At 62.7% G+C, this 57,351-nt stretch carries 51 protein-coding genes and 1 pseudogene (2 of these 52 only partly in view); 22 read left to right on the top strand and 30 right to left on the bottom strand.

Annotation, left to right across the window (positions count from 1 at the left end; translation table 11 throughout):
- Positions 1–1,085, top strand: the 3' portion of a protein-coding gene (locus tag NKI39_RS06255) for an FAD-binding oxidoreductase (RefSeq protein WP_502898548.1). It extends 316 nt beyond the left edge of the window; only the last 1,085 of its 1,401 coding nucleotides appear in the window; the start codon falls outside the window, past its left edge; the stop codon is at positions 1,083–1,085.
- Between the two features lie 225 nt (positions 1,086–1,310).
- Entirely contained in the window at positions 1,311–1,892 is a 582-nt protein-coding gene (locus NKI39_RS06250) for an NAD(P)H-dependent oxidoreductase (RefSeq protein ID WP_352831082.1), read from the top strand.
- 6 nt (positions 1,893–1,898) lie between these two features.
- Here the strand turns inward: NKI39_RS06250 and NKI39_RS06245 are convergent, their stop codons facing one another.
- The 5 genes from NKI39_RS06245 to NKI39_RS06225 form a co-directional block, all read right to left on the bottom strand.
- Complete coding sequence (locus NKI39_RS06245; RefSeq protein WP_352831080.1) at positions 1,899–4,373, bottom strand: GcvT family protein; 2,475 nt, start codon at positions 4,371–4,373, stop codon at positions 1,899–1,901.
- Positions 4,370–5,551: a pyridoxal phosphate-dependent aminotransferase gene (locus tag NKI39_RS06240; RefSeq protein WP_352831078.1), complete on the bottom strand. Its 1,182-nt coding sequence runs from the start codon at positions 5,549–5,551 to the stop codon at positions 4,370–4,372. The genes NKI39_RS06245 and NKI39_RS06240 overlap by 4 nt, the downstream gene beginning before the upstream one ends.
- On the bottom strand, positions 5,551–6,450 hold the full coding sequence (locus NKI39_RS06235) for a homocysteine S-methyltransferase family protein (protein WP_352470270.1): 900 nt from the start codon (positions 6,448–6,450) through the stop codon (positions 5,551–5,553). The genes NKI39_RS06240 and NKI39_RS06235 overlap by 1 nt, the downstream gene beginning before the upstream one ends.
- Positions 6,447–8,900, bottom strand: a complete 2,454-nt coding sequence (locus tag NKI39_RS06230; RefSeq protein WP_352831076.1) for a GcvT family protein — start codon at positions 8,898–8,900, stop codon at positions 6,447–6,449. Before NKI39_RS06230 ends, NKI39_RS06235 begins: the two co-directional genes overlap by 4 nt.
- 77 nt (positions 8,901–8,977) lie before the next feature.
- Entirely contained in the window at positions 8,978–9,571 is a 594-nt protein-coding gene (locus NKI39_RS06225; RefSeq protein ID WP_352500968.1) for a helix-turn-helix domain-containing protein, read from the bottom strand.
- Between the two features lie 270 nt (positions 9,572–9,841).
- On the opposite strand from NKI39_RS06225, the gene NKI39_RS06220 reads away from it, so the two are divergent.
- Complete coding sequence (locus tag NKI39_RS06220; protein ID WP_352500967.1) at positions 9,842–10,540, top strand: nitroreductase; 699 nt, start codon at positions 9,842–9,844, stop codon at positions 10,538–10,540.
- Between the two features lie 19 nt (positions 10,541–10,559).
- On the opposite strand, the gene NKI39_RS06215 is transcribed toward NKI39_RS06220, so the two are convergent.
- The 4 genes from NKI39_RS06215 to NKI39_RS06200 form a co-directional block, all read right to left on the bottom strand.
- A complete protein-coding gene (locus tag NKI39_RS06215; protein ID WP_352452120.1) occupies positions 10,560–11,147 on the bottom strand; it encodes a sarcosine oxidase subunit gamma in 588 nt (195 codons plus the stop codon).
- On the bottom strand, positions 11,140–14,136 hold the full coding sequence (locus NKI39_RS06210) for a sarcosine oxidase subunit alpha (RefSeq protein ID WP_352831074.1): 2,997 nt from the start codon (positions 14,134–14,136) through the stop codon (positions 11,140–11,142). The genes NKI39_RS06215 and NKI39_RS06210 overlap by 8 nt, the downstream gene beginning before the upstream one ends.
- Positions 14,133–14,429, bottom strand: a complete 297-nt coding sequence (locus NKI39_RS06205; protein ID WP_023676536.1) for a sarcosine oxidase subunit delta — start codon at positions 14,427–14,429, stop codon at positions 14,133–14,135. The genes NKI39_RS06210 and NKI39_RS06205 overlap by 4 nt, the downstream gene beginning before the upstream one ends.
- Positions 14,430–14,499: 70 nt before the next feature.
- Entirely contained in the window at positions 14,500–15,759 is a 1,260-nt protein-coding gene (locus NKI39_RS06200; RefSeq protein WP_352831280.1) for a sarcosine oxidase subunit beta, read from the bottom strand.
- A gap of 231 nt (positions 15,760–15,990) precedes the next feature.
- On the opposite strand from NKI39_RS06200, the gene NKI39_RS06195 reads away from it, so the two are divergent.
- The 8 genes from NKI39_RS06195 to NKI39_RS06160 all read left to right on the top strand — a co-directional run bounded on the left by NKI39_RS06195 (position 15,991) and on the right by NKI39_RS06160 (position 26,341).
- Positions 15,991–18,480: a mechanosensitive ion channel family protein gene (locus tag NKI39_RS06195; RefSeq protein WP_352831072.1), complete on the top strand. Its 2,490-nt coding sequence runs from the start codon at positions 15,991–15,993 to the stop codon at positions 18,478–18,480.
- 156 nt (positions 18,481–18,636) lie between these two features.
- Positions 18,637–18,900 carry a hypothetical protein gene (locus NKI39_RS06190; RefSeq protein WP_352452117.1) on the top strand — a complete coding sequence of 88 codons (264 nt, stop codon included), beginning with the start codon at positions 18,637–18,639 and terminating at the stop codon, positions 18,898–18,900.
- Positions 18,901–19,167: 267 nt separating this feature from the next.
- Positions 19,168–21,729: a GcvT family protein gene (locus tag NKI39_RS06185; RefSeq protein WP_352831070.1), complete on the top strand. Its 2,562-nt coding sequence runs from the start codon at positions 19,168–19,170 to the stop codon at positions 21,727–21,729.
- 146 nt (positions 21,730–21,875) lie between these two features.
- Positions 21,876–22,700: a site-2 protease family protein gene (locus tag NKI39_RS06180; RefSeq protein ID WP_352831069.1), complete on the top strand. Its 825-nt coding sequence runs from the start codon at positions 21,876–21,878 to the stop codon at positions 22,698–22,700.
- Between the two features lie 100 nt (positions 22,701–22,800).
- A complete protein-coding gene (locus tag NKI39_RS06175) occupies positions 22,801–23,649 on the top strand; it encodes a DUF1194 domain-containing protein (protein ID WP_352831067.1) in 849 nt (282 codons plus the stop codon).
- A gap of 114 nt (positions 23,650–23,763) precedes the next feature.
- Entirely contained in the window at positions 23,764–24,714 is a 951-nt protein-coding gene (locus NKI39_RS06170) for an ABC transporter substrate-binding protein (protein WP_352452114.1), read from the top strand.
- Between the two features lie 71 nt (positions 24,715–24,785).
- A complete protein-coding gene (locus tag NKI39_RS06165) occupies positions 24,786–25,562 on the top strand; it encodes an ABC transporter permease (protein WP_352539653.1) in 777 nt (258 codons plus the stop codon).
- Positions 25,559–26,341 carry an ABC transporter ATP-binding protein gene (locus NKI39_RS06160; RefSeq protein WP_352500960.1) on the top strand — a complete coding sequence of 261 codons (783 nt, stop codon included), beginning with the start codon at positions 25,559–25,561 and terminating at the stop codon, positions 26,339–26,341. The genes NKI39_RS06165 and NKI39_RS06160 overlap by 4 nt, the downstream gene beginning before the upstream one ends.
- A gap of 10 nt (positions 26,342–26,351) precedes the next feature.
- Here the strand turns inward: NKI39_RS06160 and NKI39_RS06155 are convergent, their stop codons facing one another.
- From NKI39_RS06155 to NKI39_RS06140, 4 genes are all read right to left on the bottom strand, one after another.
- Complete coding sequence (locus tag NKI39_RS06155; RefSeq protein ID WP_352500959.1) at positions 26,352–26,525, bottom strand: type II toxin -antitoxin system TacA 1-like antitoxin; 174 nt, start codon at positions 26,523–26,525, stop codon at positions 26,352–26,354.
- A 58-nt stretch (positions 26,526–26,583) separates the two neighbouring features.
- Positions 26,584–27,522 (bottom strand): GlxA family transcriptional regulator, encoded by a 939-nt coding sequence (locus NKI39_RS06150; protein ID WP_352501106.1) that lies wholly within the window; start codon positions 27,520–27,522, stop codon positions 26,584–26,586.
- A 351-nt stretch (positions 27,523–27,873) separates the two neighbouring features.
- A complete protein-coding gene (locus NKI39_RS06145; protein ID WP_013894968.1) occupies positions 27,874–28,008 on the bottom strand; it encodes a hypothetical protein in 135 nt (44 codons plus the stop codon).
- A 335-nt stretch (positions 28,009–28,343) separates the two neighbouring features.
- Complete coding sequence (locus tag NKI39_RS06140) at positions 28,344–28,529, bottom strand: hypothetical protein (protein WP_352452109.1); 186 nt, start codon at positions 28,527–28,529, stop codon at positions 28,344–28,346.
- Between the two features lie 229 nt (positions 28,530–28,758).
- On the opposite strand from NKI39_RS06140, the gene NKI39_RS06135 reads away from it, so the two are divergent.
- Positions 28,759–29,658, top strand: a complete 900-nt coding sequence (locus tag NKI39_RS06135; RefSeq protein ID WP_023676521.1) for a LysR substrate-binding domain-containing protein — start codon at positions 28,759–28,761, stop codon at positions 29,656–29,658.
- Positions 29,659–29,663: 5 nt separating this feature from the next.
- Here the strand turns inward: NKI39_RS06135 and NKI39_RS06130 are convergent, their stop codons facing one another.
- The 10 genes from NKI39_RS06130 to NKI39_RS06085 form a co-directional block, all read right to left on the bottom strand.
- A complete protein-coding gene (locus tag NKI39_RS06130) occupies positions 29,664–30,647 on the bottom strand; it encodes an alpha/beta hydrolase (protein ID WP_352539654.1) in 984 nt (327 codons plus the stop codon).
- Positions 30,648–30,915: 268 nt separating this feature from the next.
- The gene (locus NKI39_RS06125; protein WP_352470285.1) at positions 30,916–31,098 is read right to left on the bottom strand and encodes a hypothetical protein; all 183 of its coding nucleotides are present in this window, start codon (positions 31,096–31,098) and stop codon (positions 30,916–30,918) included.
- A 186-nt stretch (positions 31,099–31,284) separates the two neighbouring features.
- Positions 31,285–33,354, bottom strand: a complete 2,070-nt coding sequence (locus tag NKI39_RS06120) for an ASKHA domain-containing protein (RefSeq protein ID WP_023676517.1) — start codon at positions 33,352–33,354, stop codon at positions 31,285–31,287.
- 113 nt (positions 33,355–33,467) lie between these two features.
- Entirely contained in the window at positions 33,468–34,442 is a 975-nt protein-coding gene (locus NKI39_RS06115) for a methyltetrahydrofolate cobalamin methyltransferase (protein WP_023676516.1), read from the bottom strand.
- A gap of 80 nt (positions 34,443–34,522) precedes the next feature.
- On the bottom strand, positions 34,523–35,614 hold the full coding sequence (locus NKI39_RS06110) for a methylenetetrahydrofolate reductase (RefSeq protein WP_023676515.1): 1,092 nt from the start codon (positions 35,612–35,614) through the stop codon (positions 34,523–34,525).
- Positions 35,611–36,234: a methylenetetrahydrofolate reductase C-terminal domain-containing protein gene (locus tag NKI39_RS06105; protein WP_352831065.1), complete on the bottom strand. Its 624-nt coding sequence runs from the start codon at positions 36,232–36,234 to the stop codon at positions 35,611–35,613. The genes NKI39_RS06110 and NKI39_RS06105 overlap by 4 nt, the downstream gene beginning before the upstream one ends.
- On the bottom strand, positions 36,227–36,529 hold the full coding sequence (locus NKI39_RS06100; RefSeq protein WP_352539655.1) for a virulence factor: 303 nt from the start codon (positions 36,527–36,529) through the stop codon (positions 36,227–36,229). Before NKI39_RS06100 ends, NKI39_RS06105 begins: the two co-directional genes overlap by 8 nt.
- Positions 36,530–36,763: 234 nt before the next feature.
- A complete protein-coding gene (locus NKI39_RS06095; protein ID WP_352679959.1) occupies positions 36,764–37,675 on the bottom strand; it encodes a fatty acid desaturase in 912 nt (303 codons plus the stop codon).
- Positions 37,676–37,718: 43 nt separating this feature from the next.
- Positions 37,719–38,501, bottom strand: coding sequence for a formyl transferase (locus NKI39_RS06090; RefSeq protein WP_352679962.1), 783 nt, complete (start codon positions 38,499–38,501; stop codon positions 37,719–37,721).
- A gap of 78 nt (positions 38,502–38,579) precedes the next feature.
- The gene (locus tag NKI39_RS06085; RefSeq protein ID WP_352470292.1) at positions 38,580–39,155 is read right to left on the bottom strand and encodes a DUF4893 domain-containing protein; all 576 of its coding nucleotides are present in this window, start codon (positions 39,153–39,155) and stop codon (positions 38,580–38,582) included.
- Between the two features lie 121 nt (positions 39,156–39,276).
- On the opposite strand from NKI39_RS06085, the gene NKI39_RS06080 reads away from it, so the two are divergent.
- Positions 39,277–40,233, top strand: a complete 957-nt coding sequence (locus tag NKI39_RS06080) for an NAD-dependent epimerase/dehydratase family protein (RefSeq protein WP_352539658.1) — start codon at positions 39,277–39,279, stop codon at positions 40,231–40,233.
- Positions 40,234–40,749, top strand: a complete 516-nt coding sequence (locus NKI39_RS06075) for a hypothetical protein (RefSeq protein ID WP_352539659.1) — start codon at positions 40,234–40,236, stop codon at positions 40,747–40,749.
- Positions 40,750–40,807: 58 nt separating this feature from the next.
- Here the strand turns inward: NKI39_RS06075 and NKI39_RS06070 are convergent, their stop codons facing one another.
- Entirely contained in the window at positions 40,808–41,437 is a 630-nt protein-coding gene (locus tag NKI39_RS06070; RefSeq protein WP_352539660.1) for a DUF1638 domain-containing protein, read from the bottom strand.
- A gap of 64 nt (positions 41,438–41,501) precedes the next feature.
- On the opposite strand from NKI39_RS06070, the gene NKI39_RS06065 reads away from it, so the two are divergent.
- On the top strand, positions 41,502–41,642 hold the full coding sequence (locus NKI39_RS06065; RefSeq protein WP_023676507.1) for an entericidin A/B family lipoprotein: 141 nt from the start codon (positions 41,502–41,504) through the stop codon (positions 41,640–41,642).
- An 81-nt stretch (positions 41,643–41,723) separates the two neighbouring features.
- Here NKI39_RS06065 and NKI39_RS06060 read toward each other — a convergent pair whose 3' ends face one another.
- Entirely contained in the window at positions 41,724–42,422 is a 699-nt protein-coding gene (locus NKI39_RS06060; protein ID WP_023676506.1) for a cobalamin B12-binding domain-containing protein, read from the bottom strand.
- A gap of 308 nt (positions 42,423–42,730) precedes the next feature.
- Between NKI39_RS06060 and NKI39_RS06055 the strand changes: the two genes are divergently transcribed.
- The 5 genes and pseudogenes from NKI39_RS06055 to NKI39_RS06035 all read left to right on the top strand — a co-directional run bounded on the left by NKI39_RS06055 (position 42,731) and on the right by NKI39_RS06035 (position 48,692).
- The gene (locus NKI39_RS06055) at positions 42,731–44,305 is read left to right on the top strand and encodes a trimethylamine methyltransferase family protein (protein ID WP_292654762.1); all 1,575 of its coding nucleotides are present in this window, start codon (positions 42,731–42,733) and stop codon (positions 44,303–44,305) included.
- Between the two features lie 148 nt (positions 44,306–44,453).
- Positions 44,454–45,083, top strand: coding sequence for a hypothetical protein (locus NKI39_RS06050; RefSeq protein WP_352539661.1), 630 nt, complete (start codon positions 44,454–44,456; stop codon positions 45,081–45,083).
- Between the two features lie 104 nt (positions 45,084–45,187).
- A pseudogene (locus NKI39_RS06045) lies at positions 45,188–45,943 on the top strand (dienelactone hydrolase family protein).
- Positions 45,944–46,011: 68 nt separating this feature from the next.
- Complete coding sequence (locus NKI39_RS06040; protein WP_352539663.1) at positions 46,012–46,572, top strand: RNA polymerase sigma factor; 561 nt, start codon at positions 46,012–46,014, stop codon at positions 46,570–46,572.
- A gap of 2 nt (positions 46,573–46,574) precedes the next feature.
- On the top strand, positions 46,575–48,692 hold the full coding sequence (locus NKI39_RS06035; RefSeq protein WP_352831063.1) for a vWA domain-containing protein: 2,118 nt from the start codon (positions 46,575–46,577) through the stop codon (positions 48,690–48,692).
- A 149-nt stretch (positions 48,693–48,841) separates the two neighbouring features.
- Here the strand turns inward: NKI39_RS06035 and bmt are convergent, their stop codons facing one another.
- Complete coding sequence (gene bmt, locus NKI39_RS06030; RefSeq protein WP_352831061.1) at positions 48,842–49,858, bottom strand: betaine--homocysteine S-methyltransferase; 1,017 nt, start codon at positions 49,856–49,858, stop codon at positions 48,842–48,844.
- Positions 49,859–49,946: 88 nt separating this feature from the next.
- Positions 49,947–50,789, bottom strand: coding sequence for a helix-turn-helix domain-containing protein (locus NKI39_RS06025; RefSeq protein ID WP_352452091.1), 843 nt, complete (start codon positions 50,787–50,789; stop codon positions 49,947–49,949).
- Between the two features lie 228 nt (positions 50,790–51,017).
- Here NKI39_RS06025 and NKI39_RS06020 point away from each other — a divergent pair, with 228 nt between their 5' ends.
- Positions 51,018–52,028, top strand: coding sequence for a fatty acid desaturase (locus NKI39_RS06020; protein ID WP_352831059.1), 1,011 nt, complete (start codon positions 51,018–51,020; stop codon positions 52,026–52,028).
- Between the two features lie 83 nt (positions 52,029–52,111).
- Positions 52,112–52,912 carry a phosphate/phosphite/phosphonate ABC transporter substrate-binding protein gene (locus tag NKI39_RS06015; RefSeq protein WP_352539667.1) on the top strand — a complete coding sequence of 267 codons (801 nt, stop codon included), beginning with the start codon at positions 52,112–52,114 and terminating at the stop codon, positions 52,910–52,912.
- Positions 52,913–53,021: 109 nt separating this feature from the next.
- Here the strand turns inward: NKI39_RS06015 and NKI39_RS06010 are convergent, their stop codons facing one another.
- The 3 genes from NKI39_RS06010 to NKI39_RS06000 all read right to left on the bottom strand — a co-directional run.
- Positions 53,022–54,335, bottom strand: coding sequence for a M24 family metallopeptidase (locus tag NKI39_RS06010; RefSeq protein ID WP_352831278.1), 1,314 nt, complete (start codon positions 54,333–54,335; stop codon positions 53,022–53,024).
- Between the two features lie 25 nt (positions 54,336–54,360).
- Positions 54,361–55,938, bottom strand: a complete 1,578-nt coding sequence (locus tag NKI39_RS06005; RefSeq protein ID WP_352831057.1) for an ArnT family glycosyltransferase — start codon at positions 55,936–55,938, stop codon at positions 54,361–54,363.
- An 88-nt stretch (positions 55,939–56,026) separates the two neighbouring features.
- Positions 56,027–57,351, bottom strand: the 3' portion of a protein-coding gene (locus NKI39_RS06000) for a GcvT family protein (protein ID WP_352831055.1). It continues 1,261 nt past the right edge of the window; only the last 1,325 of its 2,586 coding nucleotides appear in the window; the start codon falls outside the window, past its right edge; its stop codon occupies positions 56,027–56,029.

Here is a 57,351-nt window from a genome sequence, read left to right as displayed (position 1 = left end):
CGCCGGGCCGTGTCGTCACCGGCCCCGGCGCCGTGCTCGCCGACATCGACAGAGCGACGCGGGCGCATTCCGGCCAGGAGCTCCGCATGTCGCCGTCGACCTACAATACCGCATCGATCGGCGGCTTCGTCGCCGGCGGCTCCGGCGGCATCGGCTCGATCCGCTGGGGCGGACTGCGCGACCTCGGCAACGTCATCCGGCTGAGGACCGTGACGATGGAGGCTGAGCCGCGTGTCATGGAGCTCACCGGCGAGGACGTTCTGAAGGTCATGCACGCCTACGGCACCAACGGCATCATCACCGAAGTCGAGATGCCGCTGACCGCCAGCTATGACTGGATCGACGTCATCGTCGGCTTCGACGATTTCATGGATGCGGCCGGCTTCGGCAACGACCTCGCCATCCAGGACGGCATACTGGCAAAACTGATCACGCCGATCGCAGCACCGATCCCCTACGATTACTTCAAGCGCCACCAGCGGTTTTTCCGGCGCGGCCAAAGCATCGTCGTCCTGATGATCGCACCGCATGCGATGGATGCCTTCCTCGCCTTCGCGGCGCGCAGCAAGGGCGAGATCGTCTTCCGCGCCGACAAGGAGGCCGATCTCAAAGGGCTGCCGCCGGCCTATGAGCTGACCTGGAACCACACGACGCTGCGTGCCATCCGGGTCGATCCGACGATCACCTACCTGCAGACCCGCTACCCGTCGCCGGACCACCTCGGCCACGTCAAGGCGATGGTCGACCGCTTCGGCGACGAGGTGCCGGCGCATCTCGAATTCATCCGCTTCGACGGCGCCATCGGCATCGCAGGGCTGCCGCTGGTGCGCTTCACCACGGCGGAGCGGCTCGACGAGATCATCCGCATCCACGAGGACAATGGCTGCTGGATCTTCAACCCGCACCGCTACACGCTGGAAGAAGGCGGCATGAAGCGCACCGACGAGGTGCAGCTCGCCTTCAAGCGCGAAACCGACCCGCAAGGGCTGCTCAATCCGGGCAAGATGATCGCCTGGGAAAACCCGGATTACGACTATCGCTCGGGCAAGTCGTTCCTGTTCAAGGGGCTGGAGAAGGCGGGTTGAGACGATGACGGGCGTGTGGCGCTGTACCCCCCTCTGGCCTGCCCTCTTTGCCACCACTTGGCATCTCCCCCTTAAGGGGGGAATTTGGCAGTTCCATCGTCTCGACCATCTTCCAACGTCGTCAACTGGCGAAAGCGATACTGACAGCCGATCTCCCCACTTGAGGGGGAGATGGCCGGCAGGGCAGAGGGGGGTGCTTGGTGCCGACTTGCGAGATGTTCTCCTGTGAACGTCCTCGTCCTCTACGCTCATCCGGTGGAGACCAGCTTCAACGCCGATCTGCACCGGACGATCGTCGAGCGGCTGAAAGCGGCCGGCCATGTGGTCGACGACTGTGATCTCTATGCCGAGGGTTTCGATCCCAGGCTGACGCACGCCGAACGGATGTCCTATCACGACGAACGCAGCGACGGCGATCCGGCGTCAGCCTATGTCGAGCGCCTTCTGCGGGCCGAGGCGCTGGTGCTGTCGTTTCCGGTGTGGAACTTCGGCTATCCGGCCATTCTGAAAGGCTTTTTCGATCGCGTCTTCCTGCCCGGCGTGTCGTTCAAGCTGGTCGACGGCAAGGTGCAGCCGTCATTGCACAACATCCGCAAGGTGGTCGCGGTCACGACCTATGGCGGCAGCCGGTTCCGAGCCATGCTGATGGGTGACCCGCCGCGCAAGCTGGTCAAGCGGGTGCTGCGTGCGACGATCAAGCCCGGCGGGTCGGTTTCCTACCTTGCGCATTACTCGATGAACCTGTCGACAGAGGGCAGTCGGACGAGGTTCGTGGCGAAAGTCGCGGCCAGGATCGACGCGTTCTGAGGTGCGCTACATCCGCACCCGTTCCGCCTTCGGATCGTACATCGGCTTGAGCGAGGCCTCGGCGGCAAAGCGCTCGCCGGCGATCTCGATCTCGTAGGACGACGACAGGACATCCGCCTCGCTCTCGCCCTGGCACGGCACGTAACCAAGCCCGATCGCGCCGCCGAGATGATGGCCGTAATTGCCCGAGGTGATCGGACCGACGATCTTGCCGTCGCGCAGGATCGCCTCATTGTGGAAGAGCAGCGGCTCGGTGTCGTTCAGGCGGAACTGCACCAGCCGGCGTGACAAGCCGGTTTCTTTCTTCTTCAGCACCGCATCGCGGCCGAGGAAGTCTCCCTTGGCGGTCTTCACCGCGAAACCCAGCCCGGCCTCCAGCACATTGTCCTCGTCGGTGATGTCGTGGCCGAAATGCCTGAACGCCTTTTCGATGCGGCAGGAATCCAGTGTGTGCAGGCCGCATAGCTTCAGGCCGACGTCGGCGCCGGCTTCTTGTATCGCCTCGAAGACGTGGGCGGCCTGGTCGGTCGAGACATAAAGCTCCCAGCCGAGCTCGCCGACATAGGTGACGCGGTGGGCGCGGGCCAGGCCCATGCCGATTTCGATCTCCTGAAACGTGCCGAACGGATTGTTCCCGTTGGAGAAATCGTTGGGGCTGACCTTTTGGATCAGCTTCCTCGAATCCGGGCCCATCAGGCAAAGCACGGCTTCGGCAGCGGTCACATCGGTGATGACGACGAACTCGTCGGCAAGGTGTTTTCGCAGCCAGGCCAGGTCGCGCTGCAGCGTGGCGCCGGGCACGACGAGCAAGAAGGCTGTTTCGGACAATCGCGAGACGGTGAGGTCGCTCTCGATGCCGCCGCGCTGGTTGAGCATCTGGGTGTAGACGATCTTGCCCGGCGTCACGTCCATGTCGTTGGCGCAGAGCCTTTGCAGGAAGGCGCAGGCGTCGCGGCCCTCGACGCGGATCTTGCCGAACGAGGTCATGTCGAACAGGCCGACGCCGTTTCGGACCGCCAGATGCTCCTCGCGCTGGTTGTCGAACCAGTTCTGCCGTTTCCAGGAATAGCGGTATTCGCGCTCCTGGCCCTCCCGCGCAAACCAGTTGGCGCGCTCCCAGCCGGCGACCTCGCCGAACACCGCGCCGCGCGCCTTCAGATGTTCGTGCAGCGGCGAGCGGCGGACGTTTCGCGAGGTTGCCATCTGCCGGTACGGAAAATGATCGGCATAGAGCAGGCCGAGCGTTTCGGAGACGCGCTCCTTGAGATAGCGGCGGTTCTTCTGGAACGGCTGGGCGCGGCGGATGTCGACCTCCCAGAGGTCGAAGGGCGCCTCGCCGTCATTGATCCATTGCGCCAGCGCCATGCCGGCGCCGCCGGAGGAGACGATGCCGATCGAATTGTAGCCGGTCGCCATCCAGTAGCCGGAAAGCTCCGGCGCCTCGCCGAGATAATAGCGGTCGTCGGGGGTAAAACTCTCGGGGCCGTTGAAGAAGGTGTGGATGCCGGCGGTGGCCAGCATCGGCATGCGGTTGACGCCCATTTCCAGGATCGGCTCGAAATGGTCCATGTCCTGCGGCAACTGGTCGAAGCAGAAATCCTCGCTTATGCCGTTCATGCCCCAGGGCTTGGCCACCGGCTCGAACGCGCCGAGCATCATCTTGCCGGCATCTTCCTTGTAGTAGGCGCACTCGTCCGGCACGCGCAGCACCGGCAAGCGGGAAAGGCCGGGGATCGGTTCCGTGACGAGATAGAAATGTTCGCAGGCGTGCAACGGGATGGTGACGCCGTTCCGGGCGCCAAGTTCGCGTGCCCACATGCCGGCGCAGTTGACGACGATATCGGCCTCGATCAGGCCTTGCTCGTCGCCCTGCACCCAGGAAACGCCGGTGACGCGGCCGGCCCTGGTATGCACCTTGGTCACCTTGACGTTCTCGACGATCGTCGCCCCGCGCTGGCGCGCGCCCTTGGCCAACGCCATGGCGATATTGGCCGGGTCGCACTGGCCGTCGAGCGGCAGATGCACGGCGCCGACCACATCGGAAACATTGAGATGCGGGTACATCTGCTTGACTTCGTTGGGCGAAATCTCGCGAACATCGATATCGAAGGCGCGGGCGAGAGATGCCTGCCGATAGATCTCGTGCTTGCGCTCCTCGGTCAGCGCCACCGTGATCGAGCCGACCTGGCGCATGCCGGTGCCGACATCGGTCTCGGCCTCCAGCTTGACGTAGAGGTCGGCCGAGTATTTCGCCAGCCGCGTCATGTTCTGCGAGCCGCGCAGCTGGCCGATCAGGCCGGCGGCGTGCCATGTCGTGCCCGACGTCAGCTGCTTGCGCTCGAGCAGCACGATATCGGTCCAGCCGAGCTTGGCCAGATGATAGGCGACCGAGCAGCCGGAGACGCCGCCACCGATGATGACCGCCCTCGCTTTGGGAGGAATGACCTTGGTCGGAATGGTTTTGGTGGGCGAGGCGTTCATGCGGCCTCGCGACCATAGCTGGAGGCAAAGCGGCGCAGGCGCGTGGCAGCCTCCATCAGTACCGGCTCAGGCTGGCAGAGGCTGAAGCGGATGTGGCCGGCGGCGGCCTCGCCGAAGCTCGAGCCGGGCATGACGCCGACATTTTCCTGGTCGAGGAAGGCCCAGGCGAATTTTTCGTCGTCCGGCTCGATCGCCGATATGTCGAGCATGACGTACATGCCGCCTTCGGAGCCGCGCACGGTGATGTTGTTCATGCCGCGCATGGCATCGAGGACGACGGTGCGCCTCGCGGCGTAGCGCTCGGCGATTTCCTTGACGCCGTAGCCATTTTCGAGCGCCTCGGCGCAGGCGAGGCTGATGAAGGCCGGCAGGCCGTAGGTCATCACCAGATTGAGGTCGGTCAACAGCGAGACCATCGATTCCGGCCCGGTCAGCCAGCCCATGCGCCAGCCGGTCATGCCGTGGCTCTTGGACATCGAATTGATGACCAGCGTGCGTTCCGCCATGCCGGGCAGCGAGCGTGGTGAGACGTGCTCGCCGCCGCCCAGCGTCCAGTAGACCTCGTCCGACAGCAGCCAGAGGTCATGTTCGCGGCAGATCTGCGCCAGCTCTTCCAGGCGCTCGCGCGAATAGACGGCGCCCGTGGGATTGTTCGGCGTGTTGATCAGGATGGCGCGGGTGTTCGGCCGGAGGGCGGCGCGGATGTCGGCGGCGCGCGGCTGAAAGCCATCCTCGGCGGGGGTCTCGACGACGCTGAACTCGGCGCCCGCCGCACTGAAGGTGTTGGGATAGGTGGCGTAATAGGGCGCGACGACGATGGCATGGTCGCCCTGGTCGAGAACCGCTTGAATGGCCGCGTAAAGCGCGGCCTGCCCGCCCGGAGTGGCGATGACCTGGTTGGGGCTGGTCGCAACCCCGGTGCACCGCGTCGAGGCCGCCGCCATCGCCTTGCGCAGGCGTGGAACGCCGGCAAGCGGCGTGTAGTGGTGATTGCTGGCGCGAACCGCCGTCACGCAGGCTTCGATCGTCTCGCTCGGCGTGTCGAAATCATGGTCGCCGACCGACAGCATGATGATGTCCTCGCCGGCCTGCTTGCGCGCCCAGGCAGCGGAATGAACCTCCCAGCCATCCTTGCCCGAAGGCACGATGCCGGAAATGCGCGAAGATGGCTTGGGCATTATGCTGCTCCCGAAATTTCATAACCGGCCTGTTCGAGCCGGTCGCGCAGCGCGGCGATGTGGGCCGGTCCGACTTCGCAGCAGCCGCCGACAATGCCGGCGCCGGCCTCGACCCAATCGACCGCCTGGCCGGCATAGGCATCCGGATCGAGGTCGTGGCGGGCGTGCAGCACTTCCACCGTACCGCCATGCTTGAGCGCCTCAATCGAGGTGAAGCCGTTGGCATAAGCGCCGACCGGACCGCCGAGAGCGATCAGTTCGGGCAGCGCTGCAGCGATCGCTTCGGGCCGGCAGCAATTGATCAGCCGGGCCGCGACGGGCAGGCCGGCAAGAGCGCCCGCCGCCGCCGCAATGGCTTCGCCGCTGCGCAGGCGCGGCGTGCCGTGGTCGGCAAGCGTCCACGACACCCATACGGGCTTGCCGCTTTCCGACGCCGCGGTGACGGCGGCGCGCGCCTCTTCGGCCGACGCCATGGTTTCGCACAGAAACAGATCGACGCCGCCCGCCTGCTCGGCAACGATACGGCGATAGATGTCGAGCGTATCCTGGAAGGATATCGTCAGCGCCGGCGCATAGCTGCCGAACAGCGGCGACAGGCAGCCGGCGATCGCCGCGTCGCCAGCCTGGTCGCGGGCTTGCCTTGCCAGTTCGATGCCGCGCTTCTGCAGGGGCTTGAACAGCTCTTGCGCGCCTTCGCGTGCCAGCCGTTCCGGCGTGGCTGAATAGGTGTTGATGGTGATGACGCGGGCGCCGGCGCGGATGAATTCCGCATGCAGGTCGCGCACCAGATCCGGTTCGTCGATCAGCACCCTGGCCGACCACAGCGGCGTCGGCTCGGAACTGCTACGGCGGACCAGCTCCTGGCCCATGCCGCCATCGGTGAGGATAACAGTCTTCATGCTCTGAGCCTCTCGTTCTTTGGATCCCATAACGGCTCATCCCTCTGCACGACCGCCCGAAAACGTTCGCCGAAGATCTCGATCTCGACCGCGGTTCCCGGCTCGGTGAGGTCGGCGCGCAGCATGCCGAGCGCGATCGACCTGTCGATGCGATGACCCCAGCCGCCGGATGTCGTCTCGCCGACGATCCGGCCGTCATGCCACAGCGTCGACATGGTGGGCGCATCGCAGTCGCCGGGGTTTTCGACGACCAGCGTGACGAAGCGTTTCTTTACGCCCTGCTGCTTCTCGTTCTGCAGCGCCGCCTTGCCTCGGAAGTCGGGCTTGTCCCATCTGACGAAGCGCTCCAGCCCGCCCTGCAGGATCGAATAGTCGGTCGACAGGTCACCCTTCCAGGTGCGGTAACCTTTTTCGAGCCGCAGCGAATCCAGCGCGTACATGCCGAACGGTTTCAGGCCGTGCTTCTGGCCAGCTGCCCAGAGGGCGTCGAAGATGGCTGCGGTATCGTCGACCTTGCTGTGGACTTCCCAGCCGAGCTCACCCGCGAAGGACACGCGCACCAGCTTTGCCCAACGTCCGGCGATACTGGTTTCCTGATGCGTCAGCCAGGGCAGGGTGAGGTCGGCCGCGCAGAGTTCGGCGAGGATTTTTCGCGAGTTGGGGCCGGCGAGGATCTGGGTGGAGTATTCCTCCGTCCGGTCGACCAGCTTGAAAGTGGCGTCCTTCGGGATGCGCGATTTCAGCCATTCGAAATCATGCCACTGAGCCACCGCGGCGGTGATCAGCGTCATCAGGTTCTCGTCGTGGCGGACCACCGACATTTCGGTGACGATGCGGCCCTTGTCGTCGGCAAAATAGACGAGGCCGATGCGGCCGGGTTTCGGCACCAGGCCTGTCACCTGGAGGCTCAGCCATTCGGCGGCACCCGGACCATCGAGATTGAAACGGGAAAACCCCGGCAGGTCCAGAATGCCGGCGGCATCGCGGACGGCGATGCATTCCTCGCGCACACGATGCTGCCACGGCCCGTCGCGGCGGAAGGTCAGCGTGGATTCTTCGGAGATGTCGTCGCCTGGCTTGGCATACCAGGTGGCGCGTTCCCAGCCATTATAAGCGTCGAACCGAGCGCCGAGTGCCTTGATGCGGTCGTGGAGCGGCGACAGCTTGCGGTCGCGCCCGGCCGGCCAGGCATGGCGCGGGAACTGGATGGCATATTCGTTGCCGTAGATCTCCATGCCCTTGGCGACGCAATAATCCGGGGCCGAGGCAAAGGCGGTGAAACGGCGCGGATCGCACGACCACATGTCCCATTCGGTCTGGCCCTCGGTCACCCATTCGGCCAGCACCTTGCCGGCGCCGCCGCCCTGGGCGATGCCGAAGGTAAAGACGCAGGCCTCGAAGGCGTTGGGCACGCCGGGCATCGGCCCGATCAGAGGGTTGCCGTCCGGCGCATAGGGGATCGGCCCGTTGATGACCTTGGACAGGCCGGCGGTGCCGAGGATCGGCACGCGGGCGACAGCATCGGCCAGGTAATGTTCCAGCCGGTCGAGATCGTCGGGAAACAGCTGGAACGAAAAGTCGTCGGGCATCGGGTCGTTGTGGCCGACCCAGTGGGCGCGGCAATTGCGCTCATAGGGGCCGAGGTTCATGCCGTTCTTTTCCTGGCGCAGATAATAGGACGTATCGACGTCGCGCAGCAGCGGCAGCTTCTTGCCCTGTTCCTTCGACCACGCCGCCAGTTCGGGGATTTCCTCGAACAGGATATATTGATGGCTCATCACCATCATTGGCACCTCGCGGCCGAACATCCTGCCGACCTCGGCGGCGCGGTAGCCGGCGGCGTTGACGACGATCTCGCAGCGGATCTCGCCTTGCGCCGTCTCGACCACCCACTCGTGATTGTCTCGGCTCACGCCGGTGACCGGACAGAAGCGGATGATCTTCGCGCCCATGTCGCGCGCGCCCTTGGCCATTGCTTGGGTCAGTTGCGCGGGGTCGATATCGCCATCATTCGGATCGTAGAGCGCGCCTTTCAGCTCATGCGTCTCGATGAAGGGGTAACGGCGCTTGATCTCGTCGAGCCCGACCACGTCGATATCCATGCCCTGGTAGCGGCCCATGCCCTTGGCGCGCTGGAATTCCTGCATGCGCTCGATCGTATGGGCAAGACGCAGGGAACCGGTGACGTGGTAGTTCATGGGATAGCCGACCTCGTCGGCCAGCCGGCGATAGAGTTCGGTCGAATATCGCTGCAGGTTCATCAGCGACCATGACGAGGAGAAAGTCGGCACGTTGCCGGCGGCATGCCAGGTCGAGCCGGAAGTCAGCTCGTTCTTCTCCAGAAGCACGCAGTCGGTCCAGCCCGCTTTGGCGAGATGATAGAGCGAGGAGGCGCCGACGGCACCGCCTCCGATGATCACCACGCGTGCCGTGGTCGGCAAACCGGCCATGTTCTTCTCCGACTATTTGTTTTGATGCATGTCGTTGTCCCAAAACCGCCACGCACTTTTGGGCGACATGCATTCGTTCAATAGACGGGCGGCGAAACCACCCAGATCACCACAGCCGGTTCCGCTCCAGGATTGCGCCAGCGGAACGGCTTGCCGTCGAAGCGAAAGGAATCGCCTTCGCCAAGCCGGTGCCAGACGCCGGCAATTTCGATGTCGAAACTGCCGGAAGCGACGTAGCCGGCTTCCTCGGTCGGCCGGCGCGACTCGGTCTGCAGCTCGGCACCCGGGGCGAAGACCGAACGCAGCATCTCGAAGCTACCGCCGAGATCGGGCGACAGAAGCTCCTCCACCAGGCCGGAATCGCTTGTGCCAAGCGTGCGCCGGTTGCCGGCGCGCACGACCACGCCGCGCTCGGTCTCGACAGGTACGTCATGGCTGAAGAACAGGCTGACCGGCACGCCGAACAATTCGGCGAAGGCCCTGAGATCGCCGAGCGACGGGACCGACAGACCGCGCTCGACCTGGCTGACCCAGCCGACGGAACGGCCGAGCTTCAGTGCGATTTCGGCAAGCGTCAGGCCGCGCGCCTTGCGCAACGCGCGAATGTCGCCGGCCAGCAGCCGTTCGCCGCTGTCCTGTTCCGATCTGGCGGCGGTTGAGGGCAAAGCCATCCCTGTCTTGGTGAAAAATTCCCAGCAAATTTCATTTGATGGCGGGTTCATGAAAAAATCAAGAGGATTTTCACGAAATCACAAGATTTACTTGCGCCATTTTGACGGTTCGGGCAAAGGCTCGGCGCACGAGCGGCGAGTGGGGCGTCCGGTCGAGGCGGGTAGGCTATCGGGCGTTCAAAAAGACGCGCAAGGATGCTCCATCACTTCTAGTCGGCGCATGATCCTTCCGGAAAATCGGGTTCGGGATCATACGCAAAAGGACGGCCCATGCTGGAAAACAACTCCCGGATTGCGGCGGCGATCGTCGATGACGCGATCACCTCGCGGCGGTCGGTACGCGCCTTCTTGCCCGATATGGTCGACGACGAGACCATCCGCGATATTCTCGCCGTTTCCGCGCGCGCGCCCTCAGGCACCAATATGCAACCCTGGAAGGTCTATGTGACCAAGGGCGAGGTCAAGCAGCGCATCACCGACGCCATCCTCAGCTCGGGCATCCGCGCCGAAAAGGCCGAGTGGGACGAGTACCGCTACTATCCCGACCAGTTCTTCGAACCCTATCTGACGCGACGGCGGGCCAACGGCTTCGGCCTCTACGGCGTGCTCGGCATCGGCCGGCGCGAGGTCGACAGGATGCGTGCGCAGCACGACCGCAACTTCGTCTTCTTCGACGCCCCGGTCGGCATGATCTTCACCGTCGACCGGCGGCTGAACAAGGGGTCGTGGATCGACTACGGCATGTTCCTGCAAAACATCATGGTCGCCGCGCGGGGCAGGGGCCTGCACACCTGTCCGCAAGCCGCCTTCGCGCCCTATCACCGGCAGATCAGGCCGGTGCTCAACATTCCCGACGAGGAGATCGTCGTCTGCGGCATGGCGCTCGGCCATGAGGATACGTCCAAGCCCGAAAATGCCTTCCGCACCGACCGCGCGCCGCTGGAAGAGTGGGTGACGTTCGCGGAGTGACGTGAAGCGCCGTCCGGCTCTACTGCACTTCGTAGCCGACTTCCTCGCTCGCATGGCAGAGCGCTTTCCAGAACGAGCGGGCAAACGAGCGGAACACATAGATGTCGAACTGATCGGCGCCGGTGCGCTGGATTTGCGCGAAGATGTCGTGATGCATGGTCGAGCGGCCGGCGCCGATCGGGAAGGCCGGCAGCGCGAAGTCGATTGCGAAGAATTTCGCCAGCACCCACTCGGCCTTCGGCCCGGCGATACGGATCGCGGTGCGGCCGTGCGAAAGGTCGGTCACCGTACCGATGGCCGAAGTGACGACATCGGCAAAGGCCGGCGCCAATCCCTCGGCTTCATCGACCACAGTGAACTTTCCCGGCGCAAAGCCGAACACCGACCTGGCGCCGTTCGTCACACCGCCACCGGCGCCGTCGGGCAAAGCCAAGCCGGTGACCGCATGGATGCCGGCCATCAACGTCTTCTCCTCGCCAGGCCAGGCGGCGAGCTGCAGGATCGAACCCGGCCTGGTTTCGGAGAGGATGATTTCGACACCGTGCTCGAAATTGCCATGCGAGCCCGGATGCAGCACCGGCTCAAGCGGTGATTGGCGCTCAACCATGCATGCGGCTCCCGTCCGGATCGAAGAAATGGTTGGAGACGATCTCGACCGGCCCGAACCGGTTGCGCAGCGGGTCGGAAACGTAGGCACGCGAGCCGCGCCGCGCCTTGCCGCCCTTGACCAGGGCAAGCGCGATATATTTGCCGAGCGCCGGCGAATAGCAGCAGGCGGTGATATGGCCAAGCGAGCCGTGCGGATTGGCTTCGTCAAGCTCCTCGACGATGTGTGCGCCGCCATTGAGCGGCTGGTTGTCGAGCGAAACAATACCGACGAGTTCCAGGCGGTCGGGTGCGATCAGCCCCTCGCGATCCATCATCGCCGAGCCGATGAACGACTTCTTCTTCGACAGCATCCAGTCGAGATGCAGGTCGCGTGCCGTGGTACGGCCGTCGATCTCGGCACCGGTGACGTGGCCTTTCTCGATGCGCATGGTGCCCAGCGCCTCCAGCCCGTAGGTCACCAGCCCGAACGGCTTGCCGGCTTCGATCAGCGCCTCCCAGACATGGGTGCCGTAGCCGGCGCCGGAATAGACCTCGAAGGCCATTTCGCCGGAGAAGGACAGCCGGCAGATCATCACCGGCACGCCGGCGATTTCGCCGTGGACGATGCCCATGAAGGGCAGGGCGGCATTGTCGACGGCGGTGCCGCTGACGCAAGCAGCCAGTAGCTGCCTTGCCTTCGGCCCACCGATGGCGGCACCGGCCCATTGGTCGGTGACCGAGGCGACGTGGACTTTCAGCTCCGGCCAGATCACGTCGAGGAAATATTCCAGATGCTGCATCACCTTGCCGGCATTGGCGGTGGTGGTGGTCATCAGGAAATCCTGCTCGCCGAGCCGCCATGTGGTGCCGTCGTCAAAGGCGAGACCGTCCTCGCGCAGCATCAGCCCATAACGCGCCTTGCCGACGGCCAGCGTCGAAAACACGTTGGTGTAGACGCGGTCGAGGAATTCCGCCGCGTCGGGGCCTTGCACCGCGATCTTGCCCAGTGTCGAGACATCGACGATGCCGGCGCTCTCGCGCGTGGCTCTCGCTTCGCGCACATAGGCCTGCTCGATCGTCTCGCCGGGATGGCCGTAGATCATCGGCCGATACCACAGGCCGGCCGAATACATGGTGGCGCCGTTGGCGACGTGCCAGTCATGCATCGGCGTCAGCCGCTCGGGCTTCAGATCGCCGAAGCGTTCGGCGGCTAGCGAGCCGATCGATACCGCCGAAAAGGGCGGGCGAAAGCGCGTCGTGCCGACCTCTGGGATCGGCTTGCCGAGCGCCTCGGCCATGATGGCGAGGCCGGGTATGTTGGAGCTCTTGCCCTGGTCGGTTGCCATGCCGAGCGTGGTGTAGCGCTTCAGATGCTCGACCGAGACGAAGCCTTCGCGATGCGCCAGCCGCACGTCATCCGCCGTCACGTCATGCTGGAAGTCGACGAAACTCTTTCCCTTGGCCTTGATCTCGAGCACCGGCGCCGGATCGGGATCGCCAGGTGCTGCCTCGACGGCAGGCAAGGCCGCCGGCGTGGCGGTTGCGCCCGCTGCGGAAAGGCCGGCGGCGCGGCCTTCGGCGATCGCCTCGGCGGTGGAGAAACTGCCGGTGAAGGCGCCGGCGCCGATCCATTGCCGCGTCGTCGGCTTGGGCGGCAGGAACGCTTGCAATGCTTCGTTCCATTCCGCTCTCGCGCCGGCCTGGCTGGCCAGATGAATGGTCGGCGACCATCCGCCCGACATCAGCAGGCAATCGGCGTGGATGCTGCGCGCTTCGCCGGAAAGCGCGCCGTTGACCATGTCGAAGCGCTGCACCTTGAAGCCGGAAAGCGCCTTGCCGCCCTCGGTGGCGATTACCGCGTGGCCAGAAAGGATCTCGGCCTCCGCTTCGCCGGCCAGCTTGCGCATTTCGCTCGAAAGTTCTGGGCGCACGTCGACGATGGCGACGACGACGGCGCCGGCCTTCTTCAGCGCAAGCGCGGAGCGATAGGCGCTGTCATTGTTGGTGAACAGCGCGACCCTGTCGCCCGGCAGCACGCCATATTCATTGGCAAAACGCTCGGCAGCATGCGCCAGCATCACGCCTGGCCGATCGTTGCCCGGAAAGACCAGCGGACGCTCCAGGGAGCCGGTGGCCAGCACCACCGACTTGGCGCGGATCGTCCAATAGCGATGGCGCGGCTCGCCCTTGCCGGCCTTTTCCTTGTGGTCGGTGACACGTTCGAGCGCGGCAAGCGTGTTGCCGTCATAATAACCCCAGACAGTAGTGCGCGGCAAAAGGCGGATATTATCACGGCCTTCAAGCTGACCGGCGGCGCGCGCTGCCCAGTCGGCGGCCGGCATGCCATCGATCGTCTCGCGCGACCAATTGGCCGAGCCGCCGAAATGCGGCTCGAGCTCGGCCAGGATGACGCGTGCACCCTGATCGGCAGCCGCCCTGGCGGCCATCAGCCCCGCCGGGCCGGAGCCGACCACCAGCACATCGCAAAACGCGTTCATACGTTCGTAGCGCGCCGTATCGGGAGCCGTGCCTGCCTTGCCCAGGCCGGCGGCACGGCGGATGAAATGCTCACAGAACATCCAGAAGCGAGTGCCCTTCAGCGGACCGATCACCGGTCCCATGAAGGTTTTGTAGTAGAAGCCGGCCGACAAAAGCTTGCCGCCGAGCTGGTTCACGGCACTGACGTCCCAGGCAAGCGAAGGGAAGCGGTTCTGGCTGACTGCGGCCAGCCCGTCATAAATTTCGACCATTGTGGCGGGGATGTTCGGCTCGCGAACCTCGCCCCTCAACACTGTGACCAGCGCGTTCGGTTCCTCGACGCCGGCGGTCAGCACGCCGCGCGGGCGGTGATATTTGAACGAACGCCCAAACAGGGTGACGCCGTTGGCCAGCAGCGCCGAAGCCAGCGTGTCGCCGGCATGGCCGGTATAAGGCGCGCCGTCGAAGGTGAAACGGATGGTCCGCAGCCGGTCGATGCGGCCGCCGGCCTCGGTACGGCGCGGGCTCATGGCTTGTCCTCGGCCCGGTGCCGCGCAACCGAGTTGTGGTCGCCGCGCGCGAACGCGGTGCTGGAGATCTCGTGCGTTAGCGTATTGCGCACGACCCTGAGATGGGCGCGGCAGCCGCCGGAATGCTGCCAGATCTCATTGTGGTCGCCGGCCGGGTTAAGCCGGTCGTAGACATAGGCGTTCCAGGCGTCGAGGTTCTGCGAGGCGGGCTGTGGGCGCTGGCGGTTGCCGTCGCCCTGATAGGTGAATTCGATCACGTCGCGCGGGCCGCAATAGGGGCAGGTGATGAGCATGGATCTCTTAAACTTCTCGTTTGACCATGATCTTGTCCGAAAACCGGTTTCCACTTTTCGGGATCATGGCCTAATGCAGCCGGGGCGTGGCGCCCTGGCCCTTGTCGTCGATCACCAGGCCACGGTAGAAGCGGTCGAGCGTGAAGGCCGCGTTGAGACCGTGCGGCTCGTCCTTGGCAATGGTCCAGGCAAAGCACCAGCCGGAAGCCGGCGTCGCCTTGAAGCCGCCATAGCACCAGCCGCAGTTGAGATACATGCCCGGCAGCGGACCGGTGGTGATGATTGGCGAGCCGTCCATCGACATGTCGCAGACGCCGCCCCATGAGCGCAGCATGCGGACACGGGCCAGCCCAGGGAACAGCGCCAGCATCTCGCTCATCACCTCATCGACGATAGGCAGGCTGCCGCGTTGGGCGTAGCTGTTGTAGCCGTCGAGATCGCCGCCATAGACAAGCCCGCCCTTGTCAGATTGCGACATATAAAAATGGCCCATGCCGAAGGTCAGGACCGTATCGATGAACGGTTTTAGCGATTCCGTGACGAAGGCCTGCAGCACGTGGCTCTCGATCGGCATCGTCTCGATGCCGGCAAGCCGCATGACCCGCCCGGTGCTGCCGGCAACCGCGACCGCTACCTTTTTTGCGCGGATTTCGCCGCGCGTTGTCGTGACGCCGATGATGCGGTCGCCGTCGCGCAGGAAGCCGGTGACCTCGCAATTTTCGATGATGTCGACGCCGCGGCGATCTGCGCCGCGCGCATAGCCCCAGGCGACGGCGTCGTGGCGGGCGGTGCCGGCGCGCCGCTGCATCAGGCCACCGACGATCGGGAAACGCGCGGTGGCGGAGACGTCGAGCGCCGGCACCAGGCGCGCGATTTCGGCCGTGGTCATCAGTTCGGCGTCAACGCCGAGATGGCGCATGGCGTTTCCGCGCCGGGCATAGTCGTCGAACTGAGCAGGTGTGTGGGCGAGGTTCAGGCAGCCGCGCTGCGAGAACATGACGTTGTAGTTGAGGTCATGGGCCAGGTTCTCCCACAGCTTCATCGAATGCTCGTAAAAGCGCGTGTTGGCCGGCAGGAGATAGTTGGAACGGACCGCCGTGGTGTTGCGGCCGACATTGCCGGAACCGAGCCAGCCCTTCTCCAGCACCGCGACATTGGTGATGCCGTGCTCCTTGGCTAGGTAGTAGGCGGTCGACAGGCCATGGCCGCCGCCGCCGATGACGATCACGTCGTAGGACGCCTTCGGGTCGGGCTTGCGCCAGGCCGGCCTCCAGTCCTTGTTTCCGGTCAGCGCGTTCTTGAGAAGCGAAAAGGCCGAATATTCCGCCATTCTTATTGTCATCCATTTCAGGCTTTGCGGCAGACTATAGAGCAGGCCGCCAACGCAAAGCCAAGATTGCGCCATCGCTTTTCGACTCCCCGACTTCGACTGGATTGGCCGACTTCGATTGGCGGACTTCGAAAACGAGCCGCCTGGCATGACTTGCCCCGTGATATGAGCGTCTTTATCAAGGACGTGCTTCAAAACTGCCGCTGCCGTCCGCGAGTCGCCAGAAAAATCATGTTCTTTCGTTTACTCCGCCTGGTCCTGATCGCTGCACTTGTTGTCTCGGCGCCGCCGTCGCTCGTTACTATGGCGCAGGCACTCGGGCAGGGCGCCGCCGGGTTGATCGCCGACCAGCAGAAGGTCATCCAGAGCCTGACGGCCAAAACCGACGGTCTCGAGAAGAAGATACAGCAGGATGGCCAAGACGATGCCACCCTCGTGGAAATCCGCCTGCAATTGGAGGATCTGTCGCGGGCGGCGCTCACCAGCGCGCTGGCGTTCCGCTCGCGTCTCGGCGATATCAACGATCGGATCGAGACGCTGGGACCTCCGCCGGCCGCGGGCCAGCCGGCCGAGCCCGACATCGTGACCGGTGAACGCCAGGCGCTGGCTTCCGAAAAAGCCGAGATTAACGCCGTCATTGCCAGCGCGCAGAACCTGTCGATCCGCATCAGTGGGCTGATCGAGAAGATCGGCAACATGCGCAGCGAGCTGTTCCGCAATGTGCTTACCAAACGCTACGTGCTGTCCGATGCGCTTAGCCCCGAAGTCTTTTCCGACGCCAACGCTGAGTTTTCCGGCTTCTATAAGGCGGTGTCATCCTGGCTGAGCTTCGCCTTCAAGTTCAAGTTCCAGGCCATTCTTGCCGCGACTTTGATGGCGCTCGCATTCGCTGCAGTGCTTTTTATCGGCGGCCGACGCCTGTTCGGCCGCGTCTTCGAAGCGGATCCCTCCGTCGAGGACCCCTCCTATCTCAGCCGCCTGTCGGTGGCGTTCTGGTCGACGTTGCTGCCGACGCTGGCGGTCGGCGCCTTCCTTGTCTCGACGATCTTCTTCTTCGATTATTACAATGTTTTACGCGGTGACATCGGGATCTTCCTGAATTCGCTGGTTGCCGTTATCGCGGTGGTGTTCTGCGTCAACCGCCTGACCAACGCAGCGCTCGAGCCCCGACTGCCGAACTGGCGTTTGATCCCGGTCGAAACCGGCCCGGCGCGTTGGCTGGTGCGGCTGACGACCGCCATGGCTGTCGTCATCGGCAGCAACAACTTCCTGTCTGTCGTCAACGACAAGATGGGCTCGCCACTGTCGCTGACCATCGCCAGAAGCTTCATCGCCACCATCGTCGTCGGCATCATCCTGATCCTTATGGGCCTGCTGAAGCCGTTCAAGGCCCCCGACGGAAGCTGGCGCCCGTGGCCGGCGTGGCTGCGCTACACCGCCGTCGCGCTAGGCCTATTCACCATCGCATCGGCACTGCTTGGCTATATCGGCCTTGCAATTTTCGTCTCGCTGCAGGTCGTGGTCACCGGCACCATCCTGGTCACCGCCTATATCGGCTTCCTGTCGGCGCGAGCGATCGGCGAGGAAGGTGGTTTCGCCAAAACTTCGATCGGGCGCTGGCTAGCGGCCAATTCAAGCTACGAAGATGCCGCCCTCGACCAGCTCGGGCTTGTCGTCAGCGCCGCCATCAACATCATGATTGTGCTGGTGTTCCTGCCGCTGATCCTGTTGATGTGGGGCTTCCAGCCCGGCGACATCCAGGCCTGGGCCTACAAGCTGGCGACCGGCCTCACCGTCGGCTCGGTGACGATCTCGGTCACCGGCATTCTCACCGGCGTCGTCGTCTTCATCATTGGCTATTTCCTGACGCGCTGGTTCCAGGGCTGGCTCGACGGCTCGGTGATGGCGCGCGGCCGGGTCGACACCGGCGTGCGCAATTCGATCCGGCTGGCGGTCGGTTATGCCGGTGTCGCGGTCGCGGCACTGGTCGGCATCTCGGCGGCCGGTATCGACCTCTCCAATCTCGCGCTGGTCGCCGGCGCCCTGTCCCTCGGCATCGGTTTCGGCTTGCAGAATGTCGTCTCGAATTTCGTGTCGGGCCTGATCCTGTTGGCCGAGCGGCCGTTCAAGGTCGGCGACTGGATCGTCGCCGGCGACATCAGCGGCACGGTCAAGAAGATCAGCGTGCGCGCCACCGAGATCGAGACGTTCCAACGGCAATCGGTGATCCTGCCCAATTCAAACCTGATCAACAATGCGGTCGGCAACTGGACGCACCGCAACAAGCTCGGCCGCGTCGACATCAAGGTCGGCGTTGCCTATGGCAGCGACGTCAAGCACGTGCATGGCGTCCTGTTGGAGATCGCACGCAGCCATCCGCTGGTGCTGAAGAACCCGGAACCCTTTGTGCTGTTTTCCAATTTCGGCCCGGCCGCGCTCGAATTCGAGATCCGCGTATTCCTGGCAGACGTTCTTAGTGGCAATATCGTCCAGAACGACATCCGCTTTGCCATCTTCGATGTGTTCGCCGACCAGCATATCGAAATTCCGTCGACACCGCGCGCCGTCGTCGAGACCAAAAAGCACGAGGCGTGGCCGATCGACGACGACAAGATCGAAGTCGAATTCGCCGAGCGGGAACAAGCAAAAGCCCTAGCGGCGGTCGAGGCGAAACGTCTCGCCAAGTCGGGACGCAAGGTACGGAAGCCCGATCCTGACTAGCTGTTTGGAGCTTGCCTTCAAGCCTTCGGAAACCAATTGCGGCATGAATGCGGCATTCAGTTGCCGTTCAGCTTGCATTACATATAAGCTCACCTGCAAACGGCGAGAATGCCTTGCGAAATGCAACAGAGGCGGTGGCAACACCGATACTGCAAAATGTGGAAGTCTCTCGTCGCCGCCGTCGCTTTTCTGGCCGTGGGCGGTTCGGCCCATGCCGCCAGCGCGGTCAACAAGGACGCCGAGACCCGCACGCTGATCGTGACGGAAGGCGGCGGCAAGACCGAGCTGGCGCTGGCCGCTGGCGAAACCGTGGAATTTTGCCCGAGCGGCTGTTTTGTTACCTTGCCGAATGGCGACCTCGAGGCGCTGACCGGTTCGGAGACGATCGAGATCTCGGGCGGCGTCGCGCGCATCAAGTAAAGTCGACGCCATGATTTTTGAAGGCCGGGCAAACGCCCGGCCTTTTATTTGCTTCCGGTAATCGGCGATGAAGGTATGCATTTTTCTTCGAAGCTGCGCAGGACGGGCTCTAGCAGTGCCTTCGTACCGAGCAGGGCGAAGGCTTAGGTCTAACTGCATTCGACGGGCTGGTGGCGCGGGCTTTTTTGGCGATGTCGCAAACAGGCTGCAAGCGCGGCGCCGCGCCGCCCTATAGTCTGCTCGCATAGCATCTTGGAGTCGCGGGCAATGGCAGGGTTTCCGGAAAAGACGAAGGTCGTCATCGTCGGGCTGGGCGGCATCGTCGGCGCATCGGTCGCCCATCACCTGATCGAGCGCGGATGGGACGATATTGTCGGCATCGACAAATCGGGCATCCCGACGGATATCGGCTCGACGGCGCACGCTTCCGACTTCTGCTACACGACCAGCCATGATTTCCTGTCGTGCTGGACGACGCTCTATTCCATCGATTTCTACGAAAAAATGGGTCACTACGCGCGCATCGGCGGCCTCGAGGTCGCCCGCGTCGGCGACGACGCCCGCATGGCGGAGATCAAGCGCAAGATCGCCTCGGCGAAGGCCTTCGGCACACGCGCCCGCCTGATCGATCCCGCCGAGATCAAGGAAAAATTCCCGCTGATCGAAGAACAGATGGCACAGGGCGGCCTGTGGGATCCCGACGCCGGCCTCGTCATCCCGCGCTCGCAGACCGTCGCCGGCAAGCTTGTCGATCAGGCGGAAGCTTCCGGCAAACTCAGGGCGTTTGCCAATACGTCGGCCAGGTCGCTCGTCATCGAGAACGGCCGCATCAAGGGCGTGGTGACCGACCGCGGCACCATCGAGGCCGACTATGTCGTGGTCTGCACCGGCATCTGGGGACGGCTGATCGCGGAAATGGCGGGCGAGGACCTGCCGGTCATGCCGATCGACCATCCGCTTACCTTCTTCGGGCCATACACCGAGTTCGCCGGCACCGGCAAGGAGATCGGCTGGCCGCTGCTGCGCGACCAGGGCAACTCAGCTTACATGCGCGATACCGGCGACCCCAAGACCGCCGAAGGCGGGCAGATCGAATGGGGTTATTACGAAGAGACCAATCCGCGACTCTGCCATCCGCGCGATATTCTCGAGAAAAACGAGGCGCGGCTTTCGCCGTCGCAACGCGATCTCGACATGGAGCAGATCCTGGCGCCGCTCGAGCGCGCCATGGAACTGACGCCGATCCTGGGCGAGCTGGGCTACAATGAGAGCCATTCCTTCAACGGCCTATTGCAGGTGACGGCGGACGGCGGCCCCTCGATGGGCGAAAGCCAGAAGGTCAGGGGCCTCTGGTATGCGGTGGCGGTTTGGGTCAAGGACGGCCCCGGCATGGGCAAGCTCATCGCCGACTGGATGACGGACGGCCGCACGGCGATCGACCACCACGCCATCGACTATTCGCGTTTCTATCCGCACCAGACGAAAGAACAGTTCATCTGGGATCGCTGCACCGAAACCGCTATGAAGGTCTACAACCCAGCGGTCCATCCACGCGAGCCCTTCTCCAAGGCTCGCAATGTCCGCCGCTCGCCCTTCTGGGAGCGCGAGAAGGAACTCGGCGGCTATTTCATGGAACTCGGCGGCTGGGAGCGCGCCCATGGCTACGCCGCCAACGAGCATCTGCTCGAGAAATACGGCAACCGGGTGCCGGTGCGCCAAAACGAATGGGATAACCGCCACTTCTGGCGCGTCTCGAACGCCGAGCATCTCGCGATGAGCGAGGATTGCGGCATCGTCAACCTGTCGCATTTCGCCATGTACGACGTGGAAGGCCCGGACCATGTCGCGCTGATGGAATGGCTGTGCGCGGCAAAAATCGGCGGTGACGGCAATATAGGCAAGGGCATCTATACCCATTTCCTCGACGAGGAAGGCATGGTGCGCGCCGACCTGACCGTCATCCGCATGGCCGGCCGCTGCCGCGTCATCGACGGCGCCGATGCCGGGCCGCGCGACTTCCAGTACATGCGCCGGACGGCAGAGGACAAAGGCTTCGACGTTAGCGTCACCGATGTGACCGAGAGATATGTGACCGTCGGCATCTGGGGTCCGAACGCGCGGGCGACATTGAGCAAGTGCGTGGAAAACCCCGATGGGCTGACGCCGGAGAATTTTCCCTTTGCCGCGATCAAGCCCGTCAGGATCGCCGGCAAGGACGTGACCGCCTTCCGCATCTCCTATGTCGGCGAGCAAGGCTGGGAACTGCACATGCGCTACGACGACGGCCTAGCTGTCTGGGACGCGCTGCGGTCGACCGGCGTGATGGCCTTTGGCGTCGAGACCTATGCCAACAGCCGCCGCATGGAGAAGAGCCTGCGCCTGCAGAATGCGGACCTGTTGACCGAATACAATCTGCTGGAAGCCGACCTTGCCCGTCCGAAAGTCAAGGAGGCCGATTTCTGTGGCAAGGCAAAGCATCTGGAATATCGCACCCGGGCGCATCAGCCGGCCATGCTTTGCACGCTTATCATGACCGACAATACCGATTCCAATGGCGTTCTCCGCTATCCGGTCGGCACGATGCCGGTGATGGACCCGCAAACCGGTGAGACGCTCGTCGATGAGCTCGGCCGCCGCTCCTTCACGACCTCGGTGGCCTATGGTCCGACCCTCGGCAAGAACATCGCGCTCGCCTACCTGCCCTGGGCGTATTGCCAGGAGGGCCGCAAGCTGAGCGTCGAATATTTCGGCGAGAAGTACCCGGTCGAAGTGGCCGCCGTCGGCTACAGGCCGCTCTACGACCCGGAGAACCTCAATCCGCGCAGCTAAGCGTTGCTTGCCTGCCGGTTCTCCACACAGGCAAGCCGAGCAGTGCCAGCAGGACCCTGAATGCGGAAGCCCGATTCATCGTCGGGCTTTTCGCTTTGTGGAGCGATGATTCTCGCTTACCGTCGCGCTGCGATTAGGGGGTGCCTTTGCGGCGGATCGGCTGGGACAGAAAAAACGATACGCTTGTGTTTCAACTGAACCGGAATATCCCGGTTCGCGTCAGCTGGACCTTCGCAATTCCCATTGTGCTGCCCTTCCTGAACGAGTGGGCGAGCCGACCCAAGGATGCACTGATCCATACCTCTATCTTTGCAGCGCTTCTGTTTGCGTCGATATTTCTGCACGAACTGGCACACGCCTGGATCGGACGCCGACAAGGCGTCGCCACCGACAGGATAGAATTATATCTCTTCGGCGGGCTCACGCGTTTCAAACGCGCCGCAGCGCCATCGCCGGCCTGGGCGCGGATTGCGATAGCGGGTCCCCTGGCGAACGTCGCGCTCGCCGCGTTTTTCGATGCGGCCTATTATCTGGTTTTTGGAGAACTCATCCCAGTTGCGCCCGAAAGGCCATTCGGGTGGCTGCCGTCAAGGTCGGCCGGTCCTCTGGAATGGACGCTTTGGATTGGCGCATTATTGAACGTGTCACTTATCATTCTCAACATCCTGCCCGCCTACGATCTGGATGGCGGCGTGATTGCAAGACATTTGTTCCTGAGACGCTTCGGCGTCCGCCGGGCCGCGCAGATCGTCGGCATCTGCGGCATCGTACTTTCAATTCTGCGTTTTGCGATCATCTTGCCTGCCGCGGTTGCAGGTATTCTGTTGTGGCTTCCGCCGTCATTCAAGCCGAACTGGACGGCAGCGCGCGGGGTCGGTGCTAGAAAACCGAAGCCGGACCCATCCTCCGAGACGGATGTCGAGAAGGCCGTGGAATGGCGGGGACGGGGCGGGCGCCGCATCCACAAATGAAATTCGTTTTCCGGCGGTTCGCAAAAATGTGACCGTATGAGCCCGGCTCTCCACCGGGCTTTTCTCTTTGTCGATCGGCGATTTTCGCTTACCGTGCGGCATGTCTGGTTTTGCCCGTGCAAGACATCTCGTCTCGGGTGCCGCCGCGCTGGCGTCGGTGCTATGGCTGACTGCAAACTCCCGCGCCGCCGAGCCGGTCGACGTCGAACTGGTGCTGGCAGTCGACGTTTCGCTGTCCATGTCGCCGGGCGAGCTCGAAATCCAGCGTCATGGCTATGCGGCGGCGCTGACGCATGACGATGTCCTGCAGGCAATCGGCGAAGGCGCTCATGGCAAGATTGCCGTCACCTATGTCGAATGGGCTGGCGCGACCTGGCAGCAGGTCGTGGTGCCGTGGACGGTGATCGCCAATCGTGCCGACGCCGAGCGGCTGGCAGCGCAGCTTTCCGCTCATCCGCCGGCCAGTGCCAGGCGCACCTCGATCTCCGGCGCGCTGGAATTCGCCAGCGATCTCTTTGCTGAAAGCGGCTTCCAGGGCGTGAAGCGGGTGATCGACATTTCGGGTGACGGCCCCAACAACCAGGGCGCACCTGTCGATATCACCCGCGACGCCGTGATCAAGCAAGGCATCACCGTCAACGGCCTGCCGCTGATGACCAGGGGCGGGTTCAGCAGCGCTTACGATGTCAACAATCTCGACCGCTACTACAGCGACTGCGTCATCGGCGGGCCGGGCTCCTTCATGATCCCGGTCAATGACTGGACGCAGTTTCCGGAGGCCATCCGTCGCAAGCTGGTGCTGGAGCTTGCCGGTCCGGCCTCGCCGCAGCGAGCGGCGGAAGAGGCGGCGCATCCGCCATTGGTGCTGGCGCAGGACATCCCCGTCACCGACTGCCTAGTCGGCGAAAAAATGTGGCGCGACCGCAGCTGGATGTACGACAGCCGCTGATGGCGGAGTTTGCTGTCGATGGTGACATACCGCAGTGCAGCATCTGCTTCATTGACAAGCCTGCGGGCGTCTGTGACACAATTCCGCATCCGAACACATTAAAGGGGAACCGACATGAACAGGATCGGAATTCTTGCCGCAAGCTTGACGCTTGCCGTCGGATTGTCCGCGCCGGCGATGGCCGCCACATCGGTCAGCATCGGCATCAGTGGGTGGACCGGCTTTGCGCCGCTGACGCTCGCCAAGCAGGCCGGCATCTTCGAAAAGCACGGCCTCGACGTCACCTTGAAGAAGGTGCCGCAAGCCAGCCGGCCGCTCGCCATCGCCAGCGGCGACCTGCAATGCGCCGCCACCACGGTCGAGACCTGGCTGGTCTGGAACGCCAATGGCGTGACGACCAAGCAGATATTCCAGCTCGACAAATCCTACGGCGCCGACGGCATCGTCGCCCGCAACGACATCAAGACCGTCGCCGATCTCAAAGGTAAGTCGGTCGCGTCTTCGGCGCCGGGCACCTCGCCCTATTTCATGCTGGCCTGGGTGCTCAACAAGAACGGCATGTCGACCAAGGACGTGACGGTCGTCAACCTGGAGCCGGATGCGGCGGCGCAGGCGTTTCTCGCCGGCCAGAACGATGCGGCGGTCACCTATGAGCCGTTCATCTCGGCGGTGCGCGAAAAGTCCGACCAGGGCCATATCCTTGTCACCACTCTCGACTATCCGATGGTGCTCGATACGGTCGGCTGCACGCCGGAGTTCCTCAAGGCCAATCCGGATGCGGGCAAGGCGCTTGCCGACAGCTATTTCGAGGCACTCGACCTGATCAAGAGCGATCCGGCGAAATCCTATGAGACGATGGGTGCCGACGTGAAGCAGTCGGCCAAGGAATTCGAAGAGTCGGCCAAATACCTGAAATGGGCCGACAAGGCTGAAAACAAGCAGTTCTTCACCAAGGAATTCCAGGACTTTTCCAAGACCGCTGGCGAGCTTCTGCTGCAGATGGGTTTGATCAAGGAAGCTCCTGACGTCTCGACGTTGGCCGACACCAGCGCCGTCGCCGACTAACCGCCAGGATTGTCGCCCGGCGGCGGCGCGTGCGCCGCCGCTTTTTCATTCAGATCAGAGGACGGTCGAAGATGCCGCGCCCCTTGCATCCGGTCTCGCCGGGCATTCGAACCGTGCTCGGCATTTCGTTCTTCGTGCTGTTCGTGGCGTTCTGGGCGTGGATCACGCTTGGCGGCCACGTCAATCGCATTTTCCTTGCCGATCCGCTGTCGATGGTGAGAGACGGCTGGCGGCTGCTGGTCGAGGACCGCTTCTGGCTCGACATCCTTATCACCATCTGGCGCGTCTTCGGCGGGTTCCTGATGGCGGCCATCGTTGCCGTGCCGCTCGGCATCTTGATGGGTGCCTGGAAGCCCGTGGAGGCGTTCCTGGAGCCGTTCGTCTCCTTCGCCCGCTATCTGCCGGCATCGGCCTTCATCCCGCTGCTCATCCTGTGGGCGGGCGTTGGCGAGCTCGAAAAACTGCTGGTGATCTTCGTCGGCTCGGTGTTCCAGATCATCCTGATCATCGCGGTCAAGGTCGGCGGCACACGGCGCGACCTGGTCGAGGCGGCCTACACGCTTGGCTCGTCCGACAACGGCATCGTGCGGCGCGTGATCATGCCGGCCAATGCGCCGGAGATTGCCGAGACCCTGCGGCTGGTGCTCGGCTGGGCCTGGACCTATGTCATCGTCGCCGAGCTGATCGGCTCGTCGTCGGGCATCGGCTACATGATCATCAACAGCCAGTCGCGGCTGGCGACAGGGCAGATCATCTTCGGCATCATCGTCATCGGCCTGATCGGGCTGTTGTCCGATTTCGCCTTCAAGGCGCTCAACCGTTGGCTGTTTCCATGGAGCCTGGCGTGAGCAAGCTGCTCATCGAAGGCGTCTCGCGCACCTTCGCCGGTGTCGGCGGTGGACAGCCGGTCAAGGCGCTGATGCCGATCGATCTGGCGGTCGCCGCCAACGACTTCATCACGATCCTGGGGCCATCCGGCTGTGGAAAGTCGACGCTGCTCAGGATCGTCGCCGGCCTCGAAGCGCCGAGTGGGGGACGTGTTCTGCTCGACGGCAGGGTGGTGGACCGGCCCGGTCCAGACCGCGGCATGGTTTTCCAGTCCTATACGCTGTTTCCGTGGCTGACGGTCGCCGAGAACATCGCCTTCGGCCTGCGCGAACGTGGAATGGCCGAGCACGAGCGCAGCGAGATCGTCGCTTCTTACGTCGATCTCGTCGGGCTGAGAGGTTTTGAAAACCATTGGCCGAAGCAGCTTTCCGGCGGCATGCAGCAGCGCACCGCGATTGCCCGGGCACTGGCCAACGATCCGGAGATCCTGCTGCTCGACGAGCCGTTCGGCGCGCTTGACAACCAGACCCGCGGGCTGATGCAGGAACTGCTTCTCGGCATCTGGGAGCGCCGGCAAAAAACGGTGCTGTTCGTCACCCACGACATCGAGGAGGCGATCTTCATGGCGTCGCGCGTGGTCGTGATGACGGCACGGCCGGGCCGCATCAAATCGGACGTTGCCGTCGACCTGCCGCATCCGCGCCACTACACGCTGAAGACCAGCCCGGAATTCTCGGCGCTGAAAGCGCGGCTGACGGAAGACATCCGCGTCGAGGCTATGCGCACGGCGCAGGTATAGTCGCCGCAACCTACACTCGACCGCGACCGGAAAAGATGCTCGGTTCGCTCAACAGGCGCTTTAGACGTGGAAGGTCGCGCGTAGGGGCGTCCAGTGCCGCCATGAACGCGGCCCATTTTTCTGCATCGAGGCGGAAGCTGTGCGGGTCGGCCGGTTTTTGGGATAGGCTCGAACTCGTGGTCATGCGACATCTCTCGATGCGGGAATATCACACTTCGCCGGTCCTCTGCTGATTTGCCAGATCAAGCCGCCAGCAATTGCTTGCGATCGACGCGTTCCTGTTGCGGCGAGCGGGCGTACAACTCGCGATAGCATTTGGAGAAATGCGAGGCGGAAACAAAGCCGCAGGCGACCGCCACTTCGACCACCGGCAACGACGACTGGATCAGCAGGTGCCGGGCGCGGTCGAGGCGGATCTCCAGATAGTAACGGGCAGGGGAGCGCCCCATCTCGGTGCGGAACAGGCGCTCAATCTGCCGGCGCGACAGGTCGACATGATCAGCGACCTCGATCAGCGAGAGCGGCTCGGAGAGATTGGCTTCCATCAGCTCGATAATAGCCAGAACCTTGGAATTCTGCACGCCAAGGCGGGCGCGCAGCGGCAGGCGCTGGCGGTCGGTCGGGCTGCGCACGCGATCAGTCAGCACCTGCTCGCAGACGCGGTTGACGAGGCTTTCGTCGAAATCGTCGCCGATCAGCTTCAGCATCATGTCGAGCGCGGCGGTGCCGCCGGCGCAGGTGTAGATGTTCTGGTCGATCTCGAAGAGGTCGGCGAAGACATTGGCCTTGGGGAACGCCTCGGAAAAGCCCGGCAGGTTCTCCCAATGGATGGCGCAGCGCTTGTTGGACAGCAGGCCTGCGGCGGCCAGGATATGCGCGCCGGTGCACAGGCCGCCGACGGCAACGCCGCGATTGTACTCCTCGCGCAACCAGGCAAAGGCCGATTTGTTCTGGTAGCGCTCGACATTGATGCCGCTGCAGACGATGGCCATGTTCGGCCGGTCCGGTCCGGACATTTTCTTGCGCTCTTCCTCCAGCGAGGTGTTGACGGCGCATTCGACGCCGTTCGAGGCGCGCACCGGCTTGCCGTCGATGCTGGCGAGCCGCCAGCGATAGGCTTCATAGCCGAGCATGCGGTTGGCCGAACGCAACGGGTCGAGCGCCGTCGCGAAGGCGATCATGGTGAAATCGGGGACCAGGAAGAATACGAACGATCGCCGGATCGGGTGCTTTACGACGTTCACGGGTAGATCCTCACGCTGCAATGGCGCGAACAGGATGTCGCGATTAGCACAGCGACATCAGGAAAGACGTTTCCTGTCAATTGGCTAGATGGCAACGGAGCGACTTTATTTGCGACACGGGTCGCAAATGGGCGATCGCTATGCGGCGAAGGACGCAACATGCCGCCGGATCGACCAAACGAGCCTACGCAGTCTGCGCACACGAAAAACGCCGCCTCGGCAAAACCGAAGCGGCGCTGGATCGACTTCGAAGCAGCGCTAGGCTGCTTCCGCCGGGATTGCCGCGTCTCAGGCGACGAAGCCGAGGCGCGCGGCAGCCATGGCACCGGTCTGGCCAGGCATGGTGTTGGCCAGGCGCTGGCGCTCGAGCGCGGTCGTCAGGTTCATTTCGCGACGGGCAAAGAGGCGGGCAAAAAGCTTCATGATCATCTCCATTCGGTTGCTCAGACGGGTCGCCTTCGCTTGATGGAGTGGGGCAGCTCGTTTGTTGATGATGATATAGGCTTACGTGAGGGGAAACTAAATCGCAAAAGCGAAGCACTTGATATGAAAAGCGACACGGAATGCGACAAATTTGGGCATTCTGCCCAGGATTTTCGATTATTTACAATGCGTTGATTGCCAGTGCGGGCTGCTATGCGACTTGCTCATATGCGGCATGCGACGGCGACATGGCTCGGGAAAATCATTGGAGTACAAACAAAAAGGCCTGCCGGGCTGATCTGCGCGGCAGGCCTTCAGCTGTTGATACACACGGTTTACTTTGCTCCAGCCCACGATCCCACACCATGGCGAGTGCCGGCCTTGGCATCGGCAGCTTCGGGCCAGCCGATATCCTTCTGCAGTTCAATCGGCAGCGCGCGGATGGCGCGTTCCGTCTGGTAGCGGGCACGGGCCTCGCTGAACTCGGTCGCGATCCGACCGATGGATGACAGGATAGACATCTCATTCTCCTTCGCGTTGGGCCGGGTCGTCCCGGCGCTTGCAGCGTCAGGCGGTACACCGGCTTTGTTTCAGCTTCATTTCGTGTCGATTGCAGGTCCGTGTCATGGTTGTTTCGGGACCACTTCGATGCGTCCTGCCTCCGACCGAGTTGACTATCCTCCCAAACTGATGTTCAATCAAACGAAATGGAATGATGGTTTGCATCAGAAAAATTGAAGGCCGCTTGCCATGAACGCCCCACTCAATCATCCGCTGCCGCTGCTCGATCTCGATGTTCTGCGCACTTTCGTCGCAATCGCCGAGACCGGCAGCTTCACCACTGCGGCCAATGCGGTCTTCCGCACGCCGTCGGCCGTCTCGATGCAGATCAAGAAGCTGGAGGACATTCTCGGCCGCTCGGTGTTCGCGCGCGACGCCCGTTCGGTGACGCTGACCACCGATGGCGAGATGCTGCTCGGCTATGCGCGCCGGCTGCTGTCGATCAATCGCGAGGTGGTGTCGAAGTTCATCATTCCAGACATTGTCGGCGTGGTGCGGCTCGGCTCGCCGGACGATTACGGCGAACGTGTGCTGCCGCATGTGCTGAAGCGGTTCGCACAATCGCATCCATCTATCGCGGTCGACGTCACCATCGACCAGAGCGTCAATCTGCGCCGGCGCATGGACGACCGGGCGCTCGACATCACGTTGCTCACCAACTCGTACAAGACCAGCGCGATCGGCGCCGAAGTGCTGCTCACCGAGCCGATCGTCTGGGCCGGTGCCAAGGGCGGTTGCGCGCATCTGCGTGAGCCGCTGCCGGTCTCATTGTGGGAAGAGGGCTGTGCCTGGCGGGCAGGGGCATTGGAGGCGCTTGGCCGCGAGGGCCGCAACTACCGTATCGCCTATATGAGCGCACACACGGCCGGCCAGCGCGCCGCGATCATGGCGGATCTTGCAGTCGCGCCGCTGCCGAAATCGTTCCTCGGCAGCGATATGGTCGAGCTGTGCCCGAAGGACGGCATGCCTGACATCGGCACCTACAATCTGGCCATGGTGGTGACGCCGGACGCCAGCGCTCCAGTGAAGGCAGTCGCCGACCATATCCGCGCGACGTTTGAGATGTTCAGGGAAACTGGGAAGTTCTGAGCCAACTACGACCTGAGCGGCGCAACCAGATCGCGAGGCGTTCCGTCGCGGTCTGCCCTTTGCAGCGACAACTCTCCTGCCTTGGCATGATAACTGTCAGTTTCGTTGGTCAAGAAGGCCACTATGCTGTCCCGCGCGCGACGCGCCTCCGGCATGTCGATCAACGGCCAGACATGGAACATGCCTTGCTCGTGGACGACCTCAATTTCGACGCCGGCCGCGCGTGCCTTTTCCGCGAAAATCAGATTGTCGGGGGTGAGCAGATCGCGTGAACCGGTCAGCAGCAGCGTTTTGGGCAGCACCGACAGGTCGCCGTAAACCGGGCTGATGCGCCAGTCGGTGGGATCGATGCCGGCGCTGTAAAGCCGGATCGCCTCGCGGCCGCCGGCAATGCCCAGCCACGGATCGTTGCGTTCGGCCTCATACATTTCTGGGTTGGCGAGCGACACGTCGAGACCGGGCGAAATCAGCACGTGGCGTGATGGCAAGGGCAGGCCGTCTTGCGCAGCCATCATGGTCAGCACGACGGCCATGTTTCCGCCGGCGGAATCGCCCATGAAGATGATATCATTCGCCCTGGTTTCGCCGAACATCTGGCGGTAGACGGCGCCGACCATGCCGAACATGGCGTGAAAATCGTGTTCGGGAGCAATGGGATAGATCGGCACGGTGATACCGAACCCGAGGCGGTCGGCCATGTCGGCGATCAGCCGCCAATGATAGGGTGTGATTTCAAAGACGTAAGCGCCGCCGTGCAGGTAGAGAATCCGCCTCCGCTCACCAGCCTGGGGAGCGATCTCGTAGACGGGAAAGCCGTTGATCGTGCGGGTTGTGATCTCCAGGCGTGACCACAGCGACGCAGGCGGCTGATGGTTTTCCGTCCTGCGCGCATAGGCGATCCAGCGCTGCAGGTTCTCGGGGCTGGAAAACGCCTTCTTGCGGCTGTACCTGAGGACGAACGACACGACGTGGCTTTTGAGACTGGGCATGCAGATACACGGACTTCGGCTGAGCCGACTAAGAGAACCCCCGACTATTTCGAAGATTGTGTCGCCACCAAAAAAGTCAAGATTGATGCAATCTCAACACGGTCGTTTGATCCCAGCTGTCGACAAAGCGTCCGGCCATGAAGTCTCTGGCCTACCGGTGCAGCTCAACGCCGCGGCAGCAACGCGGCGCGCAGCCAATTGTTGGGTGCAGCCGGAGCCGCATTGCGGCTCCGGCGAATACCGAGCAGCTTGCATTTGTCGATGAATTTCATCCGCGCTGCGTGCCCCATCCGACCGAAAGCTGCCTTTCGCTCGAACGCGGCGACACCGGCCAGCCAATGTCCTTTTGGATCTCAGGCGGCAAGCTGTTGAGGATGCGCAGCGACTTGCGCGCTTCGCGTGTTTTCTTGAAGGCCGCACCATAGCGGCCGAAGCTTTCGAACATCGACATCTTGATCTCCTTGGAGCGTTGCGGTGGCCGAAAACTGTTTCCGCCGGCCGTTCGATGCCGGTTAAATGCTCCGCCTATGTATCTGGCGGATTTCACGAAAACGCGATTTCGTTTCCAGATCGGCGCGATCTGGAAACATTTGCATACAAATGAAAATGGAAGGTCTGACAGCCTGGCGGAGGCGAGTCATCCCCGCCCGCGCCGCGCGGCATGGCCTTCGCGCGAACGCCGCCGCGGGGCAGCGTCGCCGGCAATGCCGTCTTCGCTCACCGTCTTGCGCGGCGGCAGTTTCACCGCCGCCGACAGCTTGGGAAACGGGTCGATCTTGTTCGGGAGCGCCATGGCATAAACGAAATGTTCCTGGAATTTCGGCTCCAGCGCCGTCTCGATCTTCTCGATCTTGCTAACGGTTTCCTCGATCTCGCGGCGATAGCCACGGTTCAACAGCGCCATGCGGGCGCCGGCGCCGGCCGCATTGCCAACGGCCGAGACCTTGTCGAGGTCGCAATCCGGAATCAGGCCCAGCACCATTGCGTATTTCGGGTCGATGAACGAGCCGAATGCGCCGGCGAAGTGGATGCGGTCGACATGATCGGTGTGCTGTTTTTCCATCAAAAGCTTGGTGCCGGCATAAAGGGCGGCCTTGGCTAGCTGGATAGCGCGCACATCAGTCTGGGTGATGGTGATCTTGGGCTCGCCTTCCTTCAGCACATAGGAGAAGGTGCGGCCATTGGCGACGACGCGGGGCGAGTGGCCGCTCAGCGATCCATCGACGACGCCGTCCTCGGAGATGATGCCGGCGAGATACATCTCGGCGACCACCTCGATGATGCCGGAGCCGCAAATACCGGTGACGCCGGTCGCCTGCACACTGTCGAGGAAGCCCGGCTCGTCGGACCAGAGTTCCGAGCCGATGACGCGGTATTTCGGTTCCAGCGTTTCAGGATCGATGCGGACGCGCTCGATGGCACCCGGTGCGGCGCGCTGGCCACCGGAGATTTCCGCACCTTCGAAGGCCGGGCCAGTTGGCGATGAGGCCGCCACGACCCGCTGGCGATTGCCGAGCACGATCTCGGCATTGGTGCCGACATCGACGATCAGCATCATCTCGTCCTGGCGGTGCGGCCCTTCCGACAGCGTCACTGCGGCAGCGTCCGCGCCGACATGGCCGGCAATGCAAGGAAGCATATAGAGCCTGGCGCCCTGGTTGAGCTTCAAACCGATATCCGATGCCTTGATGTGCACGGCGCCGGAGACGGCTAGCGCGAAGGGGGCGCCGCCGAGCTCGGTCGGATCGATGCCGAGGAACAGATGGTGCATGATCGGATTGCCGACGAACACGGAATCCAGGATGTCGTTGCGCTGGACGTTGCCTTCGGTGCAGACCTTGTCCACAAGCCCCGAAATGGCCTCGCGCACGGCGACCGTCATGCCTTCGCGGCCGTCCGGGTTCATCATCACGTACGAGACACGGCTCATCAGATCCTCGCCGAAGCGGATCTGCGGATTGGATGTGCCCGACGAGGCGGCGACGCGGCCCGACAGCAACGACACCAGATGCATGGCGATCGTGGTCGAGCCGATATCGCAGGCAAGTCCGTACGCCTCGTTCTTGAGGCCGGGCCACAAAGCGATGACCCGTGCGGTCTCGCTGTCGGTGTCCTTGTGGATGGCGGCGGTCGCGGTCCAGTTGCCTTTGCGCAAAATGCCTTGCACCTGCGGCAACAGATGGAAATCGAAATCGAGGCTCTTGAGGCCCCAGTCCTTCATCAGCGCGATCTTCAGACGGTCGAGGTCGCCGAGCGGCTTGTGCATGTCGGGTTCTTCGATCTCGACATAGCACATGCGGATTGCCGCATCGCGGGCGATGACCCTGGTGTCGGCGTCCTTGCGAATGGTCTGCGCGTTGATGACGGTGTCCTGCGGCACGTCGACGACGAGATCGCCGAGAATCTGCGCCGAGCAGGACAGCCGGCGGCGCTCGGGCAGGCCGCGTACGCGCTCGTAGCGCTCTTCCTTGGCGCCCTTGGGCGAGAGGTGATCGTTGGAGGAAACGATCTTGTGCTTGGCGAAATTGCCTTCCTGCACCTCGATCTGGCAACGCCCGCAAGTGGCACGCCCGCCGCACACGCTCTCGACATAGACACCGAGTTGGCGCGCGGCGTCCAGAACCGGCGTGCCGACCGGAAACCGGCCGCGCTTGCCCGACGGCATGAACAGCACGAGCGGATCGGTGATGTTGACGGGAGAGTTCATACGTTCCAGACTTTACTTTCTACGCAGCTCGGGTCTTGGCTACGGCAGCGATGCCGCTATGTCTCGGTTCCTCCCCAGTCCTAGGCCCCATATCGTGTCGGCCAAGACCTGGCTCAACCCCGGGCCATACGCGCTTCGCGGCCGCCGCGCCTGCGTCCGCCATTGCCATTGCCATCGCCCGGCGCGTTGACCTGCGTCCGGGCGGCAACGGCTTGGCCGCCTTCAGCAGGCTTGTAGTCCTTGTAGGTCCTGATCCAATTGGTGCAGTTCTCGTCGGTGCCGTTCAGCACGTTGGCGCCACGCACCGCTTCCATTTCCTGCGGCCGCACCGGGTTCATGATCGCCGAGGTCATGCCGGCGCCGATCACCATCGGGATGAAGGCGGCGTTGATGCCATGACGGTGCGGCAGGCCGAACGAGATGTTGGAGAGGCCGCAGGTGGTGTTGACCTTGAGCTCCTCGCGCAGCCGGCGTAGCAGGGCAAATACCTGGCGGCCGGCATCGCCCAGCGCGCCGATCGGCATGACCAGGGGGTCGACGACCACATCATGCGCCGGAATGCCGAAGTCGGCACAGCGCTGAACGATCTTCTTGGCGACGGCGAAGCGCACATCGGGGTCCATCGAAATACCGGTCTCGTCGTTGGAAATGGCCACGACAGGAACGTTGTATTTCTTGATCAACGGCAGGATGGCTTCGAGCTTTTCCTCCTCGCCGGTGACAGAATTGACCAGCGGCCGGCCCTTGGCGACCTTCAGCGCCGCTTCGATTGCCGCAGTCACGGAGGAGTCGATCGACAACGGCAGGTCGACCAGGCCTTGCACGATCTCCAGCGTCTGCACCAGCAGCGCCGGCTCGGTGGCGTTGGGATCGACTGCAGTGACGCCGGCATTGACGTCGAGCATGGTCGCCCCACAGGCGGCCTGCTCCAGCGCATCCTTGATGACGGTCTCAAAATTGCCGGCGATCATTTCGGCGGCCAGCTTTTTGCGGCCGGTCGGATTGATGCGCTCGCCGATCACGCAGAAGGGCTGATCGAAGCCGATGATGATTTCTCGTGTCGCCGAGGCGACGATAGTGCGGGTCATGAAATCTCTCCATCGTGATATAAAGAGTTCTTTATATCGTTATCTGTTTCTGATCAAGCGAATGCTGACGATTCGCGCTGTCAATGCGCGGTCTTGACCATGTCGACCTGGGTTTCGGTGAGGTCGTCATGCAGTATGTGGTCGAGCCGGTCGGCAACGAGCTGGTCGTCGCGGCGGATTTCGCGTTTCCACGGCCGGCGACCCTTCAGCACGCCAGATTCGTCGACGATCTCAGCGACGTATTCTTCCTGGCGATAGGCCATCACATGGACGCCGGACACACCGGGAATTTCCTTCACCTCATTGATGATGTCGATGCAGAGCTGCTTGCCTTCCTTCTTCTGATCCTGAGCGCCTTCCAGGCGCTTGACGATCTGATCGGGAATGTGAATGCCCGGTACGTTGGAGCGGATCCATTTGGCCGTCTTGGCCGAGGCCAGCGGCCCGACGCCGCACAGGATGAAACATTTCTCGGTATAGCCGAGATCGCGGACCTTCTGCATGTAGGTGCGGAACATCGGTACGTCGAAGCAGTACTGGCTCTGCACGAACTGTGCCCCGGCGGCGATCTTCTTGCCCAGCCGATAGGGCCGGAAATCGATCGGCGGCGCAAACGGGTTGATCGCCGCGCCAAGGAAAAGCTGCGGCGGGGTCGTGAGTTTGCGGCCGGACAGGAATTTGCCGTTATCGCGCATAACGCGGCAGGTTTCGAGCAGCGACATGCAGTCGAGATCGAACACCGGCTTGGCGCCGGGCTGGTCGCCGGCCTGCACGCCGTCGCCGGTCAGGCACAGCATGTTGGCGACGCCCATCGCAGCACCCCCAAGCACGTCGCCCTGGATGGCGATGCGGTTCCGGTCGCGGCAGGCGATCTGCATGATCGGGGCATAGCCCATGCGGGTCAGCAGCGCGCAGATGCCGACCGACGACATGTGGCAGTTGGCGCCGGAAGCGTCGACGGCATTGATGGCGTCGACCCAGCCGTCGAAAATCCTGGCGCGGTTGTAGACGTCTTCCGGATCGGCGCTGTCGGGCGGATTGAGCTCGGTCGTCACTGCGAACTCGCCGCGCCTGAGGACGCGTTCCAGCCGGCCACGCGAGGTGTGGCCGGGCAGGGGATCGAGCGGCAAATGGATGCCGGCCGGATTCTCGTCTGGCTGACGGCCGATCATGCCGATGCTCCGGTCTTCGTAGTATTCCGGGCCGCATTGCGGGCGGCCGCGGCCTGCGCGGTGACCCGCAGCCAGGCGGAAGTTTCGCGCAAGGACTGATCCACCGGCTTCTGCACTTCCAAAATCTTGTCGCCATGCACCATGTTCCGCGAGCCTTCCCAGGCTTTGACCCAGACGCAAGGCATGTCAGGCTCGACCTCGCAATTGCCGTTGGCGCGGACACCGCCGCAAGGGCCGTTGCGCAATTGCTTGGGGCAGTTCATTGGGCACGACATGCCGGTCGAAGAAAGAATGCACTGGCCGCACATGCGGCAGTCGAACATGAATCCCTTGACGCGCTTTTCGACGAATTTCACAGGCCCTTCGACACGGCTGTAGCCGATGCCCTTCCACAGCGGATGGAGGAGCAGGAACATGTCGGCGAATTTGCCGTAGAACCATTCGAGCAGCCGCGAATGCCGCACAGACCAAAGGCGCACCGCGAAAGAGCGCTGCGCACGCCGCTGCGGCGACACGTCGGCCGGCTTGTAGTCGGATTTCGGCGCCGCCTTCTTGACGATGGTCGCCTGGGTCACGCCGGCTTGAGCCGTCGTCGCCGGCATTGATTGGGGATCAGACATTTTCTTTGCCGCCCGCCTTGACCAGAGCGACCAGCCGCTCACGGTCGTATTTCGCATCAAGTTCCTGAAGAGCCTTCTCGGCCTCGGCTTCAAGATCGTCACTGACCGGAATGGGTTCTGCCTTGCGCCATTCGGCAAGATAGTCGTCGGTGCCGCCGGCGCCGGTGCGCATGGCGCACATGTCGATCGCCTCGGTGAAGCGCAGCGGCAGTTCGCGCTTGGCGTTCTGCCGGCCCTTTTTGACGATGACCTGGGCGGGGATGTCGCGCCAGTAGACGACGATCAGATCGGCCATGAATTCCTGCTCCTGCAGAGCGCCGTGCGTCCAATCGACTCACAAACGATGCTCTACCACTTAACTCCGCTGCATCGTGCTCTCCGAAGATCGATTCCGATCTTTTGGCCAATGCAGTGGTTTCGAGCATTGCCGGAAGCGCTGTTGGGCTGCTTGTTATGGGACGACGCGGGGGCCTTCAAAAGCGACGCAATCGACGGCCGCGGTTGAAAGCGGAGTTTCTTCCAGCACTGGTCAGCCGGCGCGGCCATCGTAGCTGCCGACCAGCTTCCTGTGGAAGCGCACGTAACCTCGTTCGGTCGTGCGTAAATGCTCCGCGACGATGTCATGGAAGCGCGGCAGGCGGTGGAAGGGAACGGCCGGATAGGAATGGTGCTCGGAATGGTACGGCATATTCCAAGCCACGAAGCGCACCAGCCTTGTGGTGAAGGTGGTGCGGGTGTTCTCGAGCATGTTGGCGACATGTGGGCACAACGCGTGCTCGGCCAGCAGGTAGGCACGCAAAAACGGCTGTCCGACCAGCACCGGCACGATCCAGACCCACAACAGCAGCGCCGACTGCGCGGCGAGCGATGCGGCCAGCAATGCCGCATAGCCGATCAGGAACTGCCGTGCTTCGGCAACCACCTTGCCGCGGCGCTTTTCCGGCACAAAGCCGTCGCGGTTGCGGCCCGCCGCATTGGTTGCGATCACACGGCCCATGGCGATCCAATAGGGGCCGCCTGACAGATAGCGCAGATATTGGCTGATGGTCTCCGGCTTCGGGGCCATCAGTTCGGGGTCGTTGTCCGGGTCGTGCGTATGGCGGTGATGGGCGAAATGGAAATAGCGGAACCATGCCGGCGGCAGCAGGATAAGGAAGCCGGCCACGGCGGCGATGGTGCGATTGAGCCGCGCCGTTCTGAACGCAGTTTCATGGATGGTCTCGTGCAACGGCGTGAAGAAGAAGACGATCAGGATTCCCTGCGGCAAGACGAGCGCGGGCCAGAACGGGATGCGAGCGGCGATCAGCGCGCCTAGCAGGATAACCAGCCCGGCATGGACCGCCAGCCGGACAATGCCTGGCCGGTCAACCCTGGCGGTGAGGTCGCGACGGTCCTCGACCGAAAGGCCGGCAATGATGGTGCGGTGGTCGATGTCGCTCATGATGCAATGTTAGTGGCGGGTGGCTGTCCGGTAAATCGGCGCGTCACCAGACGCCGTTCCTTATCCCCGTCCAGAGATAAAACCATATCGTCGGATGATACCATTGTGTCGAAGGTAGGCCGGGATCCACCGTGCCGAGCTTGCCGGCCAGCGCATCCCTGACCGCTTCGACGCAGATGTCGCGCGAGAAGGCCGCCTGCCGCAACGCGTAGCTCGAAACTGTGTCGCCGGGCTGCGGTTTGCCACGCGTCTGCCGCAGCACGCCGCCAGTGTCGACGCCGGCGTCGACCAGATGCACGGTGGTGCCGAAGTTCTCCGCATCGCCTGAAGCCAGCGCCCAGTAACCGCCGTTCATGCCACGATATTTCGGGGCGATGCCGGCATGGTAGTTGAGGACCGGGCAAGGGATTTTCGCCAGCGTCTGCCGCGACAGCAAGCGGCAGCCGGCGAGCAGCACCACACCCGGCTGGATTTCCGCAATCGCCTGCAGGCACTCCGGCGCGTTGGCCGACGAGACATAAATGATCTTTTGCCCAGGCTTCGGTTCGGTTTGCAGCTTCTGCCCGGCGGCAAGCCGTGCTGCGTGGCCGGCGAAGAAGCGCTTGCCGAGGCGCGTCAGCACCATCGTGCCGAGTTGACCGATGGCCGAGGTCCAGCCTTGCCGCCGCGCCCGCGCGAGGAGCAATTGCTTTTTGGATTCAGGAGCTTCGAGGATGACGCTGACCGGGCCGAGTTGATCGGCGAGGGCGTTGACGATCGCCCAGATATGCGGGCCGCCTTCGGTGACGACGACGATCGGCCGTTGGTTTGTTTTCGACAGTGCCATGCTCTGCGACTCCCCGCAAAGAACCTGTTCTTTGCGCGCGAATGCTAGGCTGACCGGGTTAACCCCTGGTGATCGGGCTCAGCGCTTGAATTCGAGGATATCGAGCTTCGATTCGTAATAGGGCGCCGGGAACTCGATGCGCCATTCACTGGCGCTGTTGCGGAAGGCATAGCCGACCTGATCGCTTTCCGGGCCGCTGCCGTAGGGCTTTGCCGGATCGTCGTTGACGTGGAAGGAACCGAGATAGATCGCGCGTTTCTCGCCATCGTCGAAGAAGCGGCCCTTGGTGCGTTGCGAGCCGGTGATCTTTTCCAGTCTCCAGCCAGAACCGTCGTCGCTCACCTCGCATTTGAACCAGCCATAGATGACGAGCGGGCTCAATCCGCCGGCCTTGATGGTGCGGCATTGCCATTTGCCGGTCAGGTCCCTGTCAGAGAAGGGAACCAGCGGCTTTGCCAGCAAAGCGTCGAGCTGCTTGACCTCGGCGGGATCGCCGGCCTTCGCCTCGTCAAGCGCTGCCTTGCGCGTCTCGCCATATTTGTTGAGCCGCGCCTTGTCGGCAGCCGTTATCAGCGTCTGCACCTCGCCATCGGCGAACGCGGGCATGGTCAAGCAGAGGACAGTTGCTGCGGCAAACATGAGGCGAGCGATCATCGGTGGCGTTTCCTTTTTGATGGCTGGAGCAGGCTGTTTTCTTGTCTGGCGCATACCTTAATGTTTCGCCGCGTTCTGTCATCCGTGCCTGAGCATCGACAGCAGAAACGAGGTGGAAAGAATGCGGATCTTGCTGACGGGATCGTCCGGTTGGCTGGGCAGCGCCTTGGCGCCGCGCCTGCGGGCTCTTGGCCATGACGTCACCGGCCTCGATCCCGTTCCGTCTTCGGAAACGCCGATCGTCGGCTCAGTGGCCGATCGCGACCTGGTCATGAGGGCGGTCGAGGGGAACCGCGTCGAGGCCATCATCCATAGCGGCGCGCTGCACAAGCCTGACATCGAACGTTATCGCAACGAGGATTTCGTCGAGACGAATGTGCGCGGCACGCTCAACCTGCTCGACGCGGCGGCAGCATTCGGCGTTCAGCGTTTCGTGTTCACGTCGACGACGTCGCTGATGATTTCCCAAACCATTCGCGCCGGCTTCACCGGCGGGACGCGCAAGGCGGCATGGCTGACGGAAGACATGTCGCCTGAACCGCGCAACATCTACGGCGTCACCAAGCTTTCAGCCGAACAGCTCTGCCGGCTCTATCATTTGCAGTTCGGCCTGCCGGTGATCGTGTTGCGCACCGCCCGGTTTTTTCCCGAGGCGGACGACATGGCGCACGTGATCGAACAGTCGGATGCCAACACCAAGGCCAATGAGCTGTTGTTCCGCCGGCTGACGGTGGAGGACGCAGCCGACGCCCACATCGCTGCCCTGGAGAAAGCGCCGCAATTGGGCTTCGACACTTTCATCATCTCGGCACCGACGCCTTTCCAGCCCGAAGATTGCGCGGCCTTGATCGCCGACGCGCCGTCGGTCGTGGCGCGCTATTTTCCGGATTATCCGGCGCTCTACGCGAAGAAAGGCTGGACGATGTTTTCGTCGATCGACCGGGTCTATGATGCGTCGCGGGCGCAGGAAGCGGCTGGGTTTCATCTGCAAGACGAGCTTTGCCGATGTGCTCGCCCGGCTTGTGGCGGAATAAGAGCGCGGGTATTCGTCAGGAATGCGCGTCACTGGGAGAGGTAGTTGGGAGTAACAATCTACTTTGAAGGACAGTTACGGGGTCACGAGCAATATGCTGCTTTGCTGCACGAAGCCAAGGCGTTCGCCATTGCGCGAGACTGGCCGGTGCGCGAGATCGATGAGCGCGAGAAGACGCTCAATCGAGTCATTGATGAACGAAACGTGGACTATATTGGCCCTGTGTTTGGAATAGAGCTTCAACCGCATCCCAATTCGGAACCGCTGCGGCTTGAGTTCGACAAGCACCTCTTCGTTCAACAACACTGTAAAACTCAGTTTTCAGGTGCAGGCGCTCATATCGAGATCATCAGCTTTCTTCGCGAAATTACTCGCTTGTTCTCCAGTCTCAATGTCGTCGATGAAGGGGCGTATTGGGAGCTAAGTGATCCGTCAATTCTGCAAAGTAATTTTGACAATGTCGATGCAATGCTTGCCGAAATATTGCTTAAAGATCCAACCGCGCGGGGACCGATCCGCCTTGAAACCGGGCGCATTATCGATGTCATATCGGATCGGTGAATCGGTGGGCGAAAATGAACGGCAGCCTCCGGCAAACGCTTAGAGGACGCTATTTCTTTTACGAATGTGCTGAGGCGCTGGCCAGTTCCTTCGTCAGGTCACCATAGCCGGTCGAGCGGCGCTCATAGGCGAGGCCGAGCATTTTCGCCGCCTTTTCGGCGACCTTGTCGAGTTCCGGGTCGTTGGTCTGAGCGATATAGATCAGCTTCTCGTAGTTGCCGAAATAGTCCTTGATCAGCTCCGGGTGCTTGTCGAGGCCGAGCGGCTTCATGAAGAAGGCATCGAATTGCCGGCAGAGGAAGTCGGTCATGTAGAACGACATCATGTCGTCATCGGCGACCTTCGCATAGGCATCCATGCCCTGGTAGAAAGCAAAGCAATGCGGCCCGGCCATGCGCTCGACGCCATGCTTCTCGCAGATCCGATCGAGCAGGCCACCCGTGCCGCAATCGGCATAGCCGACGAAGATGTGTCTGTAGCCGTCGGTCTTGGCCTTCTCGATAGCCTTGTCCATGGCCGGCGCGATGCGGTCCGGATAGAAATGGAACTCCGCCGGCAGGCAGGTCAGGTCGAGATGGTCGAGCCCGAGCTGCTCCTTGACCGCCAAAACTTCGCGCGCGATCATCCCGCAGGCGATGACGAGCAGCCTGTCGCCTTGATCGGATTGTTGTTTTCGCGCGGTAGTCATGGAACCAGTCTAATCGATCTTCGTTGCTGTCCAGCGAATTTATATGCTGAGGGAGACACCATTCATGAAATTGTTCCGCGTCGCGCCAATCGCTATTCTCGCCTGCGCCTTGGCTGTTTCGGCCTGCGCCAACACGGTGCGCGGCGTCGGTAAGGATATCAAATCCACTGCGAAGGCAGTTGACGATACCGTCAAGAAACCCTGATCCGCACGGCTCTCAACATTTGGGAATAAAAAAGCCGCACTGCAAGGCGCGGCTTTTCTTGTTCGTGCCGGACTTATTGGCTCAGGCCGAAGCGCGGACGTTGTGCTTGCGCTTCATGAAGTCCTTGGCGGTCTCGACTGCCACCGCGGCGTCGCGGCAATAGGCGTCGGCGCCGACGGCTTTGCCGAATTCCTCGTTGAGCGGTGCGCCGCCGACCAGTACGACATAGTCGTCGCGAATGCCTTTTTCCTTCATCGTATCGATGACGACCTTCATGTAAGGCATGGTCGTCGTCAGCAGGGCCGACATGCCGATGATGTCGGGCTGGTGCTTTTCGATGGCATCGAGATATTTTTCGACCGCATTGTTGATGCCGAGGTCGATGACATCGAAGCCGGCGCCTTCCATCATCATGCCGACCAGGTTCTTGCCGATGTCGTGGATGTCGCCCTTGACGGTGCCGATCACCATCTTGCCCTGCTTCGGCGCGCCTGTGGCGACAAGCAGCGGACGCAGGATGAACATGCCGGCCTTCATCGCGTTGGCCGACAGCAGCACTTCGGGAACGAACAGGATGCCGTCGCGGAAATCCTCGCCGACGATACGCATGCCCTCGACCAGAGCCTCGGTCAACACCTTGTAAGGCGCCCAGCCGCGCTCGAGAAGGATATTGGTGCCTTCCTCGATTTCTTCCTTCAACCCGTCATAAAGATCGTCGTGCATCTGCTGCACCAACTCGTCGTCGGAGAGTTCCGAAAGGATGATCTCGTCGTCGGCCATTTTTTCTCAGGCTCCTTGCCGGCTACAACTATCGCGGCAGCTTAAAAATATCGCGTCAATACCTAACCCGCACGGGCCGGTTGTCCATAGCTGATTTGCGACTTCCCGCAAAACGAAAGCGACCGTAAATCTCTTGGAATTCTTGTCGATTTTGCGACAGGCGTTGGCGCTGGCGGGCCGTTTCGAATAGGGTGCATGGCTACGATCCGGCCAGAGACCGCAATATGCGGCCGCAAACGGATTTCAGGCCGGTACAACAGCCCGGCCGGAGTAAATCAGGCCAGAACGAAAGCCAGGGAAGAACGATTATGAGTGAGAACGCGCCGGTCGATCAGGAAGCGTCAAACGCACGGCGCGGGCGCGCTGCCAGCGGTGGCGCCGCAGCCCGACGGGCCGCGCGTTCGGGCGGCGGCCCCGGCACACAGCTCACCTATATCAAGCGCAAGATCAACGTCTATGAAGTGCTGGACGAGGAAGGGCTGGCGCTGATCGAAAAGAACACCGATACGGTGCTGGAGGAGATCGGCATCATCTTCCGCGACGACGCCGAGGCGCTGCAGCTTTGGAAAGAGGCGGGCGCCGACGTCAAGGGCGAGCGGGTGCATTTCCCCAAGGGCCTCTGCCGCTCGCTGTTGAAGACCGCTCCGTCCGTCTATACCCAGCACGCCCGCAACGGCGAGCGCTCGGTGCAGATCGGCGGCAACGCGACAGTGTTCGCGCCGGTCTATGGACCGCCCTTCGTGCGCGATCTCGACGGCGTCAGGCGCTATGCGACGATCGAGGATTTCCGGAATTTCGTGAAACTCGCCTATATGGCGCCGTCGATCCACCATTCGGGCGGCACGGTTTGCGAGCCGGTCGACGTGCCGGTCAACAAACGGCATCTCGACATGGTCTACAGCCATATCAAATATTCGGACAAGCCGTTCATGGGCTCGGTGACCGCGCCCGAGCGCGCGGAAGATACGGTGGCGATGGCCAAGATCGTGTTCGGTGACGATTTCGTCGAGAACAACACGGTGCTGACCAGCCTGATCAACGCCAACTCGCCGATGGTCTTCGACGAGACCATGCTGGGAGCGCTGAAGGTCTATTCGCGCCACAATCAGGCCTGTATCGTCACGCCGTTCATCCTTGCCGGTGCGATGAGCCCGGTGACGGTCGCCGGCACGCTGACCCAGGTTTTAGCCGAGGTTCTGGCGGGAGCGTCGTTCACCCAGCTGATCCGGCCGGGTGCGCCGGTGCTGTTCGGCACCTTCGCCTCGTCGATCTCGATGCAGTCGGGCGCGCCGACCTTCGGCACGCCGGAGCCGTCGCTGGTCTCGTATGGCGCCGCACAGCTTGCCCGTCGGCTCGGCCTGCCGTTTCGCACCGGCGGTTCGCTCTGTGCTTCAAAAATCCCCGATGCGCAGGCCGCCTACGAGAGCGCCAACACGCTGAACTCGACGATCCTCGCCGGCACCAACTTCGTGCTGCATTCGGCCGGCTGGCTCGAGGGCGGTCTCGCCTCCTGCTACGAAAAGTTCATGATGGATATCGACCAGCTCGGCATGACGCAGAAGTTCTCTGAGGGTGTCGACCTGTCGGAAAACGGCCAGGCGATGGACGCCATCCGCCAGGTCGGCCCAGGCAGCCACTATCTCGGCTGCGATCACACCCAGGCCAATTTCCAGACCGCGTTCTACCGCTCCAACATCGCCGATAACAATTCCTACGAGCAATGGCTGGCCGAAGGCGAAAAAACCGCGCCGCAGCGCGCCAACGAGCTCGCCCGCCGCTGGCTGGAGAGCTACGAGGCGCCGTATCTCGACCCGGGCATCGACGACGGGCTGAAGGACTTCATCGCCAGGAAGAAGGCGTCGATGGCCGACGCCTTCACCTGAAAGGAGCCCGAATCAGGCGGGGCTAAAGTCGCCAACATCATCCACAAGGAAGTCTGGCGGAGCGCCTTCTCCGACCCGGACAAGAAGGGATGATCCCGAGCGCGGCATGACTCAAACAATCGCGGCGGCACTTTCCGTCCATGGCCTTATGCTTCGCGGCGGCTTCAATTTTGCAGGTGCTGAAGAAAAACCCTCCGGTCTCTCCGGCGCTGCCGCCAGATCCGTTCTGCTGGTGGGGCAGGCGGGTGCCGCACCTTGGCCGCACTTCCTGCGCTGGTTGGAGAAACAGTCACAGCCGATCGACGATCCGCTCGACAGATGGTCTCGCGAAGTGATCGGCGCGGTGGCCGGAAAATTCGGGGCGCGCGCCGTGTCACCGTCCGACAGACCGTATCTGCCGTTCCAGCAATGGGCGGTGCGGGCGGAGGGCTTGCGGCCGTCGCCGCTCGGCATCCTCATGCATCCGCAATACGGGCTCTGGCACGCCTATCGCGGCGCGCTGCTGTTCGAAAATGAGATTGCGCTCCAACAACCCCACGAGGTGGTTCACCTTTGCGATACATGTTTGGAAAAACCTTGCCTGAAATCCTGTCCGGTCGAGGCTTATTCTGCGAATGGTTTTGCACATGAAACCTGTCTGGCCCATGTGCGCGGGCAAAACGGCGCGCCCTGCCGGACCGGCGGCTGCCTTGATCGCAACGCCTGTCCTTACGGTACCGATTATCGCTATCCGGCCGAGGTTCAGGCCTTTCACATGGCAGCATTCGCGCGTCTGTAGCGTCGCCGAATGCCGCACGAAATCTTGAAGCAGATCGCCTCATTACAGCTTGCGGCGACGGTCAGCGCGGATATCTATCGCACGACATGTCAACGGAGCGGGCGATGGCCAAGCAAGCGATCCAGATCAAGACGAGTGACGGCGTGGCCAAAGCCGGGCTGTTCCGCTCGGCAGCCCCAGCCAAGGCAGCGATCATCCTCTACATGGACGCTTTTGGCCCGCGACCGGCGCTCGACCAGATGGCGGAAAGGCTTACCGACGAAGGCTATGCGGTGCTGGTGCCGGACCTTTTTTACCGCAACGCGCCCTACGGCCCTTTCGAAGCCAAGACTGCGTTCAGTGACGAGAGGAGCAAGGCCGCAATCACAGGTCTCGTCGGCGGCACGACCCAGGAGATGACGATCCGCGACAGCGGCGCGTTCCTCGATGCGCTCGCTGCCCAAGGCCTGACCGGGCCGGTCGGCATTGTCGGCTACTGCATGGGCGGAGCGCGGGCGCTGAACGCGGCGGCCACCTATTCCGACCGCATCGCCGCTGCTGCCAGTTTCCACGGTGGCAATCTGGCCGGTGACGCCGCCGACAGTCCGCACCGGAAGGCCGCCTCACTCAAGGCAAGGGTCTAAATCGGCACTGCCGGTGTCGACCGCAGCTTTCCGCCGGAGCAATCGGCGCGGCTCGCCGAAACACTGCGCGCCGCCAAGGTCGATCATGTCATAGAGAACTATGCCGGCATGGCGCATGGCTGGTGCATGCCGGACCATAGTGCCTTCGATGCAGCCGGCGCCGAACGCCACTGGAAGCGGCTGACGACGCTGTTTGCGGAGACGCTCGGCCAAGTCACGCCAACCATTACGACGTGACCGCCCGCCAAAAAATTCTTTCCATCGCCCCAAGGAACCGCCATTAGCCTTCGTCCAACAGGCAAATGATGGCGATGATGCTGGACGAAAGCGAAGCCTCCGACGCCGAACTGATCGGACGGGCGAAGGGCGGAGACCGGGGTGCTTTCGGCAAGTTGCTCGAAAGGCACTATGGTTTCGTCTATCGCGCCGCCTATCGTTGGTGCGGGAAAAAGGCCGACGCCGAGGACATCGCCCAGGAAGTCTGCGTCCGGCTCGGGCGGGCGATCCGCGACTATCACGGCAGCGGTGCCTTCACGACGTGGCTCTACATCATGACGCTGAATGCGGCGCGCGACATGATGCGCAAGACCGCCCGCGAGACGGTCAAGACCGAGGCCTATGGCGCCTATGCGCTGATTTCGGGGGAAATCTCGTCTGAGCCGGAAGACCCGGCCGAGCCGCTCTGGGCAGCGGTGCGCAAGCTGCCGGACAAGCAGCGCGATGCGGTGCTGCTGGTTTATGGCGAAGGGCTGAGCCACGCCGCCGCCGCCGAGGCGATGGCGATCTCGGAGACAACGGTTTCCTGGCACATCCATGAAGCGAAGAAACGGCTGAAGACGCTGATGCGTTCAGCCGGGGAAGTGTGACCATGGTCGACGACAACGAACTGAACAGACTGCGCGACATCGCAGCACCGGCGCCGGACGCGGACGCAAAGGCGCGTGCCCTCCAGGCCGCGCTGCGCGCCTATGACATGGAAGAAAAAACTTTGCCGGGCGCCCAAGGATCGGTGAGCGGGCTTCGTCTCACAGAGCGAGCACAAAGGCTCTGGAGCGAAATCATGCAAAAGAAACTCTTCGCCACGCCGGCCATTGCCGGGCTCGTTGCCCTGCCGATCGCCGGATACGCTACCATTTATATGCTGGGGGAATCCAAATTCGACGGGCCCGAATTCGGCGGGGATAAGATCACCGAAACGCTGGCTGACAAGCCGACGACCGTCAAACCGCCGGTCGTTGCCGAAGCGGACAAGCAGAAGAAGGCGGACGCCGACAGTGAAAGCCGCGACACCGGCGATGCGCTTGTGGCGCCGACATCGCCGCCGAAGGCGGAATCGACCGCAGTCGGCGGGCTGACGCAGCAGGATGTGCTCAGCCGCAATGCACCCGAACCGCAGCCGAGCAGCGAGCTTGCGTTGAACGGCGACGCAAGCTCCGCGGCCCCTTCAGCCGATGGCGGCGCGCGGGTCGGCCGGATGCCTGGCACGGTTGCCGAGCCCAAGCTGATGGCACAGCAGCCCGCCGCTGCGCCGGCCGACCAGATGCTGCCGCAAGAGGAAAACCGCGACCGCGTCGAGAATTTCAAGACCAACCCGGTGCATGCCGCGCTTGAAGACCCGGTCTCGACCTTCTCGATCGATGTCGACACCGCTTCCTATTCCTTCGTCCGGCGCTCGCTCAAGGAAGGCTTTATCCCGCAGGCCGACACGGTTCGCGTCGAGGAGATGGTCAACTACTTCCCCTATGACTGGAAAGGCCCGGACTCCGCCTCGACGCCGTTCAACTCGACCGTCAGCGTCATGCCGACACCGTGGAACGAGCACACCAGGCTGATGCATGTCGCCATCAAGGGTTTCGACGTGAAGCCGGCCGAGCAGCCCAGGGCCAATCTGGTCTTCCTGATCGATGTGTCGGGGTCGATGAACGAGCAGGACAAGCTTCCGCTCCTGCAGTCGGCCTTCCGACTGCTGGTCAACAAGCTGAGACCTGACGACACCGTCTCGATCGTCACCTATGCGGGCGATGCCGGTACCGTGCTGGAGCCCACCAAGGCTTCGGAAAAGGACAAGATCCTCGCTGCCATCGACAATCTGACATCCGGCGGCTCGACGGCAGGCGAGGCCGGCATCAAGGAAGCCTACAGGCTGGCGCAGAAATCCTTCGTCAAGGACGGCATCAATCGGGTGATGCTCGCCACCGATGGCGACTTCAATGTCGGCCAGACCGACGACGACGACCTGAAGCGGCTGATCGAAAAGGAGCGCAAGACAGGCGTATTCCTGTCGGTGTTCGGCTTCGGCCGCGACAATCTGAACGACCAGATGATGCAGACCATCGCCCAGAACGGCAATGGCACTGCTGCCTACATCGATACATTGGCGGAGGCCGAGAAGGTGCTGGTCGAGGATGCCTCCTCGACACTGTTCACCATCGCCAAGGACGTGAAGATCCAGGTCGAGTTCAACCCGAACAAGGTCTCGGAGTACCGGCTGATTGGCTACGAAACCCGCGCCTTGAACCGCGAGGATTTCAACAATGACCGGGTCGATGCCGGCGAGATCGGCTCAGGTCATTCAGTCACCGCGATCTACGAGATCACGCCTAAGGGCAGCGGCGGCGAACAGATCGACCAACTGCGCTACGGCCAGGCCTCGGTGAACAATGGCGGTGTCGCCAATGCCGACGAATATGCTTTCGTCAAGATCCGCTACAAGCTGCCGAACGAGGACACCTCGAAGCTGATCACCACGCCGGTAACGTCAGCCAACGAGGTGGCGTCGTTCGATCAGGCCAGCACCGACCAGCGTTTCTCTGTTGCCGTTGCTGCCTTCGGCCAGAAGCTGCGCGACGAGGATGCTACCGCGAAGTTCGGCTACGACAAGATCATGCAGATTGCCACCGCCGCCAGGGGAGCCGACCCATTTGGGTACAGGTCCGAGTTCCTCTCGCTCGTGCGCCTTGCCTCGGCGCTCGGCGGTAACCGGTAGTGGCAATGACGGCCGGTTTCTTTCAGATGGGATCGTTCTGATAGGGGGAGCCGGCCTACGGGCGGGTGAGGCAGGCCGGCGAGGGAAACCTTGCCGGCCTTTTTTCGCGGCCGCACTGCTTCGCGCGGACCATGTCGCAGACGAAAGGGTCAGGCGCGTCCGCGGCGCCGCTCGCGGCGGGCTTCGCTGGTCTCGGCGACATTGACCGTAGCCTGCTTGTTGCGCATCGGGCCGATGCGTTCGACGATCTGCTCGACGGTCGGGCGATCCGACTTGGTGTGCGCATCGAGCGCCTTGCGCATTGCGGCGAGGTGCTGGAACGAGGTGCCGCAGCAGCCGCCGACGATTTTGGCGCCGGCATCGACGGCGAGGCGCACATAGTCGGCCATCAGCTCGGGTGTGCCGGAATAGTAGATCTCGGCACCGCGAAATTCGGGAATGCCGCAATTGCCCTTGACGATCACCGTTGCTTCCGGCTTCGCCGCGGTCATGTCGAGCAGCGACGCGAGAATGTCGGAGGCGCCGACACCGCAATTGGCGCCGACACCGAGCGGTGTCTGCGACAGGCCATCGACGACGCCGTGGATGTCCTTCGGCAGCAGTCCCATCATGGTGCGGCCGGCGGTGTCGAAGGAGCCGGTATAGGTATAGGGCAGGCCGACGCGGATGGCGGCTTCGGCGGCGGCGCGGATTTCGTCAGGCGCCGACATGGTTTCGATCCAGGCGACTTCGGCGCCGCCGGCCTTCAGCCCCTCAATCTGCTCGGCAAAGGCTTCGACCGCCTCGTCATAGGTCATGGCGCCGAGCGGCACCAGCAGCTCGCCGGTCGGGCCGACGGAGCCGGCCACGATCACCTTGCGGCCGGCGTTGCCGGCGACGGCGCTTGCGATCTCGGCCGCGCGCTTGTTCAGCGCATAGACCCGGTCCTGCGCGTGGTGCAGCTTGAGCCGATGGCGGGTGCCGCCAAAAGAGTTGGTCAGGATGATGTCGGCGCCGGCATCGACAAAGTTCTGGTGCAGGCTGGTGATGGTGTCGGGCGCGGTCTCGTTCAAGAGCTCGGGAGCCTCTCCGGCCTCAAGGCCCATGGCGAACAGATTCGTGCCGGTGGCGCCATCGGCGAGCAGGACGCCCTTTTCGGCAAGCAGAGCGTCGATCGGATTGGTCATGTGAAATACGCCTTCCCGGAAGAATAACTGAGATAAGGATATAAAGAATTCTTTATGTGGCGTCAATGTCGGCACGTAGAGCAACCGGTCAAAATCGCATCTCCGCCAGCTTTCGTGTGAAGCTGGCCGCTTCATGCGCGTTGACGTCCGCGGCACGGATCAGATTGTCGAAATGGCTGGTCAGGATGCGGATCGGCTGCGTGGCGTTCAGCACCAGATACATGTCGCCGACGTAAATGGCGGCGCGATAGGGCCCGAAGATGGTGTAGGGGATCGAATAGCGCATCCGCCCGTCATAGAGAAACAGGCGGAAGGTGGGATAGAGGTCGTCGAGCAGCGTCGCCATGTGCAGGAGCTGCTGGTGGCGGTCGGCCTCCGGAAAGCGGTCCCACACGCCCAGCCCGCGCGCGAAGATCTCCAGCGTGTGGCGCGGCATACAGACTTCCATGTCGGTTTCGGGCCGTCGGTTGTAGTCGATGCGGTACTGCGTTTCGCCGGCCTGTGCCTCGCGACTCTTGTTGGCGATAACGGCTTCGTAGTCGACAAGCGCCTCGGTGCGCAGAAGATCGGGAATGCCGGCCGGCACGTAGCGGATTTTCGTTCCCGCCGCCTCGGCATGCCAGCGAGCCAGCAGCGTGCGGTCGAAGCCGTCCGGCGCCTCCTCGATCTCAAGGCTCTCGCGGATTTCACCGGTGACGCCCTCGTCGTGGCTGAGGCCGAGCAGCCAGTCGAGCGAGACTTTGAATTCGGCGGCGATGTTGAGCAGCGTTTCGGCGCGGGGAAGGCGGATCGAGGCGCCGGAGAGCAGCTGCGACAGCGCCGAACGGTCGATGCCAACCGCGGCGGCGAAGGCCGACTGGTTCAAATCGGACCTTGTCAAGAGCATTTTCAGGCGCTCGCGAAAGATCGTCGACAGGTCGCGCTTATCCAAATCGCTACCCCATTCAATAGGAGGAAAAATTTGCGCTTAAAGCCGCGAACGCGGGCTTCAGGCGCAAATGAATCCTGTTGGCTGTTTACAATACATAACATATGCAGCTGAAAATGCGCAATCGCAACAGTTTGTGCGCTTTATCGCGTTGCGCCGACGCAACGCTCCTGACACAATGTTGTCAGGAATCAAACGGGTTCCGGCGACTGGAAGGCAGTGGTCGATAGCATGACGAGCATGGGCAACAGGCGACACGGCGCAATGGCCATCGAATGGCCGACAGCATTTCTCGCACTTCTCTGCTACGGCGGCTGGCTCGCTACCGGCTTCCTGCTCTGGCCCTCTTACCCGCTGCTGGCACTCGCCTTTCTGACCCTGATTGCGGCGCTGCAATCCTCGCTGATGCACGAGGTCCTGCACGGCCACCCAACCCGGAATGCGCGGCTCAACGAAGCCTTTGTGTTCCTGCCGATTGGCCTTGTCTGGCCGTTTCGCCGGTTCAAGACCATTCATCTGCGCCACCATGCAGACGAGCGCCTGACCGATCCGCTCGATGATCCCGAAAGCTATTACAAGGCTCTCTGGCAGCACGAGGAGCTGCCGTCGGCGATGAAATTCCTGCTGAAGGTCAACAACACGATGATCGGGCGTTTGGTGCTAGGCCCGTGGCTTTCCTGCATCGGCTTTTTCATCGACGACGCCAAGCAGGTTGCCGCGGGCGACAAGTCCATCCGCAAGGCATGGCTGCTGCATGCGATCGGCCTCGTCGTGGTGCTGCCTGTCGTGCAGTTCGGCTTCGGCATGCCGTTATGGCTCTACATACTGGTGCCGGTGTGGCTTGGGCAGTCGCTGATTTCGATCCGCACCTACGCCGAGCACCAATGGTCTGAACATCCGGAAGGCCGCACGATCATCGTCGAGCGCTCGCCGCTGTCCTTCCTGTTCCTCAACAACAATCTGCATTTCGTCCATCACAAGAGCCCGACGGTGGCCTGGTACAGGCTGCCGAAGCTGTTCGCCGACCGCCGCGACGAATGGCTGCGGATGAACAATGGCTACGCCTATCCGAACTATTTCGCGCTGCTCAAGGCCTATGCCTTCAAGGCGAAGGAGCCGGTCGTCCATCCCGTGCTGCGGCGCATGCAGGAACCAGGACGCGCATTCAAGCCGCGCGTCAGGGCACGCAGCCTCAATGGGCTTGGCAGCGCACCGGTACCCGCCGAGCCGCCGAAAGAATGATTCTTGCGTTGTTGCAGGCGGTGCCGCGCGGACGACGCTTTCCTGACCTTGTCAATTTCCCCGCATAACGGTCAAATCCCGGCATGAGCGAATTCATTGCGGCTTTGCCGATGTACGACTGGCCGGAAGCGCGGGACGATGTCGACGCGCAATGGGCGCGGCTGCGCGATGCTTTCAGGCAAAAAGGCATCGATGCGCCGGAGACGATCATCCGCCGCACCGGCGATTTGCCCCCCGTACCTGGCGGTATTCGCGATGATCAGGGAAAACCCATCGCGCCCGATCCGGCGACATTGCCGCCGGACGAACTGGATTTTCACCAGCTCTGGCTGCATCCGGCGCTGCTCTTTGCACAAACCTGCTGGGGACCGATGGAACTCGGCCTGTCGCAGCGTGTCCAGCTCATCGGCCAGCCGCGTTACGACGCCTTCAAGGGTGGACAGGGCGAACTCTATTCGAGCGCCATCGTCATGAGGGCGGGCGAGGCACCGCCGGCAAGGGCGCCGGCCGACGGCGGTGCCGTCATTCCGCTCGATCAGCTTCGCAGCAAGCGCTTCACCTTCAACAGCCTCGATTCCATGTCGGGCATCATCGCGCCAGCCCGCGACCTGCAAGCATTGGGCGAGAGTTTGGATATCTTTTCCGGGCTGAGCGAAAGCTGTGGGCACCGTGCTTCGATCGTTGCCGTTGCCGAGGGCAGGGCGGACGTCGCGGCGATCGATTGCGAGAGCTGGGCGCTGGCGCAGCGTTTCGAGCCGGCGGCGCAGAAGGTGACGGTCGTCGGCTGGACAAGGCGGCGCAAAGGCTTGCCGTTCATCACCGCCAGGACGACGCCGGAAACGATCGTCGCCGCGATGCGCGAGGCGATCGCGGCGCTCACGTAAAGCGCGTCGCGTTCGGTCGGCCTCATGCGACGCGCTTTAGATTCTTGTTTTATGCATGTCGTTATCGCAAAGCCGCTGCACAGTTTTGCGCGACATGCATTAGCATCGCTCAGCCGCCAAGCAGCCGATTGTCGAGCGGGTAGGTCGAAAGCTTCTCGTAGCCGGTTTCAGTGATCAGGATCTGTTCTTCGATCTTGACGCCTTCGTAGCCGCCAAGCCGACCGATATAGCTCTCGACGCACAGCACCATGCCAGGTTCGAGCACTCCGTCCGGTGTGTCGTCGGTCCAGTCGCCAGCATGCGGCAAAGTCGGGTATTCGTCGGCAAGGCCGACGCCGTGATAGAGCACCCCGTAACGGGCCGGGAAGCAGTCTCCCGGTGGCACTGACGAGCCCTCGACGAGGTCGCGGAACGATATGCCCGGCCGCATCAGCTCCGTGTTGTGGGCGATCTGGTCGGCGGCGATGCGGAACAGGTCGCGCTGCTCCTGCGACGGCGGCGCGTCACCGCAAAGCCAGGTGCGCGAAAGGTCGGCGCAGAAGCCGTAAGGACCGATCAGGTCGGTGTCGAAAGCGACGAGCTCGCCGGCCTTGATCGTCCGCGACGAACACTCCTGGAACCATGGATTGGTGCGCGGACCCGACGACAGGAGCCGGGTTTCGATCCATTCGCCGCCGCGCGCGATGTTGCCGCGATGGAGTTCGGCCCACAATTCGTTCTCGGAGATGCCAGGCCTCAACGCCTTCTCCATCTCGCCCATTGCCGCCTCGCAAGCGGCGATCGCCCGGCGCATGGCAAGGATTTCGTCGGGCGATTTGATCAGCCGCGCATTTTCCATCACCGCCTCGCCATTGCCGGTCGAGATGCCGAGGCGGGCGAGCTCTTCGATGCCCTCGGGATTGATGTGGTCGACTGCGATGCGGCGATTGCCGCCGCCATGTTCCAATACCAGGTCGGCGATGCCGGCTGCCCAGCGGCGGGCTTTTTGGCCGGTCAGCTCGCCGCTGTACAGATAAGCCCACGACACCGCCGGCCGCACCTCGTCGACGACGCCGGAATGATCGGAAAGGTGCTCGCAGGAGAAATAGTCGAACAGCACCACCGGGCCATCGGTGGCAACGAAACAATGCCTGGTCCGATTGTGTGCGACCCAGAGCTGCATGTTGGTTGCGTCGGTGGTATAGCGGATATTGACCGGATCGTAGAGCAGGGCTCCCGCATAGTCGCGGCGCTTCAGCTCGGCGCGGATGCGCTCGAGCCGATATCGGCGCATGGCGGGCAGGTCAGGAGCAGCAATGCCCGCCGCCTGCCATTCGACTTCCGCCAGCGCTCCATAGCCCAGCGCATGCTGGTTGAGTTCAGCGGCCTTCAGCCGCGATTTTTTGTGCAGCACATCGTTCGAGCCGTCCGGCTCGAACGGCATGATCTTGCGGTGATGACGGGGCCGGTCAGTCGGGTTCCTGTCCACCCTCGGCTCCTCCGCTAACGCCTTCCTTGGGCGCGGTGGTTTCTCCCACCGCCATTCTCTTCAATCTTACATAGGCGCCGGCCCGGGCGGACTTGCCGGTGCCGCGCAACAGCGGAACCATCATTTGCCGTGGTTGGCCGTCCGGCTCATAGCCGGCCGCTTTGAGCTGCTCCAAAATGACCGGACGCGGATCGTCTCGGTCAAGCCAGACGAGTACGGCCGGCTCCTGCATCAGCGTTTCGAAATTAGGCACTTCCTGGTCAAGTGCGACCAGGTTTTCATCGACCAACCGCAGGTTTCCGACCCATGCACCATCAGATATTGCGGTTTTGACCGGTCCGTCCGCAGTCAGTTGGCGATAGAGGGCGGGGTAATCCACGCGGATCATCCGCGAGAGGCCACTGGTCCCGTTTATCTGGACGTACCAGGTGGCGGGCGCGAGCAGCACGGCGATGATCGCTCCAGCCGCGATCACCAGGAGCTGCGCATTCCTGCCGCGCGGCGCCAGCCGTTCCATAGTGGCGACGATGGCCATCGGCAACATGAACAGGACCGGTAGCAGCCAGCGGTCCTTGACCACCGTCACGCCGGTGGCAAGTACAAGTACTGCAAGCATGGCCAAGCCGAGCGCCAAGGTACGCCACAACAGAATTTCCCTTGCCGGACCTTTCGGGTGCCGCTCGGAGAAACGGAACTTCGCCAGCCAGAACGTGAGGGCGGAAACGAGCACCGGCAAGACCGCGAAATTGAAGGTGCCCATGATAAACTTGCCGGCGCCGACAAAGGCCGCCGCCACGCGCCCTTGTTGCGCGTCTATTCCGAACTTCTCGCCTCTCGACAATAAATCGGCGGGATGCATGAGGCTCCAATAGGTGGTTGGCGCCAGCACCAATATCGCGACCGCTATGCTGATGGCGAACTTCGGATCGAGAATCGCGCTGCGCCATTCGCGCAGCGACAGCACGGCCGCAACAAGGGCCACCACGAGGAAGACATCATTATATTTGGCAAGAATTGCCGCCGCCGTGGCCAGGCCAAACGCCGCATAGGCGATCATGCTTCGCCGCTCGAGAAGATAGGCCATGGCCAGCAGGAGCAGCGAGCAGAAGCCGACGACGGCGACGGAATGCGACAAGGCGCGCTGCGATTCCCAGACGATCTGCGGGATCGTAAACAGGCCGAACATGGCCGCCGCCGCTGTCGCTTTGGTGTAGCTGAACCGCCGCATGGCGGCGAACACGCTGCAGGCGGCAAGGAACAGCACGGAGTATTTGACGAGCTTCAGCGTGAAGATACTGGTGCCGAAAACATGCGCGGCCAGCCAGTTGATCCAGGTGTACAGGGGTGGTTGCGAGCCGCCATATCCAGCCCAGAGATACGGAACATAGATCAGCTGCTCCGCATCATCGATGCCGACGCCGGTTCCCGCCCAAGAGCTCAACAGGGACAGTATGATGGTCTGCAAGGCAAAGTAAGCCGCGACCATGACGATCGCCGCCGGGAAGGGGCCGATCCGTCCCTCGGCCAGCCACTCGGCCCATCTCAGATTGTACTTCAATGAAATCTCATCGCCCTTGCCAGCAGAGTGTTGCCGGCTGCGCTAGCATGAAGAGTATGCTCCGCACAATGCGACCGGCTGGCTGCGCCTACGTCCTCATCTTTTCGCCGCTCGGGTCGAAAGGCGGTTCGACATTGACGCGTGCGGGACGCCGGTGCCCGAGGATTTCGATCTCGAACAGGCCGGCGCTCTCGTTCTCGGCAAGCGCCGCCGGTACATATCCCTGCGCCATCGACTTCTCGACATAATGCGCATAGCCGCCGGAGGTGACCCAGCCGACCACGCGCCAGTCGCCGTCGACAATGCCGCGCACGGCAGACGCGCCTTCGGCGGCGTTCGAGCCGCGCACTTCCTTGCCGCCCGCGTCGAAGCGCGGCGCGCCATAGCCATGCGGCTTTTCCACGGTGCCGTAATCCTTGCCGCCGACCTTGGCCCAGATCGGCTCGTCGCCCATGACGTCTGCATCCGCGGCATCGACGATGAAGGAGACACGGCGCAGTTTCGGCCCTTCTGCCTGTTCCTTGGCCGCTGCTTCCCGGCCGATGAAGTCGTTCTTCTCCAGCTTGATGAAGCGGTCCATCGAGCCTTCGAACGGTCCGTAGATCGGACGTAGCTCGCGGAACCAGGTCGAGAAGTTCTTTTCAAGGCGCATAGAGAGCAAAGCCCGCATGCCGAAATCGACAAGCCCAAACTCTTCGCCAGCCTCCTTGATCGCCTTGTAGACCAAGCGCTGGTAGGCAGGCGCCATCCATATCTCGTAGCCGAGGTCGCCGGTGTAGGTGATGCGATTGACCATGCAGGGCGCGCCGCCGACCGCCATTTCGCGGAAATCCATAAAGCGGAAGGCCGTGGTCGAGATGTCGACATCGACCAGTTTCTGCAGCAGGTCGCGGGATTTCGGCCCGGCGATGGAGAGACCGACCAGCGTCTGGTCGAAGCGGTGGATGCGGATGCTTCCGTCCTTCGGCAGATGCTTCTCGAACCAGCGCATGTGGTATTTTTGCGCTGCCGAAGAACCCCATATCATGAAGCGTTCTTCCCCACCCCTTGGGCTCGCCTTGGCGATGGTGAAGTCCCCGATCAGCCGGCCGAACTCGTTCAGCATGGGCGTCAGCACGATGCGGCCGGTCTTCGGCATGCGATTGGTCATCAGACGGTTGAGGAAGTCCTCGGCCCCTGGTCCGGAGACTTCGTATTTGGCGAAGTTGGCGATCTCGGTGACGCCGACCTTCTCGCGGGTGGCGCGCACTTCCTCGCCGATCGGGCCGAAATCATTGGAGCGGTGGAAGGACACAACGTCCTTCGGCTCCGAGCCTCTCGGCGCGAACCAGAGCGGGGTTTCGAGACCCCAGCTGTCGCCCATGACGGCGTTGTTGGCGATCATGGTGTCGTAAAGCGGGGTCGTCTGCGCTG

Source organism: Mesorhizobium sp. M0664, from assembly GCF_040320565.1.
Taxonomy (GTDB): domain Bacteria; phylum Pseudomonadota; class Alphaproteobacteria; order Rhizobiales; family Rhizobiaceae; genus Mesorhizobium.
Note: the sequence above shows the minus strand (reverse complement) of the source record. Positions and strands in the feature narration are given on the sequence as shown.

Excerpts from the sequence above, each read along its gene's own strand:
- NKI39_RS06245 (WP_352831080.1), bottom strand. The coding sequence starts at position 4,373 with ATGAACGCCTCGCCCACCAAAACCATTCCGACCAAGGTCATTCCTCCC.
- NKI39_RS06240 (WP_352831078.1), bottom strand. The coding sequence starts at position 5,551 with ATGCCCAAGCCATCTTCGCGCATTTCCGGCATCGTGCCTTCGGGCAAG.
- NKI39_RS06235 (WP_352470270.1), bottom strand. The coding sequence starts at position 6,450 with ATGAAGACTGTTATCCTCACCGATGGCGGCATGGGCCAGGAGCTGGTC.
- NKI39_RS06230 (WP_352831076.1), bottom strand. The coding sequence starts at position 8,900 with ATGGCCGGTTTGCCGACCACGGCACGCGTGGTGATCATCGGAGGCGGT.
- NKI39_RS06225 (WP_352500968.1), bottom strand. The coding sequence starts at position 9,571 with ATGGCTTTGCCCTCAACCGCCGCCAGATCGGAACAGGACAGCGGCGAA.
- NKI39_RS06220 (WP_352500967.1), top strand. The coding sequence starts at position 9,842 with ATGCTGGAAAACAACTCCCGGATTGCGGCGGCGATCGTCGATGACGCG.
- NKI39_RS06215 (WP_352452120.1), bottom strand. The coding sequence starts at position 11,147 with ATGGTTGAGCGCCAATCACCGCTTGAGCCGGTGCTGCATCCGGGCTCG.
- NKI39_RS06210 (WP_352831074.1), bottom strand. The coding sequence starts at position 14,136 with ATGAGCCCGCGCCGTACCGAGGCCGGCGGCCGCATCGACCGGCTGCGG.
- NKI39_RS06205 (WP_023676536.1), bottom strand. The coding sequence starts at position 14,429 with ATGCTCATCACCTGCCCCTATTGCGGCCCGCGCGACGTGATCGAATTC.
- NKI39_RS06200 (WP_352831280.1), bottom strand. The coding sequence starts at position 15,759 with ATGGCGGAATATTCGGCCTTTTCGCTTCTCAAGAACGCGCTGACCGGA.
- NKI39_RS06195 (WP_352831072.1), top strand. The coding sequence starts at position 15,991 with ATGTTCTTTCGTTTACTCCGCCTGGTCCTGATCGCTGCACTTGTTGTC.
- NKI39_RS06190 (WP_352452117.1), top strand. The coding sequence starts at position 18,637 with ATGTGGAAGTCTCTCGTCGCCGCCGTCGCTTTTCTGGCCGTGGGCGGT.
- NKI39_RS06185 (WP_352831070.1), top strand. The coding sequence starts at position 19,168 with ATGGCAGGGTTTCCGGAAAAGACGAAGGTCGTCATCGTCGGGCTGGGC.
- NKI39_RS06175 (WP_352831067.1), top strand. The coding sequence starts at position 22,801 with ATGTCTGGTTTTGCCCGTGCAAGACATCTCGTCTCGGGTGCCGCCGCG.
- NKI39_RS06170 (WP_352452114.1), top strand. The coding sequence starts at position 23,764 with ATGAACAGGATCGGAATTCTTGCCGCAAGCTTGACGCTTGCCGTCGGA.
- NKI39_RS06165 (WP_352539653.1), top strand. The coding sequence starts at position 24,786 with ATGCCGCGCCCCTTGCATCCGGTCTCGCCGGGCATTCGAACCGTGCTC.
- NKI39_RS06155 (WP_352500959.1), bottom strand. The coding sequence starts at position 26,525 with ATGACCACGAGTTCGAGCCTATCCCAAAAACCGGCCGACCCGCACAGC.
- NKI39_RS06150 (WP_352501106.1), bottom strand. The coding sequence starts at position 27,522 with ATGATCGCCTTCGCGACGGCGCTCGACCCGTTGCGTTCGGCCAACCGC.
- NKI39_RS06145 (WP_013894968.1), bottom strand. The coding sequence starts at position 28,008 with ATGAAGCTTTTTGCCCGCCTCTTTGCCCGTCGCGAAATGAACCTGACG.
- NKI39_RS06140 (WP_352452109.1), bottom strand. The coding sequence starts at position 28,529 with ATGTCTATCCTGTCATCCATCGGTCGGATCGCGACCGAGTTCAGCGAG.
- NKI39_RS06135 (WP_023676521.1), top strand. The coding sequence starts at position 28,759 with ATGAACGCCCCACTCAATCATCCGCTGCCGCTGCTCGATCTCGATGTT.
- NKI39_RS06130 (WP_352539654.1), bottom strand. The coding sequence starts at position 30,647 with ATGCCCAGTCTCAAAAGCCACGTCGTGTCGTTCGTCCTCAGGTACAGC.
- NKI39_RS06125 (WP_352470285.1), bottom strand. The coding sequence starts at position 31,098 with ATGTCGATGTTCGAAAGCTTCGGCCGCTATGGTGCGGCCTTCAAGAAA.
- NKI39_RS06120 (WP_023676517.1), bottom strand. The coding sequence starts at position 33,354 with ATGAACTCTCCCGTCAACATCACCGATCCGCTCGTGCTGTTCATGCCG.
- NKI39_RS06115 (WP_023676516.1), bottom strand. The coding sequence starts at position 34,442 with ATGACCCGCACTATCGTCGCCTCGGCGACACGAGAAATCATCATCGGC.
- NKI39_RS06110 (WP_023676515.1), bottom strand. The coding sequence starts at position 35,614 with ATGATCGGCCGTCAGCCAGACGAGAATCCGGCCGGCATCCATTTGCCG.
- NKI39_RS06105 (WP_352831065.1), bottom strand. The coding sequence starts at position 36,234 with ATGTCTGATCCCCAATCAATGCCGGCGACGACGGCTCAAGCCGGCGTG.
- NKI39_RS06100 (WP_352539655.1), bottom strand. The coding sequence starts at position 36,529 with ATGGCCGATCTGATCGTCGTCTACTGGCGCGACATCCCCGCCCAGGTC.
- NKI39_RS06095 (WP_352679959.1), bottom strand. The coding sequence starts at position 37,675 with ATGAGCGACATCGACCACCGCACCATCATTGCCGGCCTTTCGGTCGAG.
- NKI39_RS06090 (WP_352679962.1), bottom strand. The coding sequence starts at position 38,501 with ATGGCACTGTCGAAAACAAACCAACGGCCGATCGTCGTCGTCACCGAA.
- NKI39_RS06085 (WP_352470292.1), bottom strand. The coding sequence starts at position 39,155 with ATGATCGCTCGCCTCATGTTTGCCGCAGCAACTGTCCTCTGCTTGACC.
- NKI39_RS06080 (WP_352539658.1), top strand. The coding sequence starts at position 39,277 with ATGCGGATCTTGCTGACGGGATCGTCCGGTTGGCTGGGCAGCGCCTTG.
- NKI39_RS06070 (WP_352539660.1), bottom strand. The coding sequence starts at position 41,437 with ATGACTACCGCGCGAAAACAACAATCCGATCAAGGCGACAGGCTGCTC.
- NKI39_RS06065 (WP_023676507.1), top strand. The coding sequence starts at position 41,502 with ATGAAATTGTTCCGCGTCGCGCCAATCGCTATTCTCGCCTGCGCCTTG.
- NKI39_RS06060 (WP_023676506.1), bottom strand. The coding sequence starts at position 42,422 with ATGGCCGACGACGAGATCATCCTTTCGGAACTCTCCGACGACGAGTTG.
- NKI39_RS06055 (WP_292654762.1), top strand. The coding sequence starts at position 42,731 with ATGAGTGAGAACGCGCCGGTCGATCAGGAAGCGTCAAACGCACGGCGC.
- NKI39_RS06050 (WP_352539661.1), top strand. The coding sequence starts at position 44,454 with ATGCTTCGCGGCGGCTTCAATTTTGCAGGTGCTGAAGAAAAACCCTCC.
- NKI39_RS06040 (WP_352539663.1), top strand. The coding sequence starts at position 46,012 with ATGGCGATGATGCTGGACGAAAGCGAAGCCTCCGACGCCGAACTGATC.
- NKI39_RS06035 (WP_352831063.1), top strand. The coding sequence starts at position 46,575 with ATGGTCGACGACAACGAACTGAACAGACTGCGCGACATCGCAGCACCG.
- bmt (WP_352831061.1), bottom strand. The coding sequence starts at position 49,858 with ATGACCAATCCGATCGACGCTCTGCTTGCCGAAAAGGGCGTCCTGCTC.
- NKI39_RS06020 (WP_352831059.1), top strand. The coding sequence starts at position 51,018 with ATGACGAGCATGGGCAACAGGCGACACGGCGCAATGGCCATCGAATGG.
- NKI39_RS06015 (WP_352539667.1), top strand. The coding sequence starts at position 52,112 with ATGAGCGAATTCATTGCGGCTTTGCCGATGTACGACTGGCCGGAAGCG.
- NKI39_RS06010 (WP_352831278.1), bottom strand. The coding sequence starts at position 54,335 with ATGCCGTTCGAGCCGGACGGCTCGAACGATGTGCTGCACAAAAAATCG.